The sequence below is a fragment of the Shewanella sp. MBTL60-007 genome (assembly GCF_019654915.1).
GTDB lineage: Bacteria > Pseudomonadota > Gammaproteobacteria > Enterobacterales > Shewanellaceae > Shewanella.
This window is the reverse complement of sequence record NZ_BPET01000004.1, coordinates 1-57,671: the sequence shown is the minus strand read 5'-3', so window position 1 is coordinate 57,671 and position 57,671 is coordinate 1. Positions and strand designations below refer to the sequence as shown.

Genomic DNA, 57,671 nt, shown 5'->3' with positions numbered 1-57,671 from the left:
GGAGCCTCGTTCAGTAGTTGCGACAGCGACATTCCTTCAATACGCAGCCCGTGATTAAACAGATGTCGCGCCGCATCGTTGGCATAGATAATCCGTTTTTCATCATCGAGTAGCAGCATCACATTGGGCGAGCTTTGTATCACCTTATCGAGTAATAATTCACGCTGGTAGATATATTGCCGCTCTTTGCGTAGGGTTTGTGCCGACTCGTTAAATAGCTTTGCTAACGCCTTTAACTGGCTATCTCCGCTTACCGGAATGCTCACACTAAAGTCATTATCTTTAAAGTTGAGTAACCCCACCTCCAGCGCCATCAAATTAGTGGCAAGTTGACGGGTACCTAAATAACTTAGTCCAGCGACTAGCAGTAGCATCGACAGAAAAATCAACAAATACAAGCCGCTTTGCTGCTTGAACTCTAGCACTAACTCATCAGAACCAAGCCATAACAGACAGCCAAACGCCAATGCTAAACCCAGCATGGATGCCATAACTGCACAGAGGATCAATTTCGCTCTAAGTGAAATCTGTAGCTTCAGGCTCATATTGTTATTATTGTCCTTTCCCAGATTAAATTATTTATCTATGCCATATTTTTCCATACGACGATACAAGGCTTGTCGGCTCAAGCCTAAAGATTTGGCTACCCGAGCAATCACGCCGCGGTGCTGCGCTAATGCCGACTCGATACTTGCCTTTTCATCTTGAACTGCGCCATCTTGAACCACATCATTTTGAGCTACGGGATCATTCAGAGGAGACTCTGATAGCTGATGCTCTGGTGTCGCTTTAGGCTCTATAACGCTGCGGCTATGTAGCTCAAGTCCAAAGTCCTCGACGGTTAACTCTGGTGAGTTAGCCAAAATCACCGCCCGCCTACAAGCATTTTCCAACTCGCGTACGTTACCAGGCCAAGAGTGTTCCTGTAGAGCCTGTTGAGTCTGACGAGATAGTGAAAAGTCAGCTCCAATGAAGTGCTCAACTAGCGGCAATACATCATCTTTACGTTCTTTAAGCGCGGGCAATGGCAACTCAATCACATTGAGGCGGTAGAAGAGATCCTCACGAAATCGCCCCGCTTGAATATCTTGCAGCAAATCTGCGTTAGTGGCACTTATCACCCGCACATTCACCTTGCGGGTTTGGTGGCTACCCAGTCGCTCAAACTCTCCAGTTTGCAACACGCGCAGTAGTTTTACTTGCCCAGAAAGTGGCAGATTGCCAATTTCATCGAGAAACAGTGTGCCGCCATCGGCAGCCTCGAAACGGCCGATACGCGTCTTGGTCGCCCCAGTAAACGCGCCCGCTTCAGCGCCAAACAGCTCGGCCTCGAGTAACTCCATTGGTAACGCGCCAATATTCACCTTAATAAAGGGCTGCAGCTTTAAAGATGAATTAGCGTGGATAATATCGGCAAGTTTATCTTTACCGGCACCGTTGGGGCCTGTTATCAACACCGACACATCAGATTTTGCGATCTGCAACGCCAAGTCGACGCAGCGCTGCATGGCGCCGCTGTTAAAGACGATACCGCACAGGTCAGCATCTTTAATCGCTGCCATACGTTGGTTTTCGACTCGGTTTAGCTTGGCGTTATCTTTTGCTAAACGATGTAGCGAAATTAAATTATTAATACTGGTCAGGAGTTTTGCATCATCCCAAGGTTTGCCCATGTAGTCAGCCGCACCCTCTTTGACCAGCTCAACGGCAAGTTCAAGCTGGGTCCAGGCCGTCAGTAATACAATGGGAAGCTGAGGTTGCAGCTGGCGTAAGGCATAAAACAGGCTACGCCCCTCTTCACCTGAAGTGGTGTCTTGGGTGAAGTTCATATCTTGTACCACCAGCGCCACATCATGCAGCTGGACGAGTTCGAGGGCGACATCGGGCGAGAGGCAGGTAAGCGTCTGATAACCATTGAGCTCCAGCATTAAAGCCAAGGCATTACACACGGCTTGGTTATCGTCTACAATCAGGATTTTATCCATAAACTCGTTATTATTAATTGTGTTAGAGGACTGGCTATAAAACTAACTGAAAGCCAAACAGAGTTAAAGAAAAGCTCACGTTTGGCTAACAATTAAATAGCAATTTACCGGTTCACAAGTAGCAGGTTACACGCTGCGAGTGGCTGTAGCTGGTGATATCTTAGCCGCTTTTTGTGCCGGAAAGATCACTGCAATGGTGGTGAGCACAAGCAAACCCGCAACGGTGGCTATCGGGTAAATCAACTCAAGTTTAGGTAAGCTGTATAGAGTCATTAACTGCTGCCCAAGCTGCACCGCAATCAGCCCACCGAGCACTCCACCCGCAAGGCACAATAGATAGTTCTCCACCAGGAAGAAGCTGATGATATCGCGTTTCTTGGCGCCTAATGCCCGTCTGGTACCTATCTGCTTAGTGCGGCGCTCTATATTAAACATCACCATACCCGCTAAACCTAAAGAGGTGATAAGCAGCAATAACACCACCATTAGTGACAACACGGTCGCCATCAGCTCATGGTCACGATATGAGCTGATGCGATGCTCTTTGATAGTCGTGAAACCACGCACCACGCGATTAGGATGCTCTTTATGTAACGCCGCTGGAATCGCCTCTTTTAAATCAGCAATAGCAGACTCATCTGCTCGTACTAAAAAGCGCGTGAAAGAGGATCCCAGCTCTACATTCAAAATCACGCTACGATTAAGGTTTGAATTATTCACCCAAGCCCCCTGCAAACGCTCAACCACACCGATAATTTTCATCGGTTGCTCACCAATGTTACCGCGATACATAACTTGACCAATAGCAGGCTCATCACCGAAAGCGTCTTTGGCAAAATCAGCCGAGACGATGGCTAAGCTTGCCAGCTCTGGGCCACCACTACTGACTTCATCGGGATAAAAGTTTCTTCCTTCAATCAGCTTCACCCCTAAAGTCGAGATCATCTGTTCGTCGCCATAATAAATTGCAGCATTAGGTGCATCTTTACGATCTTCTTCACTGCTGCCATGAGAAAAATTAGAAGACCAACCACCACCACTCAGTGGCGTCATACTGGTTGAAGTCGCTGCTTTGACTCCGTCAAGGTTACGAATGATCTCGACATCTATCAGGTTCTGTTCATTAGCGACAATAGATTCATCGAAATTGTAGATGGTTAAATCAAAGACCTCCGACTCTACAATCCCAGATTCTCTGGCTATTAGGCCAACACGCTCTTTAATAATGAAGCTAGCATTGGCTACTATCGCAACCGATAAGATAATTTGCACTAGCAGCAATAGAGGGCCACTCTTATTACGCATCAACATGCTTAATATGGGTTTAACTTGAAACATAATGAAATCCTTTCTCATTCTGTAGTTTATTGGCTCTTGAGATAAACACTGGGATTAGTGCTGCAAATACGCCAGGCTGGATAAATGCCAGCAATGATGGCTGCACTGACGGCGATAACCGGTGCTATCAACCACATGCTTTGATCCAGCTGAGCCAACGATGCTTCTAAATCGAATTTAGAGGATAAGAAATACAGTGCCATCCAAGCCCATAACAGACCCAGAGCGCCGCCACAAAAACCAATCAAGCCCACTTCCACTAAGTGCTGAGAGAAGATCTGTAAACGACTGGCACCAATGGCTCGCCTAACCCCCACCTCTGGGGCGCGCTTTAAGAACTTAGCCAAGAGTAGACCCAGCATATTAACGAGGCAGACCACCAAAAATAGCGCGCTTAACCCTACCAATACCTTGTTGTCTTCTGGTACTACATTATTAAAAGATAGCCACTGAGCGACATCTCTAATCTCTCCACGAGCATCGGGGCGTTTAAAGCGACCTATCTGTTGTTGCTGCTCCACGTAACGTCCTAACCACTCTCGATATTCTTGCTGCTTAGCACTGGTGTCTAACTCAGCCCAATATTGCACCCAATGCATCTCAGAATTAATTCTATCTTGGTAGTTACGAATATTTTCATGACGCCAGCTTTGGTTATTGCCCCAGCTTTCATACTCTTCAATTGGTGCGAGTGAGAAAGGCACATAAATACGGGCGGAGTCATTAAAAGCGCCGTTGTTTACATCATAATACTTGGGGCTAGGGTTCCACTTCTCTATAACGCCAACCACTTGATAAGGTTTACGATTCAACAGCAATGTTTTACCCACGCTGTCACCACCGCCAAAGACCTCTTTATTCATATCCTCACTAATGACAACCTTATAACCGCCCTCTTCATCCACCTGCTTGTCCCAGCTGCGACCATAAATAAACGGCACATCAAACAAGTCGAAGAAGTCACCACCAGTCACCCGCACGCTCTCCAAAATAGGCGAGAAATTCACATCCTCAGTCTGCACCGCAAGGCCGGTTCTAAACATGGCAGCCTGCTTTACTGGCACATCACTCTGGCTGAGGTTAAAAGCATCTTGATAGGTGATCTGTTCGTTAATCTCCTCCCAAGTATCATTGTCTTGGCTCATTAACTGCACCGCAAATAACTGCGATGAGCGCTCGCCAGCTGGGTTTACCGATGCCATCTTATAGATATTCAAAGTGGTGATAGTGATGCCTATGCCAATAGAGATGGCGAGGATCATCAATAAGGATAGAAACGGCGTCTTCTTGATACTGCGCCAGGCTAGATCCAGATAATAAAAAAACATTATGCTCTCCTTAGCAAACCATTAAGCCACTGACGCAGCATCGGCGATAGACTGAGGCTTTTGCTCAGACTGGCCACCTTGGTACATGGTGAAGTCACACACCTGACCATCGACAATCTGAATGTTACGCTGCGCTCGGCGAGCAAGGTCTGCATCGTGGGTGACCATGATGATAGTGGTACCCGCCTTGTTAATATCTTCAAGTAACTCCATCACTTGGCGTGCCATCAGGCTATCTAAATTACCAGTCGGCTCATCGGCGAGTAAGAATCTTGGTTCCCCCGCTAAAGCTCTGGCTATTGCCACACGTTGCTGCTGCCCACCTGAAAGCTGCGTTGGCAGATGCTTCATTCTAGAGGCGAGTCCTACCTGTTCAAGCGCACGCTCGACACGGATTTTGCGCTCTTTGGCATTGAAGCCACGATAACGTAATGGCACCTCTACGTTCTCGGCTAGGTTTAAGTCAGAGATCAGGTTAAAACCCTGAAAGATAAAACCAATTTTCTCGTTCCTAATCGCAGCACTCTTGTTATCGCTTAAGTTTGAAATATTCACGCCATCGAGAAAGTAGTCGCCATGGGTAAAGCCTTCGAGTAATCCAGCAATGTTCAAAAAGGTGGTTTTCCCCGAACCTGATGGTCCGGTAACTGCAACAAATTCGCCTTCTTTGACCTCTAAGTTAAAGTCTCGTAATGCATGGGTTTCCACTAAATCCGTTTTAAATACTTTGCTTATGTTGTTCATCGATAACATGATCTATATTCCTTTAATTCTATTTATCCATCACACTAAAAACGGCTTGGTGATCTGTATTCATTTTGATTTAAACCGCTTACTGGGTAAGTAAACTTATGATGCAATCGAGTGTTCGCATGATTAGCTGCCCAATCATCTGCTCATCGCCCAAGCTTACATCTGACACCGTGCCTAAGTTCGATTCAGCACCACTGCCAAACTCAATCAGGTTAAGCCCGATAAACATCCAATCTCCCGCTCTATCAGTCGATACCTGCACAGCTAGCACCAATAGCATTAATACCGCAGCAGTAATGACTTGATGTTTGTTCATCTTTTTAACTTTGCTAATTGCTTTATTCATTGTCAGCTTCCTTATTCGGCTTCCTTATTCAGTTAGCGAACGATCACTTGCGCTGCATTATTAAAAGGCTCAACACTTGAGGTCACCCAGATATCTCCCTCTTGACCACCTTGGATCACTTCGATATGGCTCATGCTGCGTGCGCCTAACTGGATGGGGGTTTGCTCGGCAATATCGCCATGCATCACGTAAACCTCTTGGCCGCCACCACTATTAACAAAGGCCCCGCGCTTAACCATCAACACATCGGGTCTGTGCTCCAGTAATACTCGCGCCGAAAGACGCTGATTCTGACGCAGCTGCAAACTGTCAGTTTGCTTAAATCGCACCCTTGCGGTCACTTCACGATTACGCACCTCTGGAGAGATAGAGGACAGCTCGCCCATCACTCTTTCGGAACCAAAGCTCAACTCAACCGCCATACCTATGCCTAACTCATCGGCGTAAGACTCTGGCACTGCAAGCTCTGCTTCAAAGGCGCTTAAATCAACAACGGTCAAGATGGGTTGGCTCTGCCCAATACGTGCCTTTTGCTCCGTGAGCCAGTTACCAATAATTCCACCAACGGGCGCGGTGATATCGAGCGCCGCCACTTGACGTTCGAGCTCTTTAACCACCAGTGCCTGTCGGTCAACTTCTAGGGCTGTGTTCTTAAGCTCGAAGGTCAAAGTATCTTTCATCAACTGGGCTTCTTGACCCGCATGGGCAAACAGTAATTTAGCCTTATGTAGGTCATCTTTACTCTTTTCAAAGTCGATTTTACTGATTAACTTTGACTCGATTAGTTGGTCACCACGACGGCTTTCACGGTCGGCAGCCTCTAAATCAACTTTCGCCATATCTAAGGTTTGCTGGGCCTTAAGCTGCTCGCGGCGAGCATCGAGACGAGCACGTTCCAAGGAGCTTTTCATCCCCTCAAGCACTGCTTGCTGCTGTTTTAAATTATTAGTGAGCCTATGGCTTTCGATAGTGGCAACCACCTCGCCTTGCTCAACCTTGTCACCGGGCTTAGCAATCAAGGTGACAGAGCCTTGCTCTGGGCTATAAAGCACCGGCGCATTTGCGGCGACAATCTTGCCCGTAGTGGGGATATCACGAACTAAGGTACCGCGCTCTAAGGTGGCAAATCTCAGCTCCGAACGCTTAATGGAACTGGCAATCGAGTCGCTATCCATGCTCGACCAAACGAGACCAGAAACAAGTAGGGCTGCAATACCGAACATCAGCGGACGCTTTAATCTGCTCGCCTTGCTCTGCTGCTTTATCACATCTTGTGCGCTGGTATCCTGAATCATCTTCTTTCCCTAAACTGTCCGTTGTTAACAATTACTGCTTTGATAGGGCTATTAATACAAGCACCATGCCAAAAACCATTAACAGTTAATAAACATGGGCTTAAAGAAATCTAGAACAGCGTACACCGCAATAGTGTCCGCGGACACAGCGCAAAAGTGTCCGATTAATTAGCAGGAATGTCCGATATGAGGAAAGTGTCCGGTTTGAAACAAGGTACTAGGTTCTAGGGCACTTCGCTTCGAGGACGGGCTGCGCCCTGCTAGGAAAATCAAAAGCTCAAAACAAAACCCAAGCAAAACGCTGTATTCTTTCCGCTTTCTCCTTCTTTATCCTTTTTAGGCTCTAAGGTCTGCTTTTCCAAATACCTAACTCTTTGACGGGCTAAAGCCCGACCTACAACAGCCAATACTTTTCCGGATTTTCCTATCTCAGCTTTACCCGTCTTTGCTTAACCGTCTTTGCTTTAAAACATAGGCCCTAGCTCCTAGGGCGCTTCGCTTCGAGGACGGGCTGCGCCCTGCTAGGAAAATCAAAAGCATGACGGGCTAAAGCCCGACCTACAACAAACACCGCTTTTCCGTAAGCGCAGCGTTCCGTAGTGACGAAGTCACGTTCCCTAGGTCGCAGACCGTTCGGCTCTTACCGTCTTAGCTTTCATCATCTTTGCAGTTTGCCTTTCCTAGGACCTGCTTTTCCTAGAACCTAGTACCTTCTTTTAACTCCTTCTTTAAACCTTTTAACAACGATATTTCACTTTTGGCACGATATTTAACGATCCCCTTTAACGATATTTCGTGGTTCGTGGATCTTGCTCCAACTTCTTCCCCATAAACTCAGCTTTTCCCCCTTTGGCACATTAGCTGCTCTGCTAGGCGTAATTGGTAAAAACCAATATTGATTAGCTTTAACAAAATAAAAAGATAGGGAAAATGATATGAATAAGAAACTGTTGGCGCTTTTAATTCCGTCAATTTTGATGGCGGGTTCAGCGCAGGCCGTTGAGATTTACAATGACCAAACCAATAGCATCAACATGATGGGTTGGTTGGGCTTTGCAGCAATTAATGACACTCACGACACAGCCGTGGTCGACAACTTTTCACGTGTGGGCTTTCGTTTCGACCGCCAAGAGAAGAATGGCTGGCGTAGCTTTGCCCATACCGAGTGGGGCATTAACATGGTCACTAGCGATGACTCGCTAAGTTACTCAGGCGGCCAACTAGGTGCAGAAAAAAACTCTGACTTCTTATTCAATCGATTAGGCTACGTGGGGCTAGCAAACGACAAGTGGGGTAGCTTAACGTTCGGTAAACAGTGGGGCGTCTACTACGATGTGGCTTACACCACCGACGTACTTAATGTTTACACTGGTTATTCTGTAGGTGCCTACACCTTTGGTGACGGCGGCCTAACCGGTGCGGGTCGTGCAGACTCGGCCTTTGTTTACCGCAACTCATTTGGCAACTTGAGTATCGCACTTCAATATGCAGCTAAGCAAAATGGTGATGTGGCGCTGTATGACAAAGATGGTATCGCGTTGGATGACGGCTCTCATGTCAGCTTCGATACTAGCTATGGCGCTAGCTTAACCTATCACTTCACCGATAAGTTCAAAGTGCTTGCTGGCTTCAACCGTGGTGACTTCACGGGAGAGTTAGCGGGTGAAAACGTGGATGACACTAACGAAATCATTGGTGTTGGTGCGCAATATGGTTCTTTCTACCAGTATGCACCTAACCGAGAAGCAGATGGTTTCTACGTTGGCTTTAACGCTCACAAGAGTAAGCAGAATGAGCTAGTAGCAGGTGAGCTATATGACTCAACGGGCGGCGAATTCTTAATTGCTTACCAATACGAAAATGGATTTGTACCTAGCTTCTTATTGTCTTACCAAGACCTAGATACCGATGCATCGACAACGATTCAAGGTGACTGGACTCGTCAATTTGCCGTATTAGGCCTGCATTACCGTTACAGCAACGACACAGTGATGTTTGCCGAAGCCAAAATTGACTTCAGTGAGATGGACGATAAGAGCTTCGAAGATCTACAAGACAATAGCTACTCTGTAGGTATTCGCTACTTCTTCTAGTTATTAGCAAGAACCTAAACATTTGTCCCCCTGCCAATAAAAAACACTTCCTTGGAAGTGTTTTTTTATTGGTTGATGACGCTTAAAGCGCTAACACGAGAGCTAACACAGCCCTAGCTTTTTCATCTTACTTTTTAGAGTGTTAGGGTTGATATCTAATAGCTCGGCTGCGCCGCCAGGTCCATAGAGTTTACCACCTGTAATACGCATCGCATGGCTGATATACTTACCTATCATAGTATCTAGCGGCACCAGCTTATCGCTAGCGTAGCTTGGATCAACGACGATTGTTTGCCCTGTTTTGATGGTTATCTCTTCATCAGATTGCGCTTGTAGCAGTTCGAAGCTAAGCGGGCCCTGAGGTTTTTGAATGATGGCTCGTTCAAGTACGTTAATCAGCTCACGCACATTACCTGGCCAGCTGTAATTGTTTAGTACGGCTAGCTGCTCAGGCATCACTCTCGGTAACTGCTCTAGATTAAACTTCGCCGCCAATGTCTCGATAAAATACTGCACTAACAGTGGAATATCGCTTCTACGCTGACGCAGCGCCGGGATCTCTATCGGAAAAACGGATAAGCGATACCAGAGATCTTCCCTAAATGTTTTCTCATGTACCATGGCTTGCAGATTTCTATGAGTCGCCGCTATGACTCGAATATTAAGATCGACATTTTCATAGCCGCCTACCCGGGTGATCGAGCTGTTCTGCAGTACACGTAATAACCGCACCTGTGCCGATAGAGGTAACTCTCCGATCTCATCTAAGAAAATGGTGCCACCATTTGCCTGCTCGAAATAACCCGCCTTTCGGCCGTCTGCGCCAGTAAAGGCTCCCTTTTCGTATCCAAAGAGTTCAGAATCGATCAGAGTCTCAGGAATTGCGCCGCAGTTCACCTTAATAAAAGGCTGATTAACTCGGTTTGATTTGGCATGAATCGCGTTGGCGATCACCTCTTTACCGCAGCCAGTTTCTCCTAGCATCAGTACACTAGTATTTAACTCGGCAATGGCATCGACCTGGGCCATTACCTTTTTAAGGCCACCTTCGGCACCAACAACGCCATCGGCAGAAAACATAGCACGCTTAAGGCTGTCGTTTTCTTGGCTAAGTACCTGATTGGCCCTGAGCAAGTTTCTGCCACGCAAATTAAAGGCGGTGATCAGAGAGAAGGTATCTTTGTGAGGTTCTATCAAGTCAGCATGCAGTGGCTTGAACAGTCCAGCTTGCTTAGCATAAAAGCCCACGACACCTAAATGTGTGTTATCACTGATCATCCTCAATAAGATCACTGACCCAATTTCAGGGATCACCTGAGGCGCCACAAAGCTGGTGACCTTATCCTGCTCAATATCATTGATAATACGGATCACTGGACGATCGTTTTGCTGCAGCACCTGCCCCATTTCGGCAGAGATCTTCACCTGTTTGTCGAGTGCAACGGCCTGCTGTTCGTTAACATGGGCAAGAAACTGAATGTCTGCATGCTCCGGCCGATAGATGTTAAGAAAAATGCCATCTATAGGCAGATACTGTTTTACGTATCCATAATAATTTTGCAGAGCAACTTCCAGCGACAAACTGCTGCATAAGCACTGGGTAGCCTGATGATAAAATTCTTGTTTCATTGATATCTCGAGGTGGCCACGAAGTTTCGTGATGGTAGATCATTGTATTTCGTGATTCTGTGCTCCTGTTCATAAATAATCGGAAACAGAAACAAAACGAGTAAGACATATATAAAACCGTGGTCGATGCCACATAAAAATATAGGTGAAAATAAATTAAATATGAAGAAAAGCTTAGAATATGAGAGCTACTTAAAACTAAATATGAAGATGTGAATGCTTTTACAAAATCGATAAAACATGTGAGTAATTTAAAAATAAACTCAGATATGTGACCTATTTACCCATAGAGTTAAATGTGTGAGAGGCTTATAAGTTTCACTGCAACATATGATGATTTGTACATATAAAAATATATTCCGCAGCCTCCAAACAAAGCTACATTAAAGGCAAACTCTTGATTATATAGCGCTTTACATGACAAGCACCAACACCACACGTGCTTGTTTGCGCCTATCAAACCTTTTCTATATAGGCTAATAAAAACACTAATTGGTGCAAGACAAAAACGACTTAAAAAGTAGGCAAATAATTTAATAGATTAATTCATTTAAACCTACACAGCCCCTACCGCAAACCAAATTAATTGGCTAACATATATATTAATAACGACTATTAACCCTACTTATACCGAATACAAGCTCCCCATTTTACAGTTGGTTATTTACCTTTTATAAACAGCAAGTGCAAAAGCCTATTTTAAAGTCAATTTATAAACCCTGTTTATTATTGATATGTCGAGATAACCACGAAATATCATGGTGGTAAATCTTGATATTTCACGATTTCAGGATCCTGTTCATAAATCATAAGCTTTATACTGAAAATTAGGTAGTTGGCACAGTCACTGCAACTTCATCTACATGAGTTAGAGCTTAAACGGCTCAGAAACATAATTAGAAAATACACATAGGGAACAGATAGATGAACGTAAAAGAACTGGCAAGTCCTGGCCGACGCCAATTATTAAAAGGTGGCGCAGCGATGGCCGTTGCAGGCCTTGGTAGCACAGTTGCCTTATCGGCTAATGCCGCTTGCGTCTCTGCAGACGAGGCAAAGTTTGATGAAGTGGTCGATGTCATCGTCGTTGGTAGTGGCTTTGCGGGTATGTCTGCAGCACTACAGGCAAAAGAGAGCGGCGCAAGCGTTATGGTTATCGACAAGATGCCCGTGTTTGGCGGTAACTCTACCATTAACGGTGGCGCAATGGCGGTTGCAGGCTCACCACTGCAAAAGAAAGAAGGTATCGAAGATTCTGTCGATGTCATGGTTGCCGATATGCTTGAGTCCGGCCGCGGCATGAACGATGTCGAGATGCTAAAGCTTGTGTGTAATGGTACCGCCGAGTCTTGTGAGTGGCTTATCGACCATGGTGTTGAGTGGAAGCCATTCGTACAACACTTCGGCGGCCACTCTATTCCGCGTGTACTGCAAACCGTACAAAGCTCAGGCGCAGGCATTATTCGCCCACTTATCAAAGCCGCTAAGAAGAGTGGCATCGACATGAGAAACCAGACCAAGCTAGAAGGTTTCGTCAAAGATGACAGTGGCCGTGTGATCGGTATCGAAGTTCGTCAAGGCTACTACTTCCCAAAAGAACGCACGGGTAAGATGGCTAAGATTGGTGCCCGTAAAGGCGTGATCATGGCTACGGGTGGCTTTGGTAATGACATCGAGTATCGTCAGATGCAACAACCAGAGTATACCAGTGAGCTAGACTCTACCAACCATGCAGGTGCGACCTCTGAAGCACTTAAGCAGATGATGCTACTAGGCGCTAACCCGATTCACTTAGATCAGATCCAGCTAGGTCCATGGGCATCTCCTGACGAGAAAGGCTTTGGCACCGCATCACAATTCAACACTATCGCCACCTACCCTAGTGGCATCGTTGTTGACGTCCGTACCGGTGAACGCTTCTTTAACGAGCTTGCCGACCGTAAAGCTCGTGCTGATGCCATCATGACCCGCCGCGACGATAAAGGTAATCCTGTTTATCCGATTGGCTTTACCAATGCCGAAGGTGCAAAAGATGCGCAAACGCTAGATTGGGGCCTTAAATACAATGTGATTAAGAAAGCCGACAATCTAGATGAGCTTGCCAAGATCTACAACATGCCAGCCGAAGCGCTAAAGGCGCAGGTTGCACGCTGGAACGAAGCGGTAAGCAAAGGGGAAGACGCTGAGTTCGGCCGTCCTATGCAAAAAGCCATGCTGTTAGATAAAGGTCCTTGGTACGCAGTACGTATGTGGCCAAAGGTTCACTACTGCATGGGTGGCGTAAAAGTTAACACCGCATCAGAAGTACTACACCTTGTCAGCAACAAACCCATTCCAGGCCTATACGCTGCCGGCGAAGCGACGGGTGGTATTCACGGTGCGAGTCGTTTAGGTGCTTGCGCGGTAGCGGAAGGGGTGGTAACCGGGCGTAATGCTGGCCGCCATTGTGCACAGAGCCAGTCAATAACACTGAATATCGCTTAACCCAAATAGAAATCAAATTCGCCTTGCTGAGTGACTACCACTTAGCTGCAAAAAATTATGGAATAGATGAAGATGAAAACAACTAAAAATGCTGTATTAACATCACTCGCTCTCGCATTAACTGCAACTCATGCCATGGCTGCAGAGCCTGTGGTACTAGACGGTAAGCACTTCACACAAGACCAAGCTTGGGCTATCGCAGATGGCGCCGAAGTTAAAATCGCCCCACAGTCGGCGACTACGCTAGTAAAAGCCCACGAGTTATTGATGGAAGCGGCACGCCTAGGAAAGCCAGTTTACGGCCTAACAGTAGGTGTCGGCCTAAACAAAGATCACAAACTATTTGATGCTAACGGTGAGCTAAGCGCCGAAGTATTGAAGGCTTCAGAGTCATTCAACTACAGCACTCTACGTGCTCACAGCGCTGGTGTCGGTGAAGCTATGCCTGTACGTTTAACCCGTGTCGCCCTAGCGGTACGCTTAAACACAATTCTGTCTGGTCACACAGGTGTGCAGCCTTATGTTGCCGAGCTTTACCAAGCTTATCTAAATAACGATATTTCACCTATCATCCCATCTAAGGGCACCGTGGGTGAAGCAGATATTCTTCTAGCTTCTCACGTTGGCCTTGCCATGATTGGTGAGTGGGACGTTATCTACAAAGGTGAGCGCATGAACAGCGCTGAGGCGATGAAAAAAGCGGGCATCAAGCCACTTAAGCCTGTCGGTAAAGACGCGCTATCGATTCTATCGAACAACTCTGTTGGCGTTACATACGCAATGAAGGGTTACCGCGATGCCAAGCACTTACTTGAGGTGTCACCAACGGTATTTAGCTTAAGTCTTGAAGGCCTTAACGGTAACGTGTCACCATTCTTGCCACAGACCAACGACATTCGCCCTTTCCCTTACCTCAAAGAAGCGACAGCCAATGTGCGTGACAGCCTAACTGGTAGCTACTTATGGGATGCTAACAGTGAACGTCCGCTCCAAGACCCACTCAGTTACCGTACTACAGCCTACACCTTTGCAAGCGCATACAAGGCACTAGCAGATCTTGGACAGATGATTGATATTCAAATCAACCATTCTGACGATAACCCAGGTGTTATCCTTGGTGCGGGCATAGACTACGGCAACAACTCTCAGGTATCTAAGTACCTTGTTGAAGGCAAAGGCGGCGTGTTCCCAACCACCAACTTTGAGCCACTACCTGTTGCACTTGCCGTACAGCAGCTCAGCATCGCTCTGACTCACGTTTCACATAACAGCGCCATGCGCACCATCCATCTATCGGATGACCACTTTACTCGTCTACCACGCTTCCTAAGTGCACCGGGTAACAATGGCCACGCCTTTGGTGCAATCCAGAAGACCTTCGTCGACATGCAAGTGCGTAACAAAGCCTTAGCGAACCCAGTATCGTTCGATGGTATTCAAATCGCGGGTAACATCGAAGATACCTTCACTAATTTGAAACTGGCGTCTGACAGACTTATCCAAATTGTTGATAACACAAATGTAATGTACGGCTTAGAGCTAATGCACTCGACTCAAGCTATCGATCTTCGCAAGCTTGCAGACGAGAACATCAAGCAAGGCGAAGCGACCAAAGCTATGCATGATGCGTTCCGTAAGCAAGTGCCATTTGTTGAAGTTGACCGCCCGTTCACACCAGATATTAAGGCGTCATACGATTTTATTACTCAGTTCTAATCCATGAATTAAGGCGACTCAAATTCGCCTCGCTTGTTCTCCCTTGCAGCGATAGGAACCACTCCCACCTATTGCTGCAAGCTGAATGCACAAGGCTAAGGATAGCCCTGTCACTCAAGAGCAAGCTCCTGATTAATAAGCTCGAACTAAATAAGTTTCGGTTAATAGATTTTGTTTCAACAATTCGTGGGCATAAGCGCCCCAAATAAAGAATAGGATTAAAGATGTTAAGAGTACTAACGGCTATCTGTATGGTGATGCTGATGTCAATTCCGGCAGCCAACGCAATGAAGCTTAAAGATTACCACAAAGAGATCATGACTGGTGACAACGGCAAGGTTGATTGTAGTTTTTGTCATGGCGACGCCAAACGCAAAACCATTCCTGAAGCGAGCAACTGCGAAAGCTGTCACGGCACACCAAGCGATATAGCCGAACTCACTAAGCGTCCAGCTGGTTCAGGTCACGATGTAGAGCCAAACCCGCATGACAGCCTACACTACGGCACTGACCTACCTTGTACCTACTGCCATATGGAGCACAAAGAGAGCAAAGTTTACTGTAATCAGTGTCACGAGTTTGAATACCCAGAAATGAAGCGATAGGTTCTAGCGCCGAATAAAGCAAAGAAGGTAAAGAGTAAGAAAAAGCTAAGACGGTTGAAGGCCGAACAAACAAAGACGGACGGGCTGCGCCCTACTAGGAAACGCAAAAGCATGACGGGCTAAAGCCCGACCTACAACAAACACCGCTTTTCCGTAAGCGCAGCGTTCCGTAGTGACGAAGTCACGTTCCCTAGGTCGCAGACCGTTCGGCTCTTACCGTCTTAGCCTTAAAATAAGGCGCTAGGCTCTAGGGCGCTTCGCGGCGAGAGCGGGCTGCGCCCTGCTAGGAAAATCACAAGCATGACGGGCTAAAGCCCGACCTACAACAAACACCGCTTTTCCGTAAGCGCAGCGTTCCGTAGTGACTAAGTCACGTTCCCTAGGTCGCAGACCGTTCGGCTCTTACCGTCTTAGCCTTAAAATAAGGCGCTAGGCTCTAGGGCGCTTCGCTTCGAGGACGGGCTGCGCCCTGCTAGAAAAATCACAAGCATGACGGGCTAAAGCCCGACCTACAACAGCCAATACTTTTCCGGATTTTCCTATCTCAGCTTTACCCGTCTTTGCTTTCATCGTCTTAGCTTCTACCGTCTTTGCTTCTACCGTCTTTGCTTCTACCGTCTTTGCTTTAACCGTCTTAGCTTCTACCGTCTTAGCTTCTACCGTCTTAGCTTCTACCGTCTTTGCTTTAACCGTCTTAGCTTCTACCGTCTTAGCTTCTACCGTCTTTGCTTCTACCGTCTTTGCTCTTCCTAGAACCTAAAGCCTAGAACCTAGAACCTAAGACCTTCTGTTAACCCTAAGACCTTCTTTTAAACCGCCTGCCAAAACACGGTAAATGAGGCAAATATTGCCACAAACCACGACAGTGAACGCAGCGTACCTTTATCCACTAAGTACAAGAACTGATACGCTACTCTTGCAATCACATGCACGATTGCAGCCGTTTCTGCGACTCCATTCACTTTATCTGTGGCTATAACAGCCAGAACTGACAAACCAAAAATCAGCAATGACTCGAAAGCATTTTGATGCGCCGCAACGGCCCGAGCGCCAAAGCCTGTAAGTTTGGCCTGCTGCTCACGGGGATGGTTATTGTCATAACCTCCTAGCTTGGCCATTGCCACCGCAACCGGCCCCTTTGCAGCATAGGGCAACAACATGGCAATAAATAGACAGATGAGTAGCGTGGTCATATATTTGAATCCTTTATTATTGTTTTATTTATCAGCTTTATTTAACAGTTATGTTTTTATAACACTACAGCATAAGAAAAGCAGGTTCTAGGTTCTAGGAAAAGCGGAAAGGTAAAGACGATAACAGCTAAGACGAAAAAGCAGTTCTGCTTCTGTAGGTCGGCATTTATGCCGTCACTTGTTTAGGCGGTTCAAGGATTACTAGATGGTTCTAGAAAACAGCTCCTGGGTAGGAGGAGTTGCTTTTCCTAGAACCTATTTTCTAGAATCTATTTCCTAGAACCTGAGCCCTAGGAAAAGTAGCTAAAAGCGAATACGTGATGATTACAGGTACGTAGGTTATTTAGGCACAACCTTTTTCATCTGTACCCCGATGAAGATAAAACTAATCCCTTCAAAGATAAAAGAAACACCAATAAAGATCCCTAAAAGAGACAGTGAAAATTCAGGATTGTTCATCAGAGTAAAAAAGTAAACCGCAATGGCTGTTGATACTAACCCACTGAACACAATCCAGACCCAACCATCTAGATTACCTCGGCTCATAAAACCAAAAAATATCCTAGTCACCCCATTAAACAGCATAATAACAATCATCATTGCCGTAATGGTCAATAAACTAACGAAGGGTTCGGCTAAAATGAGTATGCCACCAATAAGATAGAACAGTGCACTAATGACATACCAAGACTTAGCTTTCCATTTAGGAATGCTGAAGGTGTGGTAAACCTGCACCAGACCGATAACTAAAAAGATCGCTCCAATGATAGCGGTAATAGCCACCCCCACAGCAACAGGCAAACTTATAGCAAGAAAGCCAGCAAGGGTAACCACTACACCCACTATGACGAACCATTTCCAGCCTTTTGTAAGCATAGTATTTACTGGGTTTTCCATATTATATCCTTAAGAGTCAGCTGATTGATTAGCAGCTAAGCCTGAGTGTTCAATTCATTTTTAGAGTGTTTATCAAAAACAGATCCAACTATTTGAATTAGCAATACAAGCTCAAGTATTGGTCATCAATGAAGATATGACTAGCTGTAGGTCAATATTTATTGATTTAACCTAATGTTCACCGGGAATTAGCAGTTTTTCACTCTAGACAAACAGAGTTAAGCCAGTGATATAAACCACGCAAGCTCAATATGGTAGAACTCAGCACCAAACGCGAATGCGACCAATGTCACAAATAACGATATAGCGTGACTTTAATGGCGGGAGTAAGAATGATATTACTCATATCTAAAAATAAGGCTATCCGGGACAGGTTGAGTACCTGCCACAAGCCTGCAGCAGAGCCGGACAGGCTTGTGGAGTAGATAATTTTTAACGCGACTTATCTAGCGCTTCGCACAGTTCCTCGACGCCAAGCAGTGCTCTTGGTGCAGCGCGGTGAAGGAGATCAGCGTTGAGCTGGTAGATATGGCCATTCTTAACCGCAGGGATCTCAGCCCACTTACTCCAGTTTACACCGACTATGTTCCCCTCATCTTGGCTCTGTAGGATCACTTCAGGCTGTTTCAAGACCACTGTTTCTAGGCTAACTTGTGGATAATCGCTGGCAGCATCGACAAATACATTATCGCCGTGACATACAGCAATGATCTGTTGGATCCAGCTGTTTTTTGCAACCGTCATCAAGGGAGTCGACCACAGCTGATAGAAGACACTCACCTCAGACTTGGCTGCGTTATCGATACGTAACTGTTTCAGCTTCTCACGGTAATCTGCAGCTACTTTCGCAGCTTGCACCTGATGCCCCGTCAGCTCACCAAGAGATTCTAGCTCATCGGCTACCGCCTCAAGTGTCTGCGGGTTACTATCAAACACGCGAAAGCCCAGCTCTTTGATACGCTCAATATCTTCGGCTTTATTACCGCTGCCCCACACCACAACTAAATCAGGCTCTAGCTCCAGCACTCGCTCTATCTGGATACCGTAATAACCGCCAATGCGTGGAATAGCTAAAGCCGCTTCGGGAAAGTCTGCATGGTCAGTGGTAGCCACAATCGACTCCCCCGCACCAATCGCGTACAGCATCTCAACCGAGTGCGGCGACAGCGCAACAATGCGTTTAGCGGGTGTTTCAACAGCAAAAATAGGAGTAGAAGCAGATATAAATAGGCCCAACACCAATAACAATTTACATAAGATGTTCATAAAATCCTTCTAAAGTCGGTTAAATCTAAGATCGTACGAGCTAAGACGACTCAAGCTGTGACGGAAAAGTCGATAACAGCTGAGATGAAGAAGACAATAACGCCACAACAAAGAAAGCGAAGAAAGTAATTTCTAACTGTTTGAGATTAGGACAAAGCCGTCAAGTTTTCCTAGCCCCTGAGCATACGAGTAGTATGTGATGGGGTAGGAAAACGAAGACAATGCCGTCATCATTTCAAACAGGACGAAATTTAGTAGTCGAAGCCGGGCTGAGCTTTGATTCCGGCTTCAAATGCGTGTTTGACTGGCTGCACCTCGCTCACAGTATCAGCAAGCTCTATGATAGCTCTATGACACGCTCTACCCGTTACAATTACATGCTGCATTGGTGGTCGGTTCTTTAGCGCTGCAATCACTCTCTCAACCTCTAGATAGTGATAGCTCACCATATAGGTCAGCTCATCGAGCATGACTAAATCGATCGTTTCATCTTTCAGTAACTTCTCAGCGGCCTCCCAAGCTTGCAGCGCTGCGGCGGTGTCTTTTTCACGGTCTTGGGTTTCCCAAGTAAAGCCAGTGCCCATAACATGAAATTCAACACCAGCACCTTCAAGTAATGTGCGCTCACCACAGTCCCAGTTACCTTTGATGAATTGCACCACCGCAGCTTTTTTGCCATGACCAACGGCGCGAACCACAGTGCCAAAACCTGAGGTAGACTTGCCTTTACCGTTACCGGTTAACACTAAAAGGATCCCTTTCTCTTCTTGTGCTCGAGCGATCTTGGCGTCTACGCCCTCTTTTATCCGCTGTTGGCGCGCTTTATGACGCTCTGCTTTTGCAGCTTCTGATCTCGCTTTTTCCGATTGAGTAGCTGGTTGAGCAGCTGCAACTTGATCAGCCTTGTTCGAGTTCTTATCCGTCATATTACTTCCCTATTTTATCTCTTAAACACTAATCTAATTTGCAAACAAACTAAAAAACACCCCAAAATTTACCGGCTAAAATTTTGTCTCTCCCGGCTAAAACTGTCTTTATCAATTTAGTTTAAAAACCCACAACAAACTCAGCATTGGCGAGGGTTTGAGCAATATAAAATATGAAGCCCGCACATCATATTTTAATCGTTTAGTTAGCGCACAACTAACGTTTAACTTTCAAACAAAAAGACGTTTTTTTACACCTTTAGCATTTTTATCAGCTTTAAGCCTTATAAATACATTTTTTGTTTTTAGTACAGGCTAAGGTTGATAAGTTAATGTCGATCCCAGATCTGATCGAATCGATCGAGATCTAAATGCAGCTCTAATACATCTGCCAATCGATCCAGTTGCTGCTCGCGTACTTGATTAACATCAACCACTGCAGCATCTTTCATTCCCGCCCATTGCAAAATCAACTGACATGCCTGTGGCGAGTCAAATAAGCCATGAACATAAGTCCCTAAGATATTGCCATCACTAGATAGCATGCCCTCTAATTCTGGCTCTTGGATTTCAGCGCCTAACTCATCTACGCCAGCTTCTAGCTTGACGCTTAATGATAACGGCTGAGTTAATGGCAACAGTGAGCGTGAACGGCCACAGTGGATCTCATAACCTTCAACCGGCACCCTTTCACCTAGCAAATTCAAATGCCCCTCAACCTGTTGCAATATCTTGTTATCCGTTAGCTCGGTAACCAGCGGCAATAAGCCTAAAGCATCGCTATTACCTGGACTGTCTTCTATCCCGTGTGGATCATCGATTAACTGACCGAGCATTTGATAGCCTCCGCAGATCCCCATCAGTTTGCCGCCGTAGCGTAAATGCTTATCAATGGCGCTATCCCACCCCTGCTGGCGAATAAACTCAAGGTCGGCACGCACATTCTTACTACCCGGAATAATGATTAAATCCGCAGCAGGAAGTGGATATGGCTCATCAATCGCCTTTTGCGCCTGAGTTTTGGTAATAGTTTGCAGCGACACATAATTAAAATCGATTTGCGGGTGTAATCTTAGCGGGTCAAAATCAGTATGGTTACTGATCCGCGGTAGCAGCAACACTAAGACTTTCAGCTTAGTATCAGTCGATTTTTCTGGCGCGGCAATTAAGGCATCTTCGGCATCTAAATGCAGGTCATGCAGATAGGGCAGCACGCCTAGCACCGGTTTATTAGTGTAGTTTTCTAGCCAATCCAGCCCATCTTGCAATAGGCTAATATCGCCACGAAAACGGTTAATCACAAAACCTTTTACTCGTGCTCGCTCCGACTCACTCAAAAGAGCCAAGGTTCCGACCAGATGGGCAAATACGCCCCCCTTGTCGATATCGGCGATGATGATGACAGGGCAATCCACCTCTTCGGCGAAGCCCATATTGGCAATATCACCTTCGCGCAGATTGATCTCGGCTGGGCTGCCCGCCCCTTCCACCAGCAACATGTCGTAATCGCTTGTTAAGCGCTGATAAGACTCAAGCACCGCCGCCATCGCTTTAACGCGGTAGCCCTCGGCATTTTTGCCAAAGTAATCTTCAGCCTCCATTTTCATCAATGCTCTACCATGCACTATCACTTGTGAGCCAGTGTCAGAGCTCGGCTTAAGAAGAATTGGATTAAAGTCGATTTGAGGCTCAAGATGGCAGGCCACAGCTTGTAAAGCTTGCGCGCGGCCAATCTCGCCGCCATCTATGGTGACAGCGCTATTTAGTGCCATATTTTGTGGCTTAAACGGTGCGACTTTAACGCCTTGCCTGACGAACAAGCGACACAGCCCTGCCACCAGGGTACTTTTACCCGCATCCGATGTAGTGCCCTGCACCATCAAAACTTTGCTATTACTTAACCTTGCCACTAATTGGCTCTCCTAACCTTTTAGACACAGGGGCAAACCTGCGGTCACCAAGGTGACTCTGTCTGCGATAGCCGCAATATCTTGATGTAGCCAACCCGCTTCATCGACGAAGCGACGATTTATCTCACCCATTGGCACTATGCCGCAGCCAACCTCATTACTCACCAGTACCACAGTCCCCGGCAATTCGCTTAAGAGTTGTAAAAAATCGGCCTTAACCTGTTGCCAACTATCTTCTTTTTGTAAGAGCGGCTCTTTTTGCAACAGATGGTTCGTCAACCACAGGGTTAAGCAGTCCACTAAGATGATGCTGCTTTCAGTAGCATGTGCCTTTAGGGCAACGGTTAACTCTAGGGGGCATTCGATAGTGCGCCAAACAATAGTATCTGACCCACGCTGAGTTTGATGGCGGCAAATACGCTCGCCCATTTCAGCGTCTAACGCCTGGGCTGTGGCGAAGTAGAAGCACTCGCTATCAACACCGTTTTGCGTCTCAGCTAAAAGCAGTTTCACTTGCGCCTCGGCGAAACGACTCTTGCCGCTACGGGCACCGCCTAATACAAGATGGATCACCAACTGACTCCTAAAATAAGCAAAAGTAGATAACAGCTCAGCTCACTGCCTTGCTGGGCGGCCCCTAATGTGTCACCTGTATAACCACCGATTTGACTTCGAAACAATCTAATAAAGCCGTACCGTACGATAATAAGACCCGTGATCAACACTAACGCAGGCACAAAACCGACTAACTGCAGTGGTAATACACCTAAAACTAATAAAATAGATAACTCGTTTACCCCCTGCTCTTGGGCAAGGGGCTTACTCTTGCTGGTACTTGAGTCACTCACATATGGCTCAGAGAAGATAAAACTCGCGGCAACGACCCGACTTAAGCAGTGGCCAACAATCAGCGCTAAGCTCACACTGCTTGGGTCAAATAGTGCTATCTCGGTTAGCAGTTGCCACTTAAGCAGCAAGGCTAACACCAACGCCAGTGCTCCGTAGCTGCCAAGCCGCGAGTCCTTCATGATGTTAAGCTTAGCCTCCACCGTCCAGCCTCCCCCTAAGCCATCTGCGGTGTCGGCAAGACCATCTTCATGAAAACCACCAGTGACTAACACGCTGGTTATCATGGCCAGCACTATGGCAATAGAAGGCGATACCCAGTGCAGCATCAGGGTATAAACCGCCGCACTAATAACGCCCACCAGCAAGCCCACCAAGCCGAAATAACGGCTAGCCTTATTAAGTTTATCTGCATCCACCTCAACCCATTTAGGCATCGGAATTCGAGTAAAGAACCCCATCGCAATAAAGAATAAATTGAGCTGCTTATGCCATGCCTGCATGTAAATCTCCGATTTAAGGTTCTAGGTTCTAGGTTCTAGGTTCTAGGTTCTAGGTTCTAGGTTCTACAAAATTCTAGCCGTAATGCCCTAGTACCTGCCTTTTCTTTTCCTAGGGCCTAGGCCCTTCTTTATCAAAGTTAAATCTCTATCCCTACATCTTGAAAGCTGGCCATCTCATTATAGAAATTTGCCGCCGCCTGAATGAGCGGTAGTGCGAGCGCTGCGCCCGTGCCTTCGCCGAGTTTCATGCCAAGCTTTAAGAGTGGCTTAGCCTGCAAAAACTCCAGCATAAAAAAGTGGCCCTTCTCATCAGACTGATGAGCGAAAATCATATAATCACGCACATTAGGGTTAATCTTCACCGCGGCTAAGGCTGCTGCGCTGGCAATAAAACCATCAACAATGATGAGCATATTGCGCTCGGCAGCGGCAAGCATGGCACCTGTCATCTGTACGATCTCGAAACCGCCGAGACAAGCCAAAACCTGCATTGGATCATCAAGTTCACTATGATGCACAAGCAGCGCTTGCTCAACGAGCATCTTCTTGCGCTTAAAAGTCGCCGCATCGATACCAGTGCCTCGACCGACACAATCCTCCACTTTTATGCCTGTTAGCGCTGCCATGATAGCGGCGGCAGACGAGGTGTTGCCTATTCCCATCTCGCCTAGCGCAATCAAGTTGCAACCATTTTGATGGTGTAATTCGACTCTCTCGGTAGCCATCTTAAAGCCCTGCTTCACCGCACCCAGCGTCATAGCAGCGCGTTTGTGAATGGGACCCGTTCCAGAACCTAAACGCTGATTAATTACACCGGGTAAATTTTCAATTGGCTTTAAGATGCCACAATCAATCACTTCTAAGTCGAAACCAACCTGACGGGTAAATACGTTAATCGCCGCGCCGCCATTCATAAAGTTGTACACCATCTGCGTGGTGACTTCACTCGGCGCTATGGAGACGCCTGAATCTGCAATACCATGGTCAGCGGCAAATACCATCATCTTTGGATTGGCAATTTGTGGTTTGTCTTTACCCAGTACCCGAGCAATTTGCAGCGCTACGGTCTCTAGGTCGCCCAGCGCTCCTAACGGCTTGGTTTTAGTGTCTATTTTTTGCTGGATGACATCATCAAATTCAGTGCTTACAGGTTTAATATCAAACATCTTTAGTTCCCCTAACCGCTCAATAAGGATTAATTACGCGCACAACTATCACAACTAACCACAACGACTAATATCATGGTTTGCTAGAGCCGCTTCGCGCTGCGACTGCCTAGAATAAATAAAAAGAAAATACTGCCCATCACAGAGGTAATAATCCCCACAGGCAACTCTTGGTAACTGAGCACTGTTCGGGCTAACACATCGACCCAGACCATAAACAGTCCGCCCAGCAATGCCGTTAATAACAGTGGATATCGCCCCGGAAACAGTAAACGCACCGTATGGGGCACCATCAGGCCGATAAAGCCAATACCGCCACAGTTGGCCACCAGAATCGCAGTGATTAGCGAACACAATAGCAACATGCTAAGCCGCAGGTAGCCCACATTAATGCCTAAGGTATGGGCCGTTTCATCACCGGCTCGCATCGCCACAATCTGACGCTTATTCAGTAAAATAATCAAAGTTGCAACCAGCACCACTGCAGCGGGCAACCACAAACCTTGCCAGCTAGCTTTGGCGAAACTGCCTAAGGTCCAAAACAGCACAGAGGCCGCCGCTTGTGGGCTGGAGAAATACAGCATCAGGCTCGCCATTGCGCCAAACATAAACGAGATCGCCACCCCTGAAAGCAGCATACGTTCAACCTGAGTACTCAAGTTGCGGCCACATAGACTCAGCACCATGACCACAGAAAGACTAGCACCAATAAAGGCACCAACTGGCAAACTGAGCCAGAGCATACTTTGGCTAAAGAGGGTTAACGCCACAACGGCACCAAAAGAAGCGCCAGATGAGATCCCAAAAAGATAGGGGTCGGCCAACGGGTTGCGGGTCACGGTCTGCAGCACGCTACCGGCTATCGACAGCCCAGCTCCGGCGATAAAAGCCAATAACACTCGTGGTAAACGTAGCTCCCAAATAATTCGCTCCCTCACCCCCAGTGATTCGCCAATCCCCAATAGCTTATGATTGAGCACATTGAACACATCGATGGCACTAATGGTGGCCGCTCCAAAACTTGTAGCAGCAAACGGCGTGAGCAGAGTTAAAAATAGGAGTAATGTAAACAGCAGGTATTCAATCGGTCGCCGCTCCAGCTTTAACGTACCAACTTGGCCAATAGTGGGATTAGTCATCTTGGCCTCCAACGATATCGAACCGGGTTGAACCATCACGAATGTGATGCCCAGAATGCCCATAGCCGTAAAAGTAGCTGATCAGCGGGTTACCATGCTGCGGATGAGGCCTTATTTCACAGCAGACATCAAACACTTCGGCGATCCGCTGCTCTGTGAGTACCGCTTTTGGTGATCCTTTTGCGACACAACAACCATCATTTAATAGCAATAACTCATCGCACAGGGCGCTGGCGAGATTAAGATCGTGAATTGAGGTAATAACGGTAATATTGAGGCTACGAAGCAGCTCCAAGGTTTGGATCTGATAGCGAATATCTAAGTGATTAGTGGGCTCATCGAGAATAAGCAGCTTGGGACGCTGAACGATGGCCCGAGCAATCAAGGCGCGCTGCTTCTCTCCACCCGATAGGCTCTCATAGGCTTGATTGGCTTTGTCTTGCAGACCTACCTTTTCAAGAGCTTGAGCGATCACTTCTCGGTCACCACGACTGGTAAAGTCAAACGCACCTTTATGGGGGGTTAAGCCTAGCGCCACAAGCTGAGCCGTGGTCATCTCAAAATGATGAGGAGTGTCTTGCAGCACGACGGCTATTTGCTGCGCGAACGCCTTGGCCGACAAGGTGTTAATGTCATCGCCAAAGAGATGAATACAGCCTGTTGTTGGCTTAATAAAGCGGTATAGACAACGTAGCAAGCTAGACTTACCCGCACCATTAGGACCGATTATGCCCAGCATCTTTCCTTCAGCTAAGCTAAATTCAATGGCCGATAAAATCGCTTTACCAGCTAACTGCCAGCTTAAGTCTTGTACCGACAGCACGATTTTGGCATCAGAGTCGGCTTGGGAACGAGGCTTGTTTATGTCTGTCGGTTTAGTCATAACAAGCATTCGCCCAGCTTCTTAGCTCGGTATCTAGTTTCATTTATTGTCTCCCCCGAGTCGCCCGCTCGAGTCAATGCGTATATAAATACACTTTTGGCCATCAATACATACTAATGAAGATGTATCGAACAATATTAAGTTAGGCAGGTATCTGACTTGGACAATAGCTTACAGGCTATCTTCCCTACAGTTGCGGGTACAGTCCGGACTAAGCCACTGCTTGCAGTCAACCTCCGGTTCCCTTTATGCCGTTAAGCACCTAACTTTCATTTTTTCACAAATATTAACGCTATGAGCGTCAACAAGATAACGCGGCAGTTTAACACGCCTTCGAGCATTTGCGTGCTGAGCTTTTTTCTTATCTAGCAAATCGCCTTGCTTGGAAGAAGGCGCTAGGCTCTAGGGCGCTTCGCTTCGAGGACGGGCTACGCCTTACTAGGAAAATCAAAAGCATGACGGGCTAAAGCCCGACCTACAACAAACACCGCTTTTCCGTCTTTGCTTTAAAGAAGGACCTAGACTCTAGGGCGCTTCGCTTCGAGGACGGGCTACGCCCTGCTAGGAAAAGCAAAAGCATGACGGGCTAAAGCCCGACCTACAAAGTAAGATTAAAACCGCTTGACCGTCTTAGCCTTAAAATAAGGCGCTAGGCTCTAGGGCACTTCGCTTCGAGGACGGGCTACGCCCTTCTAGGAAAATCAAAAGCATGACGGGCTAAAGCCCGACCTACAACAAACACCGCTTTTCCGTCTTTGCTTTAAAGAAGGACCTAGATTCTAGGACGCTTCGCTGCGAGGGCGGGCTTCGCCCTGCTAGGAAAATCACAAGCATGACGGGCTAAAGCCCGACCTACAACAAACACCGCTTTTCCGTCTTTCGCTTTAACCGTCTTTCGCTTTAACCGTCTTTCGCTTTAACCGTCTTTGCTTCTATCGTCTTTGCTTATGCCGTCTTTGCTTATATCGTCTTTGCTTGTATCGTCTTAGCTTATGCCGTCTTTGCTTATATCGTCTTTGCTTGTATCGTCTTAGCTTCTACCGTCTTTGCTCTTCCTAGAACCTAGAACCTAGAACCTTTCTTTGCCTTTCCTAGGTCCTTTTCCCCCAATTTAAGCTCATATACTGCTTATCGCCATCGTGTAAAACATCTATCTCCACCGTGGCGGCATAGGGCAGTTTAAGCGAAGTATAAAAGCCGCTAGCTTGGCTGACCCCTAGCGCTTTTGCCATCAAGTGGCGGATCACGCCACCATGGGTCACCAATAACACACACTGCCCCTGATGCGCTTCAAGCATTGCCTGCCAAGCGGCGCCGATGCGGGACTCGAACGCTTGCATCGACTCTCCATTGGGTGGCGGTATTTTCCAAGGATTGGCCCAGTAACTATCAAGCTCCTGAGCATAATGCTGGTATAGGGTATCGAATGTTTGCCCGTCCCAATCGCCGAAGTTCAGCTCTTTAAACCTGTCTTCAAGCGCAAATTCTAACCCATACTCCTCGGCAAGCTGTTGAGCGACCTTAGCGCAGCGAATAAGTGGCGAACTAACCAGTACGTCGGACGAAAAACCGTCTAAAAACAAAGTTGAAAGCGCAGTTTGCATCTGCTGTTCGCCCTGTTCTGTCAGCGCAACATCGATCTGTCCGCGCAAAATATTGCCACCTTGACATTCGCCATGCCTAAGTAAAATAACCTTAGTGGTTTGCATCATCCCCGCCTACCTTCATTATTTATCAGCAACTTAGTTAAATTCATTGGCTTTTAATGCTGAAAAAGTATCATGCTTTAGCACTTGCACTTTTTGTTACGCCTCACGTATTATGGACGTCTATACGTATAAATGTCCAAACAAAATATTCGGCAGCTTAACATTAGTCGCCTTAAAAACCGGACAGACATTACATAAGAATATTCATAAGAACATTGACGAAAAAATAAACAGCAAAATACTTTATTTGCGAATTGGTAGGAATTATCTATGGCAACCTGTACCCCAACACATGCCTTGAGCACAGTAGCACATACTCAAGACACGGCCGACAAGGTTTTAGCACTGCTTACCCAAAAACTCCATGATGGGATCCTTATCCTCGATGGTGCAATGGGTACCATGATCCAAGATCGCAAATTTGAAGAAGCCGACTTTCGCGGCAAACAGTTCAAAGACTGGCATTGTGATGTTAAAGGCAACAATGACATGTTGGTACTCACCCAGCCTGAGGCCATCAAGCAGATCCATAAAGAGTACCTGCTTGCTGGCAGCGATATTATTGAAACCAACACTTTTAATGCCACGCAGATCGCCATGGCCGATTATGACATGCAGGCGCATTCGGCCGAGATTAACCTCGTTGGTGCACGCCTCGCTCGTGAGGCTGCCAATGAAGTCGAAGCTGAAACTGGTCGCCAATGTTATGTTGCTGGTGTGCTCGGCCCAACCAACCGTACCTGCTCAATCAGCCCTGATGTAAACGATCCAGGCTATCGCAACGTCAGTTTCGATGAACTGGTTGAAGCCTATATAGAGTCTATCAATGCCCTGATTGCTGGCGGCAGTGACATCATCATGGTGGAAACCATTTTCGATACCCTTAACGCCAAAGCTGCACTGTTTGCCATCGAAACCGTCTTCGATGAGCAAGGCTTCCGCCTGCCAATTATGATCTCCGGCACCATCACCGATGCCTCTGGGCGCACCCTTACCGGACAAACTACCGAAGCTTTCTACAACTCGCTGCGCCACGTTAAGCCGCTATCAATTGGCCTTAACTGCGCCCTAGGTCCAACTGAACTTCGTCCTTATGTAGAAGAATTATCTAAAATTTCTGAGTGCTTCGTATCCGCGCACCCCAATGCGGGCTTACCAAATGAATTTGGTGGTTACGATGAAACGCCTGAACAAATGGCCGAAGTCATCGAAGAGTGGGCAAAGGAAGGCCTATTAAACATCATCGGCGGCTGCTGCGGCACTACGCCAGAGCATATCCGCGTTATTCGTGAAGCGGTAATTGACCATGATGCCCGTAAACTCCCAGATATTACCATTGCCTGCCGCCTGTCAGGCCTAGAGCCACTCACCATAGATGAGAACTCACTCTTTTTAAACGTGGGTGAGCGAACCAACGTTACCGGGTCGGCTAAGTTTCTACGCCTTATCAAGACTGGTGAATATGAAGAAGCGCTTTCGGTTGCTCGCGACCAAGTAGAGAACGGCGCACAGATCATCGATATCAATATGGATGAAGGCATGCTCGATGGCGTTGAGGTCATGCAAAAATTCCTCAACCTTATCGCCTCTGAGCCAGATATTTCACGGGTACCTATCATGATCGACTCTTCTAAGTGGGAGGTGATTGAAGCAGGTCTTAAGTGCATTCAAGGTAAAGGCATCGTCAACTCTATCTCGCTCAAAGAGGGAGAAGAGAAGTTTATCGAACAGGCTAAACTAGTTAAGCGCTATGGTGCAGCCGCAATTATTATGGCATTCGATGAAATCGGCCAAGCCGATACTAAAGCGCGCAAAGTCGAGATCTGTACTCGTGCTTATAACGTACTGGTCGACAAGGTCGGCTTCCCACCGGAAGATATTATCTTCGATCCCAATATCTTTGCCATTGCCACAGGTATCGATGAACATGACAACTATGCGGTCGACTTCATCGAAGCCACCCGCGAGATAAAGCGCACCCTACCCCATGCAATGATTTCGGGCGGAGTGTCCAACGTGTCGTTCTCCTTCCGCGGTAACAATCCAGTACGCGAGGCTATCCATGCAGTATTCCTGTATCACGCGATTCAAGCGGGGATGGACATGGGGATTGTTAACGCTGGCCAACTGGCAATCTATGACGATATCGACCCGGAGCTTAAAGAGCACGTTGAAGCCATTGTACAAAACTTGCCTTGCACGGTTGCCGACACGAATAACACCGAACTGCTACTCGAAGTGGCTGAAAAATTCCGTGGTGACGGCAGCCAAGCAGCCAAAAAAGAAGATTTAGAGTGGCGCACAAAACCGGTGAATGAGCGCTTAGCCCATGCACTGGTGAAAGGGATCACCGACTTTATCGATGCCGACACCGAAGAAGCGCGTTTGCAGGCAAACCGCCCACTCGATGTAATTGAGGGGCCCTTGATGGATGGCATGAATATCGTGGGAGACCTTTTCGGCTCAGGCAAGATGTTCCTGCCACAGGTAGTTAAGTCTGCAAGGGTAATGAAGAAAGCCGTGGCTTATTTAAACCCGTTTATTGAGCTTGAAAAGGTTGAAGGGCAATCAAACGGTAAGATCTTAATGGTCACGGTGAAAGGCGACGTGCACGATATCGGCAAGAATATTGTTGGCGTAGTACTAGCCTGTAACGGCTATGAAGTCATCGACTTAGGCGTGATGGTGCCAGTCGAGAAAATCATCGAAGTCGCCAAAGCTGAAAATGTCGACATTATCGGCATGTCAGGTCTGATTACTCCAAGCCTTGATGAAATGGTCCATAACGTTAAGAGCTTCCATAAGGCAGGCTTAACCATTCCATCGATTATTGGCGGTGCCACCTGCTCTAAAATTCATACCGCAGTGAAAATTGCGCCTCACTCACCTGAGGGTGCCATCTACATTGCCGATGCCTCCCGCGCCGTGCCTATGGTGTCGAAACTCATCAACGATGAAACGCGCCAAGCGACCATCAATGAAGCCTACGCCGAATACCAACTGATGCGCGAAAAGCGTAACTCTCAGGCCAAACGCAAAGAGATCACCACCATTGAAGCTGCCCGTGAAAACCGTTGTCAGCACGACTGGCAAAACTACACGCCATTTGTGCCAAATCAACTTGGGCGCCAAGTTTTTGATGACTACCCATTAGAAGATCTGCTGGAACGTATCGACTGGACGCCTTTCTTTAGAAGTTGGGAACTGCATGGCCATTTCCCACGTATTTTAGAAGATGAAGTCGTCGGCGTTGAGGCGCGTAAGCTATATAGCGACGCTAAGATTATGCTGGATAAAATCATCAGTGAGAAATGGTTAACCGCCAAAGCCGTCATAGGTTTATTCCCAGCCAATACCGTCAACCATGACGATATTGAGCTATACACAGATGAAAGCCGCAGCGAGCTTGAACTCACAACCCATCATCTGCGGATGCAGATAGAACGGGTCGGTAACGACAACTTCTGTCTTGCGGATTTTGTCGCGCCTAAAGATAGCGGCGTTGCTGACTACATGGGTGGTTTCGCGGTCACCGCAGGCCATGGCATTGACGAGCATATTGCTCGTTTTGAAGCTGATCATGATGACTACAGCGCGATTATGCTCAAGTGTTTGGCCGATCGTTTAGCCGAAGCCTTTGCCGAACGTATGCATGAGCGAGTTCGGAAAGAGTTTTGGGGTTACGCTGCCGATGAGGCCCTCGATAACGAAGCGCTTATTCGTGAAAAGTACAAAGGTATTCGCCCAGCTCCTGGCTACCCAGCATGCCCAGATCATACCGAAAAAGGCTTGCTTTGGGACCTGTTAAAGCCAGATGAAACCATAGGCCTTAACATTACAGAAAGTTATGCCATGTTCCCTACAGCTGCTGTATCGGGTTGGTACTTTGCGCACCCTAAATCTCGCTACTTTGGCGTGACCAATATTGGACGGGATCAGGTAGAAGATTATGCCGCGCGCAAAGGCATGAGCATAGAGGAAACTGAGCGCTGGTTAGCCCCAATTTTGGACTATGACCCTGAGTAAACAGCCTTGAGCGGGAGGGCAAACTTGTTTGCCCGGTGGCCATAGGCCTAAAGTAAAGAGCCAGCCTTGAGCGGGAGGGCAACTTGTTTGCCCGGTGGCCATAGGCCTAAAGTAAAGAGCCAGCCTTGAGCGGGAGGGAAAACTTGTTTGCCCAGTGGCCATAGGCCTAAAGCAAAGAGCCAGCCTTGAGCGGGAGGGCAATTTGTTTGCCCGGTGGCCATTGGCCTAAAGCAAAGAGCCAGCCCTAAAACAAAGCCTATAAAATATTACTCATACAAGGCTTAACAGTCGTGGAGGCTTTATCATTATTCAATGATAAAGCCTCATACTGATTGATATTCATCGCGACTTGACGCAGCAAGCCTTCCGCTCCTTTTGCGGCCTCACTCTCATAGATCAAAGGCACCATAGTTAACTGATGGGATTTTGCCTGGGCATCGATAAACTGTAACTGGGCCCAAAATAGATTTGAAATAAGGTGAAACAGACAGCTCCCTACCCCAAGGCGACGCCACTTTGGTACCACATAGGCATAAAGCAGATAACAACAGCCCCCTATCTGGCGCTCATTACAGGTATTATCGTCCGAATACCAAGAGTCGAGCAGACTAACATTAAAGGTCACAAACGCCACGGGTGTACGCTTTTCCTCTTCAGAAAAAGCCACTAATCGATAATGCCTCTGATGCCTGCTTTCGGAGATGTGACTGACAGGCGTGAGGGTGTTGAATATCTGCTGACAGACCAACTCATCGTCTGCGCATGTATCGCAAAAGTATTGCTGTAAAGCAGTGGTGTTCTCATGCGATGAATCGTCATAAATACTAACGCAGGGTATAACAGATGAGTCATCTAACTCGATTGAGGAAGGAGCCTGCAGACGCAAATCTTTTTCGGCTAATGTTTGAATAAAACCATGTTGTAGTTGGAAGTGGCTAAAATCATCCAACAGGTGAAGTAAGGGAAAGAGCTCCGCCTTACTTTTATGAAGTGTCATATACAGCTCCGCGCAATCTACTCATTATCTGCATAAATAATAGAAAGTCTCACAACAAAATACAGACAACATCGTGGATTAACTATAGGTGCTCATTTTCAACCTGTAAAATGCAAGAACACTAGGTTTGATAAGGCTTGTGGCTTAATTCAAACCCAAGCTATTGTATATAAAGACAAGCCTCTCTCTCGCTAGTTAATCCCACTAAAAATCAGATTTTCTTCGCACTTGTCGCTCAATTAGTGATCTCCATCATTGTTTTCTGGCCGAAAAGGTTTACTATGGCGGCTTCTCAGGAGGAATGTTCTTTCCTCCGCACTGCTTACCACAATTTATTTCAGGATATACACACAATGAAGAGTCTTCTTCCTACATTGATCATGCTATTGATCCCGTCTGTTTCTTGGGCACACCCAGGTCATGGTGCCGTTGGCTTGTTCCACCACCTATCTGATGTTGCACCACTTATCTTACTCGCCGCTATTGTTGCCGGCTACGCGATTTGGGTTCGTTCAAAGCGCTAACTATTCACAAATTTTTATTCATTAGATTTTAAAACGCACGCAGCCGTTCAAGTCTGGTTCGTTTACCCTCTTGCCGTCGCGTTTAGTTCAAACTCTCAACAATTTTAAATTGTTTGGGCTAGCTAGTTGCGCGCGTTTTTCAAAATCTATATCAGGATCACATACTCAGATTTTGGGGTTGTGATCTGTTGGCTTGCAATTTTGCCTTGATGATTTGGATAAATTTGAATAATGAATACTCCACAAAGCGTTTATTTTAAACGCCCAGAGTCTGATGCTGGCTGGCGTGCAGAACTGCACCTCAAATACGGTATTAAGCGAGAAAAAACTCGGCTTTTAGAGCGTCATCAAATCGGGCCGTTAACGGTTCAAAAGACATTTTTCCCTGAAGGTGCGGTTTGTCATACCTATCTTTTACACCCGCCAGGTGGCGTGGTTGGCGGCGATCAACTCAGCTTCACTGTTGATGTTGCAGAGCAGGCTCATGCGTTATTAACCACGCCGGGGGCGACTAAGTTCTATCGTAGTAATGCAAAGCTGGCATGGCAAAGCCAGCAATTGAGCGTTGCAGAATCGGGGTTACTCGAGTGGCTTCCCATGGAGAACATTTTCTTCCCAGGAGCTAACTGTAAGTTACTCACTCAAGTGAATTTAGCCGCCAATGCCCGCTTTATTGGCTGGGAAATGCAATGCTTCGGTCGTCCACAACTTGGGGAAGAGTTCAATTACGGAACAGTATTAGGCCAAACCTTTATTTGTCGTGATAACAAGCTGTTATTGACTGAAAGCCTAAGGTTCCAAGATCAGTTTCAATTCAAGCAAGCGGCTGCAATGCGCAACTTCTCCATGACTGGAAGTCTGTATATCACTCCTGTTGATAGGGAGCTTATCGACAAAGTGAATCAAGTGATTGATGAGCAGCAAGCGCGCTTCGCAACTGAGATTGTGCTGGGAACCAGCGAGCTAGGCAGCTCGTCAATGAGTAGTGCTATGACCCTCAATAGTCCGGCAGAAAACAGCTTATTGGTGGTACGCGCCTTGGGGCAACAAACCGAACCTATGATGGCCAGTTTTGTACAGATCTGGCGCTGCGTTCGCCAACACTGGTTTGGTCAACTCCCCGATGTACCTAGAATTTGGTCAACTTAAGCTCTGCAGCTCAAGCACTCATTCACGCTTAATCGCACTTAAAGCCACACCAATAAACCCTATGATTTTAAAGAGACTTTTACCATGGAACTAACCCCAAGAGAAAAAGATAAGTTAATGCTATTTACCGCTGGCTTACTCGCTGAGCGTCGGCTGGCGCGAGGCTTAAAGCTCAACTATCCCGAATCAGTCGCATTAATCAGTTGTGCCATTTTAGAGGGCGCTAGAGATGGCCGCACAGTAGCTGAACTGATGAATTATGGCCGCACAATTTTAACCTCAGAGCAGGTTATGGAAGGCGTACCAGAGATGGTGCATAACGTGCAGGTGGAGTGCACTTTTCCAGATGGCACCAAGTTAGTCTCCATCCACGAACCCATAGTTTAAAAAGATATTGTTAACGGTTAATCGAATACGTTGTTTAAGGACCACACCATGATCCCGGGTGAAATCATAATAAATAAAAATCTTGGTGAGATTGCGCTCAATCAAGGCTATCAAAAGCGAACATTAGCGGTCGCGAATATTGGCGACCGCCCTATTCAAGTGGGTTCTCATTATCACTTTTACGAAGTGAATCAGTTTTTAAGTTTCGACCGAGCGCAGAGCTTAGGTTTTCGTCTCGACATTCCCGCAGGGATGGCTGTGCGATTCGAGCCAGGGCAAAGCCGAACGGTCGAACTGGTCGCTTTTTCTGGCAAGCGCATAATTCAAGGCTTTGATGGCCAAATCATGGGCAAAATTAAGGAGTAAGTATGGCTAAGATCTCAAGACAAGCTTATGCAGATATGTTTGGCCCAACGGTCGGCGATCGTGTGCGCTTGGCTGACACTGCATTGATTTTAGAGGTTGAAAAAGATCTCACCACCTATGGTGAAGAAGTTAAGTTTGGCGGTGGAAAAGTGATCCGTGATGGTATGGGGCAAAGTCAGGTATTGAGTCAAGATTGTGTTGATGCCGTGATTACCAATGCACTCATTCTTGACCATTGGGGCATAGTTAAAGCCGATATCGGCATCAAGCATGGGCGTATTGTTGGAATTGGTAAGGCCGGTAACCCCGATGTACAACCCAATGTCGACATCGTCATTGGCGCAGGTACAGAAGCTATCGCAGGTGAAGGAAAAATCATTACCGCTGGTGCGATTGACACTCACATTCACTTTATCTGCCCGCAGCAGGCTGAAGAAGGTCTGTGTGCTGGCACTACAACCTTTATTGGGGGCGGTACCGGCCCTGTTGCAGGCTCAACGGCAACAACAGTCACTCCTGGCACGTGGAACATGCACCGCATGTTAGAAGCGGCAGATGAGTTACCCATCAACGTCGGTTTATTCGGTAAAGGGACTGTGAGTAACCCAGATGCCATTCGAGAGCAAATAAGCAACGGTGCTATGGGGCTCAAAATTCATGAAGATTGGGGCGCAACGCCGTCAGCCATCGATACCTGTTTAAGTGTCGCTGACGAGATGGACGTGCAAGTGGCTATCCACTCAGATACCTTAAATGAAGGGGGTTTTTATGAGGCAACCGCTAATGCCATTGGTGATCGTGTTATTCACGTATTCCATACTGAAGGTGCCGGCGGCGGCCATGCTCCCGATGTCATAAAATCGGTAGGCGAGCCTAATATCATTCCTGCCTCGACCAATCCGACCATGCCTTACACCGTCAATACCGTGGATGAGCATTTAGACATGTTGATGGTATGCCATCACTTAGATCCCGCTATCGCAGAAGACGTTGCCTTTGCAGAGTCCCGTATTCGCCGTGAAACCATTGCCGCTGAAGATATCTTGCATGACTTAGGTGCAATTTCAGTGATGAGTTCGGATTCTCAAGCAATGGGACGCGTGGCTGAGGTTGCCATGCGTACCTGGCAATGCGCCCATAAGATGAAGCTTCAACGTGGCCCACTCGAAGGCGACAATGAAGATGCTGATAATACTCGCCTAAAGCGTTATGTCGCCAAGTACACCATTAACCCAGCCATCGCTCACGGGATAAGCCACGAAGTGGGCTCCATTGAAGTGGGCAAGCTGGCGGATATCGTGCTGTGGGATCCCGCATTTTTTGGCGTCAAACCCGCGTTAGTGCTCAAAGGTGGCTTAACGGTTTATGCCCCAATGGGCGATATTAATGGTGCCATTCCTACGCCACAACCCGTGCACTACCGCCCTATGTATGCAGCAACAGGCAAGGCCCGTGCAGCAACATCCATGACTTTCTTGCCAAAGGCTGCCATTGAGGCCGCCATACCTGAAAAGCTCAAGTTAACTCACCTTATCGGCGAGGTTAGAGGCTGCCGCAATATCAGTAAACAGGACATGATCCACAACAGCTACGTGCCGCATATCGAGCTCGACTCACAAACTTATGTGGTCAAAGCCGATGGCATGCCCTTGGTGTGTGAGCCCCTTGCAAAGCTGCCAATGGCTCAACGCTACTTCTTATTCTAATTGTTGGAGTTTGTTTAATTTTCAACGCCATGCCGAATGTTGCTCTGTTGACTCACTCGGCTTTTTGAAGAGGTCAAAATGATTAAGTTAACCCAGATATTACCCCAAGCAACTCATATTGATGCAAAGGTGTGTTTAACCATGGTTGAGCGCACTAAGAGTCGATTACGTATCGTCCTTGAAGATGGTCGAGATGCAGGATTAATGTTGCCGCGAGGACACATTTTGCACCATGGGTCGTTACTGGCTAGCGACGACGGCTTTGTGGTTGAAGTTATCGCTGCTAAAGAGCAAGTGTCCACCGCACGTAGTGATGATGCGACCCTTTTTGCCAAAGGCTGTTATCACTTAGGAAATCGACATGTGCCACTACAAGTTGAAGCCGGGTGGTGCCGATACCAACACGATCATGTCTTAGATGAAATGCTGATGGGGTTAGGGCTTGAGGTAAAAGTTGAAAGTGCAGCATTCCAGCCTGAACCCGGCGCTTATGGCGGCACTACAGGTGGACATTCCCATGGAGAAGTTTACGACAGCAGCTTAGAAAAAATGGCTAACAGCCATCATCACGAGCACTGCCACAGCCACGAACATTAAGCCATGTACAACATCCAAAACATGCTACCAGAATTGCGCTTATATCAGTTGATAAGCCCCTCCCTCCCCGTTGGAGGCTTTACCTACTCCCAGGGCTTGGAGTGGGCAATTGAACAGGGCTGGGTATCGACAGCCGATGCGCTAGAAGAGTGGCTTAAGAGTCAGATGCTTGAAAGTTTAACCCATCTTGAACTGCCCATTTTAGTCCGAATTCAAGGTTACCTAGCAGCCAGTGAATACGCTCAGGCCCAAGCTTGGTGTCACTATTTAACAGCTAGCCGTGAGACTAAAGAGCTACGACTAGAAGAGTATCAACGAGGTATCGCTTATGCCCAACTACTACCAAAGCTTGGGCTGACATTAACCCCTGAGCTAAAAACTATGGTGCAAACCTCTCAGTTAGCCGCCTTTGCTTTAGCCATCAATCAATGGCAAATCCCGCTAGAAAAAGCACTAGGGGGCTACTTATGGAGCTGGCTTGAAAATGCCGTCGTTGTGGGGATAAAACTGGTTCCACTTGGCCAGAGTGTCGGCCAACAGCTATTGATGTCACTCGCAAGCTGCATTCCTGCTGCGGTAGATAAAGCCCTCACCATACAAGATGATGAGATAGGCAGTTTTACACCAGCGCAAGTGATGGCGAGTTGCCGTCATGAGCATCAATACACTCGGCTATTTCGCTCTTAGCCACAAGGTTTCAATCAAAAAACAATTGAACTGTGCTCGCAACCATTCGAGCCACTATCACCTAAGGCTGTGGCTTAAACACGCCTTAATCCTACTTAGGAACAAACATGACTGAATTAGATTATAAACAACCACTGCGGATCGGCGTAGGTGGTCCCGTGGGCTCAGGAAAGACAGCGCTATTAGAAGTGCTGTGTAAAGCGCTGCGGGATAAATACCAAATTGCTGTCGTCACCAACGACATTTACACCCAAGAAGATGCCAAGATTTTAACCCGCGCAGAAGCTTTAGATGCTGACCGGATTATCGGCGTCGAAACTGGCGGCTGCCCCCATACCGCCATTCGCGAAGATGCATCGATGAACTTAGCCGCTGTAGAGGAGTTAGCAAAGCGCCACAAAAACTTAGATGTGGTTTTTGTTGAAAGTGGTGGCGATAACTTAAGCGCGACCTTCAGCCCTGAACTGGCAGATATCACCATCTATGTCATCGATGTGGCCGAAGGTGAAAAAATTCCCCGCAAAGGTGGCCCTGGGATCACTCGCTCCGATCTATTAGTGATTAATAAAATCGATCTTGCTCCCTATGTTGGCGCCTCTCTTGTAGTAATGGATCAAGACACCCAGCGCATGCGCCCTGAAAAACCTTATGTATTTACCAACATGAAACAGGGCAAAGGCGTACCAGAGATCATCACCTTTATCGAAACAGCGGGCATGCTCAATAGCTAACGCCTGTCACAGGTACGGCATGGCAACTCCCCCACCAATGACTGCTTGCTAGCAATGACAAGCAAGCAGTCACTAATTAAGCAGCAAGTCATTCGCTGCTATTAACGCAACGGTGATTTTCATCTCAATCTGATGCAAGCACCACAACCTGAAATCTACGGATTAAAAACCTAAGAGGTAAATGTTCAACATGAGTCACGACATTATAAAAGTTTCAAGAAACACAGCTAATGCACCACAAAGTGCGCACTCTACACAAACTGTCGCCTTCTCTCATTACAACAACATTTCAGCACAACTACCAGTTAACCCAAACACGGGTGACATTGTTGTTGGCAATATAAAAGCTCAAGCAAAGCAATGCTTAACCAATATAAAGGCCATCATTGAAAGTATCGGTCACGTAATGGACGACATGGTCAAAATCACCTTATTTGTTAAGAATATCGACGATATGGATGCTATTGATGAAGTCTATGCCACATTCTTTTCAGCGCCGCTGCCAACCCGCACCGTTGTGGCTGTAAAAGCGTTACCCTTAACTGATGCCTTAGTGCAAATGGATGCGTTGATTTCAAATGCTGAGGGCACTGCACCACAAGCTCCTTGCCCATTGGTGAAAGTCTCTAGAGATACTCAAGATGCGCCAACCAGTGCCATGTCGACACAGACCGTCGCCTTCTCTCATTATAATAACCTTTCGGCACAACTACCTATCGAGCCAACAACGGGTAAATTGATTGCTGGCGATATCACGCAACAAACCAAGCAGTGCTTAAATAATATTAAAGCAGTATTAGAGAGCATCAATCATGTGATGGGCGATATTGTAAAAACAACCATCTACCTAAAAGATCTTGCAGACATAGCCGCGGTCAATGAAGTGTGTTCAACCTTTTTCAACAGCTACGTACCCGCACGTACCATAGTCAATGCAACAGAACTACCAATGGGGGCTTTAGTGCAAATAGATACAGTCGTGTCACATGGTGATGGCACGCCACCACAACCACAAGAAGACAGCCGTTTTATCGTGATAGAAGCCAGCAATACCAACAATGCGCCACCAGCGCCCTACTCGCATACAGTTGCATTTTCTCACTACAACCATGTTTCAGGCCAGCTACCAATCGATGCAACAACGGGCGAAATAGTTAGCGCTGATGTTACTGAGCAAACTAAGCAATGTTTAAACAATATAAAAGCGATTATCGAGAGTGTCGCGCATGTGATGGATGACGTGGTCAAGGTCAATATTCAAGTTGCCAATATCGAAGATATGGATGCAATCGACCAAGTCTACAGCACATTTTTCAAACAGGACCTTCCAGCAAGAACCGTCTTTGCAGTGTCGACATTACCAATGGGCGCACAGGTGCAAATAGACGCTGTTATTTCAAACTGTGAAGGCACCCCGTCTCAAGCTTAACGAATATTCACTCGGCGGGTAAAGCTAACCCGCCATTAGCGTCTATTCATATCGAGCTATGATTACCGATTCAAAATTGATGCTTTTTATGCACACCTTTATTCATCCGCAATAACCTTAGTGTCAAACAAGATCAAACAGGCATTTCAGTATCCGTTGTCACTCTGAGTCAGCGTTTTATTCCCTCATTATTTTTCATCTTTACTGTCGCTAAAACCTGCAGAGATCTCACTTTAGAGTCAATAGCACTGCTATAGTGAATTCAGTGCCAAAATAACAGGTTTCTGTTCAAACAGTTCAGCACTTCAAGGAGCACCTATGTTAAATGAGAACCACGCGCTTATTTTCGATTTCCCTGAGTTTAAAAAAGATATCGTGTACTTGAATTATACCGACCAAGAGTTTGACAAATTATCTAAGCAATACCACCTCCTAGACTATGATATTCGCCAACTCGAAATCGCCGGTAGCCCTACCGATGACGAACATATGCACCGACTCAAGCTAACCCGCGCTAACTTAAAAGACGTCTTATTCCAGAAGCTAAAAGCCCACCACGATAAATAACTGTTTCAATATTTGACCTAGCGATTTCAGCCAAAAAGGTATTTACAACACCTTTTTGGCCATTAACTCAGCCATTTTCAGTCTTGCTGCACCTCAATGTCGCTGATAACGATGAAAATATACGCTGGTCTTATTTCTAACGGAACTCTTCCGTAAATGGATAAATGAATGCTAATATTAGGGATTAACGCTTCGTATAATCTCAATGATATGGTTTGAGAGTTTCTACCAAGAGCCCTAAACTCTTGATTATGAAGACTTTACTTTATTAATACTGATCTAGTATTGGTTAACTGTTGCTGCGTAACAGTTTGAGTACTGACTTGCTAGGTTAGTTTAACCACTCAATAAAGGAGAGCTTCATGAATTATCTACAGCTACCCAAAATCGATCTTCACTGCCACCTAGACGGTAGCGTTCGCCCACAAACTGTTATCGACCTTGCTCAAATCCAAGGTGTTGAAATTCCAAGCCATGATGTCGATGACATCAAAGCGCTAATGGTAGCACCGGAGTCTTGCCCTAACCTTGATGAATACCTGACCCGCTTTGCACTACCTGTATCTGTGATGCAAACCGAGGCAGCCCTTGAGCGTATCTCGTTCGAGCTATTTGAAGATGCGGCTTTAGAAAACGTGAAGTACTTAGAGGTGCGCTTTGGCCCACAGCTTCATCGCAAAATGGGTCTGAATTTCGAGCAGATTATTGGTAGCGTCGTCAAAGGGATGCGCAGAGCTGAAGCACAGTATGACATCAAAGGTAACTACATCCTGTCTATCATTAAGGTGCTACCAAAAGATGATATCAATGATGTTATCGATGCGGGTGCTAAGTTCCTCGATAACGGCGTAGTGGCTTTTGACTTAGCGGCAAGCGAAGAGCCAGGCTTCTGCCACGAGTATATTCCCTACGCCAAGTATGCCCTTGAAAAAGGCTACAGAATCACCATTCATGCCGGTGAGCAAGGTGTTGGCCAAAATGTGTATGATGCGATTTCACTCTTAGGTGCCGAGCGTATCGGCCACGGCATTCATATCAACAGTCATAAACAGGCTTACGATTTAGTGCGTTCAGAAGCGGTTGCGCTAGAAACTTGCCCTAGCAGCAACGTGCAAACCAAAGCAGTTGAGAGCCTAGAAAACCATCCATTTGGTGACTTCTACCGTGATGGTTTATTAGTTACGATTAACACGGACAACCGTACAGTATCAGATACCAACATGACCAAAGAGCTGCAGCTATCGGCTGAGAAGTTCAACTTAAGTGAGCAAGATTACTTTACGATTTACCAGATGAGTGTTGAAAACTCGTTTGCGTCAGACGAAGTCAAACAGGCTTTACTAAAGTTTATTGATTAGGGCTCTGTGAGCCAAGGTTAAAGGCTTTAGCGCGATGAATATAAATCGCGCATACATCTCCGCTTGATAGCCAAGGACAGTATACAATTGCTGCTCTTGGCTATTTTGTTTCAAGCTTAGCGCCAAAAGTATCTACAGCTCTTAGCTTAGCTAAAATTAATAACAGCCCCCTCCCACTATGGCTCTGACGCCTAATGCCCCCCTAGTAAAGCCTAACTCAAGCGAATTTAACTGAATCAAAGCTTAGGTTGCTCATGTAACTTTGTAAGAGCCACTCGGCTTAGCTCAAAAAGGCCCAAATTAGCGCTTTTATTTTAATTTTGTGAACTAGACACCTAGGTTTCGGCGCACACTTGTACACATAATGAGGTATTAGCCAGATATCAGCAGTATTGACTATTGGAGTTTGCAATGCAGAACATAGATTGCCCACAGTGCAGCCATAAAATCGACCTTAATTCAATCTCTTGCCCACAATGTCATGCCGCACAAGGGTTAGAATCCTTAGCTGGAGTCGACCCTGATATGCGTATCAAAAACCAGAAGCTTGCCATCTGGTTTAGCTTCCTACTAGGAGGCTTAGGGCTACACAAGTTCTATTTAGGTCAGCACCTAAAAGGTAGCTTATACTTAGCATTTAGCTGGACACTGGTGCCTATGGTCGTGGGCTGGATCGATGCGTTCCGCACCCTGAAGATGACACCATTTAACTTTGAGCAGCGTTACTGCAAAAGAGTGTCGCAGGGATTTTAATCAAAAAAGACTTAAACAAGAGTTCGTTAAGCAAGGAGTTGCTTAATTCAGTTGATAGAGAAAAGACAGCTACGGCTGTCTTTTCTATGCTCAATGCCGACAAAAACACTCCTGGTCAATCTGCTTTTATCTGCTCAACCTTGATGCCTCTTTCTACTTTCACGATGTGATAAATATTGATCATGATACAGATGCAATTCATCAGAACGACTGGATACGCCCCAATCAACAGCGCATAAATCACCATCATTAAACAGCCAGCTGAATTTAGGTAACGCAGTCTTGTTATATTGGTTACTAGTAAAGAAATTGCTATAACGATAGAACCTAAATAGCCAATTAGTTCATGACTCATTATTAGTTCCCTGTGAGTTAAACCATGAATCGTGGCGCTTTAATACTAATAAAATCAGTCGGTTACACTTGATAAAACACCACCTAAGCAACTAAATTTAAAATAGATTCTTGCCATGATGAAAACGGTAAATGGCTTCGAGTGCGACCTCTGTTTCTTTCTCAATCCCCTTTTCGAGTAGAATATTGCGTTTCCCCCAAAAGTTCTCCCCGCGCTTATGATTAGCAGCAACCGCACAAATAGTCGCCCCCTTCAATCCACGACGGTGGCACACGGTAAATAGTGCTGATGCTTCCATTTCAATATTCTTTAAATTCAAGCTGATAAGCTTTTCAATCCATTCAGGAGTTTCACCGTAAAATGAATCATCGGTGGAGCTTATTCCCCAATGAACCTGGTAATTTTCACCAACAGACATCTCTTTAGCGACGCGAATTAATTCAGATGTGACTTCTAGATCCGCTACAGCCGGTAAATTGTCTGGCACATAAAACTTTGATGTACCTTCGTTTTTCATAGCCGCGGTCGTAATGACTAAATCACCGATATTAATTTCATCTTGCAGAGCTGCGCAGCTTCCTAAACGGATGAACACTTTTGCGCCAATATTAGCTAGCTCTTCAGCTGCGATGGCCGTAGATGGGCAGCCCATACCTGTTGAAGTCACAGATACCCGAACTCCCTTGTAATAACCTGTATAGGTTTTATGCTCGCGCTTATGGGCAACTAACTCGGCATCGTCTAGGTATTTCGCAATAATATCTGTTCTGAATGGGTCTCCCGGTAGCAGAACATATTCGGCCACATCCCCTTCTACCATACCGATATGGTACTGCTTAATACCTTTTGTTCTTTCACTTTTATCTACGACTGACATAACCCACCTCTAATTATTATGTTTGAACACCTTGGAGCTGACTTTGCAGCTAATAATCAGATAGTAATCAAGCTCATTTTTCTCATCTACAGGCTTTCACTTGAAACAGTTTTTCCGCCAGAGAATGTAAAATGAGTTAATAAAAAAATGGACCGATAAAAGTTAAAAAGTAATAGCTCCTGCAGTTAACAGTAAACAAATGAGATATTGAGGATATGAGCCTATTGAACTCTGAGAGCAAATTTAGGTTAACTTGTTTATCACTTAAGCCACTTTGATAAGTTCTCGTCCCAATATGCTGGCTGACCAATCGACTGTTTAACAGCATCTATAATCATTTTCAGTCGAGTTGGAAGATTTTGGTTTCGTGGATAGACCGCATAAACAGGCATTTTTTGCATGGGCTTCCAATCTTGCATTAAGGGGAGTAACTCTCCTTTTTCTAACTCATCAGTTAGCAGATAGCTGCCGATATAACCAATCCCCCTACCCGCCATAACCGCATCTCGTATAGCCTCAGCCTTATCGACTCGGTAGTTTCCATTAACTTGTACATCCCGCTGTTTACCCTCTTTTTCAAATAACCAATGGGTATAACTGCGATCCTTGCTGTGATAGGTAACACAGTTGTGAACAGTCAAATCGTCAGGGTGCGCAGGCTCACCATAGCGCTGTATGTAATCTGGAGATGCCAAGAGTATAAAATGTGTATCGACTATTCTTTGGGCAACATAACCTATATTTATCTCTTCAAATGTCGTAAACCAAAGATCGAAGCCTTCATCCAGCATGTCTATCTTATAATCAAACAAACTCACTTCGATATTAAGGTCAGGGTACTTTTTCTGGAGTGCATCCAACACAGGTAAAACGTGCAGGTTTCCGAATGAGCAGGAAAGTGCTAATCGCACATTTCCTGAAAGCTCATCTCTGCAACTAGGTACTTTGGTGTTCGCTAAGTGAATAAGATTCACGATTTGCTCACAGTAACTGGCGAAATCCTTACCTTCCTCAGTCAAGGTAAGCGCTCTAGTATTTCTATTAATCAGTTGAGTTTGAAGTCTTTCTTCAATGACGTTCAACTGTTTACTGACATGAGAGACTGATATACCTAGTTTATCTGCGGCTTTAGTCAAGCTACCTGTACAGGCTAAAGCGTTAAAGAGCACCATTTGATAGGCCTCATGCTGTAGACCATCTTTCATGTTTCAACCTTATATCATTGGAGGACAACCTCTTAAAGAGAGGCTAGATACATCAACTCATCAGAGTAGGTTGTAATACTTTGTTTGTTAACGATGACTTGATGAATTTAAGAAGCAGCTCAAAATTCTGGGTCCCCCAGCAAAACAAGGTACCGCATATTTATTCACAAAAGGCTACTACATAAAATTCTAAACAACACAGAGAATATAAATAAGCACCCTACCAAACTGTTAATAGAGCGTTAAGAAAACAAAATAACGATTAATAGTTAATCATTCAAACACATTTAAATGGAATTTTTAGTCATTTTTAATGCATAAATATTGATTTAGATATTTATCCGTTTATAGTCGATGCCAGTTAAGTATTTTGATTAAGAGAGTGGAAGATGAAGAAGTCAGTATTGGTTGTAGCAAGCTTAGGCTTAACAGGGGCATTGATGTTAACGGGCTGCGGTAAGAGTGATGATGTACTTGTTGTGGGCACCAATGCTTCATTCCCGCCTTTTGAATACGTAGGAGGTCCAAATGGTGATGAGATCATGGGCTTCGATATCGATTTAGCTCAGCAGATAGCTAAAGATGCAGGCAAGACCCTAAAAATTGAGAACATGAATTTTGACTCACTGATTGTCGCGCTCAATGCTGGCAAGGTCGACTTTATCGCCTCAGGCATGACTATCACTCCTGAGCGTCAGGCTAGCGTGAATTTTTCCGAGCCATACTATGAAGCCACCCAGATGGTTCTAGTCAATAAAGATAACAACAGCATCAATAGCCTAGATGATCTTAAGGATAAGCATATTGCTGTGCAGCTAGGCTCAACCGGCGACATCATGGCTAAGAGTTACAGTCAGCATGTCACCGCATTCAACACAGGCTTTGAAGCCGTGATGGAGCTAAGAAATTCAAAGGTCGACTTAGTACTCTTTGACAGTGAACCAGCCGCAAGTTTCTTAGAGAAAAATCCACAGCTAAAGATGGTTGAGCTCGATTTTGCTCCTGAGTTTTATGGCTTTGCGGTCGCCAAAGACAAAGTTGAACTGCTAAACAGCATCAACAGCAGCCTAAGCAACATGAAGCAAAACGGTGACTATGACGCCCTCGTAAACAAGCACATGAAGTGAGTCACTAATGATAGATGCAATTAACACTTCACTGTTTACCCCCATAGGCGAAGACGGCTTAATCGGAATTTACCTTATTCTCAACGGCCTTAAAGTCACTTTAATTGTGACCTTCTTCGCCATGATCATAGGTTCGATTCTCGGTGTTGCGACAACCTTGATGAAGATGTCATCTAAATGGTACCTACGCTGGCCTGCTAATTTTTATGTCAGCGTGATCCGTGGAACACCAGTGGTTGTACAGTTAGTGATCCTTTACTTTATCGTGCTTGCGGCACTGGATGTCGATAAGATAACCGCTGCCATTATTGCCTTCGGCCTTAATAGTGGCGCCTATATATCAGAGATCATTAGAGCCGGTATTCAAGCCGTCGATAAAGGCCAGATGGAAGCGGCGCGTTCGCTTGGGCTATCACAAGCAGCGACCATGAAAGAGGTGATTTTGCCTCAGGCGATTAAAAATATTCTGCCATCGTTAGGTAACGAATTTATCGTGTTGCTCAAAGAGACTGCGGTAATTGGTTTCATCGGCGGTGTGGATCTGATGCGGGCAGGGGAAATCATCCGTAGCCGAACCTTCGAAGACAGCGTACCGCTATTTACTTGTGCGCTTATCTATCTGTTACTGACCTATATCTTCACCTTTATGCTGTCTAGATTCGAAACGAGGTTGAAACAAAGTGATTAAAATAAATAACTTACATAAGAGCTTTGGCGATAACCAAGTGCTAAAAGGGATAACTGAGCAGATTAACCATGGTGAGGTCGTCAGTGTGATTGGGCCCTCGGGTAGCGGTAAGAGTACTTTCCTGCGTTGTATCAACTTACTCGAGCAGCCAACTGAAGGGGAAATCATCATAGATGGCCAATCGATCACAGCTGCAGGTGCCTGCGTCGATAAACTTAGACAGAAAGTGGGCATGGTGTTTCAGAACTTTAATCTGTTTCCCCACAAAACGGTTAAGCAAAACATCACCCTCGCGCCTGTAAAACTGAAGCTAATGACCCAAGCGCAAGCGGATATCGAGGCCATTGCACTGCTTGAGCAAGTTGGTTTAAAAGATAAAGCTGATGCATATCCTTCTAGCCTATCGGGTGGGCAAAAGCAGCGGGTTGCAATTGCTAGAGCACTTGCGATGAAGCCTGAGCTGATGCTGTTTGATGAGCCAACCTCGGCGCTGGATCCAGAGATGGTCGGTGATGTCCTCGATGTGATGAAGTCGCTGGCACAAAAAGGCATGACCATGGTAATAGTCACCCACGAAATGGGCTTTGCCCGTGATGTGTCAGACAGAGTCATCTTTATGGACGGCGGCTACATCGTCGAACAAGATAAGCCAGAGGCGCTATTTAGCAATCCTCAAGAGGTCAGGACTCAAGCGTTTTTGAGTAAGGTGTTAAGGTAACCCATAGGCAGTACCCAACTCTGAGGCGACTCAAGTTAACAAATATACCGTGGAGGTAATCGGCCTTAATATCGCCATGATCTCCACTTTAAGCCAATATCATGAGCTAAAGTAACCAGTCACTTTTAGCTCAGCTTTCCTTCAGAACCATTATCCCTTGTTGATAAAATACTATTAATAAAGGTACGAGTCTTTAATGGCACTACCGCCGCATAGGGAAAGATAAGAAATAATTCAGTCTTCCAAGTAAAATCTTTTAATAAACTAACTAATCGTCCAGATTCAATCTCCTTATGAGTCACAAAGTCTAGAGTTGTGGTAACACCAAGCCCTTTACAAGCATATTGCGCTAGCATGGACTCGCTCATTGAAGATAATACAGGGGATATCGGCACATTAAATTGCTCACCCTCTTGTTTAAACGACCAATTAAGCCCTGTGAGGCAATGGCTATAATGCAAGCATTTGTGTTGGGTTAGCTCATTAGGATGAAGCGGCGTACCCGCAACTTTTAAGTATTCAGGAGACGCCACAACATAGGTGTCAATATCGCGGACTTTTCTGCACAAGTAACTACTGTCTTCAAGCTTGCCGATACGAAAGGCAATATCGACCCCTTCTTTGACTAAATCACCCAAGTTGTCGTTAAAGACGATATCCAATATTAAATTAGGGTGAGCTAAATGCATAAACTCTAGGCTCTTAGCTATCGTATCGTCATGCTTTAGAATACTCGGCATTTTTATCACTAAACGCCCACTGACTACCCGCTGCTTTTCATCAATGTAGTCTTTAACTTGAGCTATCTCATTAAAAATCGACTGACACTTGAGGTAGAGAAACTCTCCCTCTTCAGTTAAGTCAAGTGCGCGCGTGGTACGGATAATCAGCTGACTATGTAAACTGGTTTCGAGTTGCTTAATATGTTTACTAATAACTGAGTTAGTTAAACACAATTCGTTTGCCGCCCCAGCAAAAGAGCCATGGCGAGCAACCGCATAAAAACTGCTAAGCAAGTTAAGGTTAAAGCTCGACTTCATTAGGTTATCTTTCACTTAAAAGTACATATAGGCATTCTAACTCAGTGACTTCGGTGATTAATGTTTTATTGGAAAGAATATTGTTCAATATGTGAAATTGTTAAAACAGTGGCGCTGGTAAATGATGAATAAACAATAACTAGGATATTCATCATGACTACAACCTCCCCAACAACCCGCACCTCAGCCAAGATCGATTGTGAAATTGCCGATATTAGTCTGGCACCACTAGGTCGAAAACGCATTGATTGGGCCAGAGCCCATATGCCTATTATGCGTAATATCATCGAGCGTTTTGAAAGAGAGCAGCCTTTCAAAGGGCTAACCATAGGGATCTGTTTACACGTTGAAGCTAAAACAGGTGTTTGGCTTGAAGCATTGACTAAAGGCGGCGCAACTGTGGCTATCACCGGCTCTCCGGGAACCACACAAGATGAGACCGTCGCAGCCATTGTTGAAGATTACGGAGTACATGTTTACAGCCAGCGCAGTGAAAGTTTTGAAGACCATTTACGCTATTGCCAAAAGGTACTCGACCACCAGCCAGATATCATTTCAGACAACGGCGCTGACTTACATGAACTGTTATTTACTCAACCCCAGAACCAACATCTAATTACGAGTTTACTCGGCGCGACCGAAGAAACCACCACAGGTGCTAATCGCCTACGTGAAGACTTTAGTTCAAATACATTCGCCACCTTGATCATTAACGACACCCAAGCAAAACGCATCATTGAAAATCGCTATGGGGTGGGCTCATCGGTCGTTGACGGCATTATGCGTGCCACCAACGTGATGCTGCACGGCAAAAAAACTGTCATCATTGGCTATGGTTATTGTGGCAGTGGTACCGCACAAAGACTCAGAGGAATGGGCGCGCATGTTACAGTGGTAGAGCACAATCCACTGACCAGATTAGAAGCCCATATGGAAGGATTTTACACCGCTTCTCTTGAAGATGCCCTACCCGATGCGGACCTTGTGATCACCATTACTGGTCGCGACAATGTGCTCGATAAGCAGCATTTTGAGCTAATGGCCAACAATGTGATTATTGCTAATGCGGGTCACTTTCAACGAGAAATTAATCTACCAGCATTAGCGGAAATGGCCGAGTCTGTTGAAACGATCCGCCCTCAAGTCAAAGGCTACAGGCTAAATGATAAGACACTCTTTGTGCTATCTGATGCCAACTTAGTGAACCTTGCCGCAGGAGATGGTAACCCTATCGAAATAATGGATCTCGGGCTTGCACTACAATCTTTAAGCCTTGAACGTATTGCGCTAAATGCCAAGTCTTTAACGCCTATCCCCCAGCCAGTGCCCCATGATATTGAAATAGATGTGGCCGCACTTGCCTGTCAACACTGGATTAATCACTAACCATAATACTCGGCAGGAAGTGAGCGTTCCTTCCTGCTTTTTAAACTATAAAAATCTGTCTGATTTAATCCTTCTAGCTAGGCTGAACTATAATTATAGGTAGCATCATTGGACTTTTATGAGGTAATACCATGTCTATTTCAGCCCGATTAAATGAGTACCTGAATGACAATAAGGTCGACTATGAACTTGTTCCTCATCCCCACAGTTATAGTTCTTTAAGCTCTGCCATTGCCGCTAATATTTCTCCGTCAAAGATCGCTAAAGCCGTAATATTAGAAGATCATGAAGGGCGACGAGTGATGGCCGTCCTACCTGCGAATCATAAAATTAGCCTTCGAAACCTAGGCGATAAACTTAATCGCGATCTACGCTTACTCGAAGAGAAAGAAGTCTATGAGATGTTTGGCGACTGCCAAAAGGGTGCCATCCCATCGCTAGGTGAGGTCTACAACTTAGAGGCCGTTTACGACGAGTTGTTAGTCGAAGCCAAGGAGATCTACTTTGAGGCGGGTGATCACAACACACTCGTTCATTTGGGTAGAGAAGACTTTGTCAGACTGATAAAGGACGCAAAACACCTAAGGTTTAGCCACGAAAGTATTCATTAACTAACACTGCAAATCAGTAAGACTATGAGTTAAGTTGGACAGAATCCTGCTTCTGTCCAACATTGCAATCTTTAGGCATCGCTCCCCCAGCCTCTTAAACACCCTGCCATACTTAATTAATAGAACACTTAATTTTCAATAACTTAATTACAACCCCATACTTGCTGAATTGACTATTCAAGTGCATTATTAATGGGTAAAGAGTGCACAGATTAAACAGATATAAAGATATGAACTGGCAAGGAAAGCACTATGCATATTCTACTCTGGGTGAGTTCTATACTGATTGCGAGCGGCTTACTGTTGCTATCGATAAACTCGCAAGCAACACCAAACCAGACAGCCAGTTCGAACATTAAAGGGGTGACAATTGAGCTCAATAAATACCTAGGTGGCACACAGGGAAAGCTTAAAGACAAGTCTGCACTGATCTTCAGGTTCGGCAACGGCAGCGCAAATAACAGTTGTAGCATTATCACCACAGACAACTATTTAAGGCACTCTAAGAACCGCTTAGAGAATATTAACCTCAGCGAGTCTAATTTCTACTTCGATTGTATGTGGGGTGGCACTTACTATTTCCTATCTAATCGTGTCAAAACTTATGCAGAGGTGATTATCAAACAGCCCGATAGCCAATTTCCGATGTCGATGCACATAGAAGCAAAGCTGATTAGCCTGACAGGTGAACAAGCAAACATTATTAGCGGCGACATTTCACTAAGAAGACAAGCCAAATAGGTTTGGACTATTAGTTAAGCATTAGATTAATAAGCTAAACAACTGATAAGCTCGCAACTGATTCATTTTGTGTAAAGTGACAAAAATCAGCCATAAAATCCCCCCTAAATGTGACTCTGTTACCAATATCCAAATAAGCTAATCTACTTTAATACCCCGCTATGCAATATTAGCGCGCCGCTGCGCTCGCCCCCTACATAAATTATATAAACCGATTGGGAACCTCATTATCAATAGATTGTGAGGCCGGTGTAGTGAGCACTTTAAGACATCTAGTTATTACTATTACTTCAAGTGTATATATCAATGAAAGACAAAATGAGTAACCTGCTACTGATCTCCGGTCACCCGGATCTCAGCCGCTCCGTTGCTAACAAACAAATCCTTGAGCGACTACAAAACTGTAGCCAGATTAAGATCCATAAACTCGATGAGGTATACCCAAACTATCGAATCGATGTGCCAAAGGAACAAGAGTTATTGACTCAAGCCGATATTATCGTGCTGCAATTTCCACTTTACTGGTCAACCTATCCCGCCTTAATGAAGCAGTGGTTCGATGAAGTGTTTACCTATAACTTCGCTTTCGGTCCCGAAGGAGACAAGCTTAAACATAAGAAAGTGATCCTCTCTATCACCTGTGGCGCAACAGAAAACTCTTACCAACCAGGTGAGTTTAACTTCTTGCCTCTTGAGCAGTATTTACAAGCCGCTATGCATCCAGTCAAGGCTGCACAGATGGAGATCATCGATACGGTAATCACCTTCGAAATGAACTCAACTCCAGATGAGGGTGGCGATCAAAACACCGTCATGCAGTTAGCTCAGCAGCATGTTGATCGTTTAACCCACATATTTAAGCAACTGACTTAATTAACCGATCGTCATCAGCTTTATTAATCAATTTATCAATAGGTCTTTCCACTATGTTTCAATCCATATTAGGTATCGTAGCCCTACTTATCGTAGGTTACCTCTTCTGTAATGCTAAAAAACAAGTTAACTGGCGTACTGTAGGTGGCGCGCTAATTATCCAACTTGCTATCGCGGGCTTCGTACTGGCCACCAGCTTTGGTTCTAGCGTGTTACTGGCTTTATCAAACGGCGTGGCTAATGTGCTTGGCTTTGCCGCAAAAGGTATTAGCTTTGTGTTCGGTAACTTGGTGACATTCCAGGTTGAAAATCTAGGTTTTATCTTTGCATTCCAAGTACTTCCAGCCATTATTTTTACCGCGTCATTAGTCAGCTTACTGCACTATATGGGCATCATGGGCTTTGTGGTAAAAGTGCTAGGTGGCGGACTACAAAAGATGATTGGCTCATCTAAAGCGGAATCGATGAACGCTATCGCCAACACGGTATGCGGTCAAACTGAGGCACCACTGTTTGTTAAGCCTTGGCATCCACATCTTACTAAATCAGAGATCTTCGCCATCATGGTCGGTGGTTTAGCCTCGATTGCGGGCTCTGTTCTAGCAGGTCTTGCGGGAATGGGTGTCGAAGTAAAATATCTTGTAATGGCGTGTTTTATGAGTGCACCAGCAGGCCTGCTATTTGCCAAGCTGATGATCCCAGAAACAGAGCAACCAGTTAACGATGTACCAGCACTACCTGATGATGAAAAGCCATCTAACTTTATCGATGCAATTGCCAAAGGCGCTATTGCCGGTATGCAAATTGCTGCGGTTGTGGGTGCGATCCTCATTGCCTGTATCGGTTTAATGGCGATGTTAAACAGCATGATCGGCTGGGCTGGCGGCTTATTTGGCTTTGAAGGTGTAACATTAGAGCTGTTAATGGGCTATGCATTTGCACCTATCGCTTGGTTAATCGGCGTGCCTTGGGTTGAAGCTAATGTGGCAGGTAACTTTATCGCTCAGAAGCTGGTATTAAACGAATTTGTTGCCTACGCAGGTTTTGCACCTTATATCTCTGGCGAAACAGTGGTTGCAGCGACAGGCGAAGTGATGTCACCTAAATCTGTTGCGGTGATTACCGTAGCCCTCTGTGGTTTCGCTAACATCGGCTCGGTATCTATGGTCGTTGCAGCGTTAAGCACCATGATCCCAAGCAAGTCTAGCTATATCGCTTCTGTGGGTATGAAGGTGCTATTAGCAGCGACCCTTGCTAACCTACTCTCAGCCACCGTTGTTGGTCTATTTATGTCGTTCTAATACTGCCTGTATAATCGTGACTTAAATATTAAGCTGAGGCGCACATTCAGTTGCGCCTCACTTTTCCCTCAAATCACTTTTTAGCTGAAGCCCTTTCACAACAAACTAGTCTCCCTACCCCACACAATTTTGAACATAAAACTCTCTTAATCTTTGTAAGTTTTTAAAGCTGCTTGTTTGTTAATTGTTGTTAACTGATAGTTATTTAAGCTATTGATTCAGTAATCATTTATTAGTTATACGCACGATGTGAACCTTAAGCTAGGATGCGCGTCAAATACGTAAAGACGTATCCTTACATTCAGGAATTTGAACATGACTCCACAAGAACAAGAACTGATTCAAAACGTAGCTGATAAACTAAAAGCTAGCCCAAATAAGCCAAAAGATGCTGAAGCAGAAAGCTTAATCAGCAAAGAAATCGCTTCTCAAGAAGATATCGTTTACAAGCTAACTCAAGCGGTACTTGTACAAGAGATGGCACTGAAAGAACTTAAGTCAAAGAGTGACTTCTTACAAACTCAAGTTGAGCACTTCAGAAAAGAATCTGAGCGTGGTGCATTAAGCCGCATGATGGGCGGAACTAACCCGGCTCCAGTGCAGCCTCAACCTGTTCGTCAACCAAGTGCGTTTGGTAGCTTCATGCAAACTGCTGCTGGTGTAGCTGCGGGTATGGTTGCGGGTAACTTAATCAGCAACGCACTATTTGGTGATGAAGCACCAGCAACTGCAGAAGCAGCACCTGAAGTTGCTCCAGAAGTAGCTCCAGAAACTGATACTGCAACTGAAACGGCTGCAGCCGATACCGCAGCACCAGAAGATGCAGGTTCAAGCTTCTTAGGTGACAACTCTGGCTTTGCTTCTGAATATGCTAGCGAAGACACCTTTGCCAACACCGGCTTCGGCGGCGATGAAAGCTTTGGCGGCTTTGATGACGCAGGCTTTGGCGATGGCGGTTTCGGTGACTTCGGTGGCGACGACGAAGAGTTTTAATCTCGCTTAATCACAGCTAGCATCATAGCTAAAAGTGCAAAAGATAATGGCGGCTGAACCCAAGATTCTGCCGCCATTTTTATTTGAGTCTCACTATCTTCTCAATTCTGCTTCTATTCCCTGTAATTAATCTTGGCTTAAATCAGTTGTGTAACCATCTGCAACAGCCTCTTTATATTGATATCCTTTTTGTAATATTCGCGGCTATACTAGCTTCGCCAGTTACAAACTGGCTAAAACACTAATAAAAAACTCAACAAATTGCTCCTAAGGAGAACCACTCGTGAAGAAAGCCGGGATCCTGTTACTTTCTATGCTAATGCCAATGGCAAGTGCATATGCAGAATCAACTAAACCCCTTTCGGTTGATGTGCTGTGGCAACTAAACCGTATAGGCAGTCCAATTATCTCACCGGATGGCGACAAAGTCGTTGCACCAGTCACCCAATATGATGTGCCTGAAGATAAAGGCTCAACTCAGCTTTGGTTGTTTGATACAGACGGTGATATCCAACAAGCACTCACAGCCAAAGGTATGCGCGCAAGCGAAGCAACTTTTTCACCAGACGGCAAAACCTTAGCGTTTATCAGTAAGCGTGATGACGATAAAGCAGGCCAAGTTTACCTATTACCAATGGATGGTCCAGGCGAAGCACAAAAGCTCACCGATGTGCCTGGTGGCGTATATGGTATGAAATGGGTCGGTAAACACATCTACTTTATTAGCCGTATTTTCCCGGGTAAAAACTGGCAAGAAATGGCCGAGCAGTTAAAAGCAGATAAAGACACTAAAGTCTCAGCCCACCAGTGGACTGAACTGCCTTACTCAAGCTTTGACCACTGGATTGATGAAGACCGCCAAGCGCACGTATTCCGTATCCCTGCTAAGGGCGGCGAAATTGAAGCTATCACTCAACCGTTAAAGCACCAGCTACCTCGCTCATCACAAAGCGCATCAAGCTATGATATTGCACCAAACGAGCAGTGGATTGCCTTTACAGCCAACGGCTGGGATCAAGCAAAGAAGACCCGCGAAGTGGATCCAAAAATTGATATCTTCTTAGCTAAAATCGGTAGCGGTAAAGCTGAAAACTTAACCCCAGATAACGAAGCGCCAAACAGTAATCCGCAGTTTAGCCCCAACGGCAAAACCTTAGCCTTTACTCAGCAGCTCATTCACGGTTTCTACGCTGACACCTCACGCCTAGTGTTAATGGACATGAAAAAGCGTCAACCTAAAGTGATTAACGACACTTGGGATCGCTCGGTATCACGCTTTGGCTGGACGGCCGACAGCAAAGGTTTTTATGCCGCCATTGATGATGCCGCCACTAGCCGCATTTATCATATCAATGCGAAAAACGGCAAAGTCAAAGCTATTACCAAAGACACCAACTTTGGTAAGCCGGTAATGGCAGAGGATGGCACTATCGTTGCCACTAACGACAGCTTCCTATACCCAGCTCGCTTGGTAACTATTAATCCACGCAATGGCAAAACCACCCGTCTAGATAGTTTTAACGACGACATTCTTGCTGACGTTGATATGGGCACTTACGAGTCGGTAACCTACAAAGGCTATAACGACCAAGATATTCAGATGTGGGTTCACTACCCTCCTGGATTTGATCGCAGCAAAAAGTACCCGTTAATGATGCTTATTCACGGTGGTCCACATAATGCTATTTCTGATGGTTTCCACTACCGCTGGAACGCGCAGACCTTTGCCTCTTGGGGCTATGTGACGGCATGGCCTAACTTCCACGGTTCAAGTGGCTTTGGTCAAGAGTTTGCCGACAGCATCAACCCTGACTGGAAAAACAAGTCACTAGAAGATGTGCTTAAAGCGGCGGACTGGTTTGAGCAAAAAGACTGGATCGACAGCGAGCGTATGGTAGCTGGCGGTGCAAGTTACGGCGGCTATTTAACCTCGATAATTCTTGGTCAAGAACATCCGTTTAATGCGTTGCTGATCCATGCAGCGGTATACAACATGTACTCGCAAATGGCGGCAGACTTCTCGGTACACAGCACCCGTTTTGGTAATTACTGGGAAAAACCTGAGATCTACAAGTCAATTTCTCCGCACTACTTTGCAGAGAACTTTAACACCCCGACGTTAGTTATCCACGGTCAGCTTGATTACCGCGTGCCAGTTGGCCAAGGTTTTGAGCTATTCCGTACCCTACAAACCCGTGGCGTTGAATCAAAGATGATCTACTTCCCTGATGAGAATCACTGGATCATGAAGCCTAATAACTCTATCTATTGGTACAACCAGGTAGAAGATTGGATGACCCGCTTTGCCGAGCCAGGCGGACGTTAATCCATTTTAAATTAGCTGTCCCGTCCTGAAATAGGTTGACGGTTTTTACTAGACCAGTAGCTTCTGCTGCTGGTCTTTTTTATGCACTTGATTAGGTGTTTTCATACCCAAGCTTAAGTGCGGCCTCAGCTCATTGTATATAA

At 45.9% G+C, this 57,671-nt stretch carries 51 protein-coding genes and 2 riboswitches (1 of these 53 running past the window's edge); of the genes, 27 read left to right on the top strand and 24 right to left on the bottom strand.

The genetic code is table 11. The features are described 5' to 3' along the window. From K5Q92_RS02135 to K5Q92_RS02105, 7 genes are all read right to left on the bottom strand, one after another. Positions 1-545, bottom strand: the 5' end (the start) of a protein-coding gene (locus tag K5Q92_RS02135; RefSeq protein ID WP_220767412.1) for a PAS domain-containing sensor histidine kinase. The gene continues 823 nt to the left of window position 1, outside the view; the window shows 545 of its 1,368 coding nt (coding positions 1-545); its start codon is at positions 543-545; its stop codon lies beyond the left edge, outside the window. Positions 546-575: 30 nt separating this feature from the next. After that, positions 576-1,985, bottom strand: coding sequence for a sigma-54 dependent transcriptional regulator (locus K5Q92_RS02130; RefSeq protein ID WP_220767411.1), 1,410 nt, complete (start codon positions 1,983-1,985; stop codon positions 576-578). Between the two features lie 126 nt (positions 1,986-2,111). Further along, positions 2,112-3,323: an ABC transporter permease gene (locus tag K5Q92_RS02125; RefSeq protein ID WP_220767410.1), complete on the bottom strand. Its 1,212-nt coding sequence runs from the start codon at positions 3,321-3,323 to the stop codon at positions 2,112-2,114. Positions 3,324-3,349: 26 nt separating this feature from the next. Then, positions 3,350-4,651: an ABC transporter permease gene (locus K5Q92_RS02120; RefSeq protein ID WP_220767409.1), complete on the bottom strand. Its 1,302-nt coding sequence runs from the start codon at positions 4,649-4,651 to the stop codon at positions 3,350-3,352. Between the two features lie 21 nt (positions 4,652-4,672). After that, positions 4,673-5,404 carry an ABC transporter ATP-binding protein gene (locus tag K5Q92_RS02115; protein WP_220767408.1) on the bottom strand — a complete coding sequence of 244 codons (732 nt, stop codon included), beginning with the start codon at positions 5,402-5,404 and terminating at the stop codon, positions 4,673-4,675. A gap of 79 nt (positions 5,405-5,483) precedes the next feature. Beyond that, positions 5,484-5,750 carry a hypothetical protein gene (locus K5Q92_RS02110; protein WP_220767407.1) on the bottom strand — a complete coding sequence of 89 codons (267 nt, stop codon included), beginning with the start codon at positions 5,748-5,750 and terminating at the stop codon, positions 5,484-5,486. A gap of 32 nt (positions 5,751-5,782) precedes the next feature. Beyond that, positions 5,783-7,045, bottom strand: coding sequence for an efflux RND transporter periplasmic adaptor subunit (locus K5Q92_RS02105; protein WP_220767406.1), 1,263 nt, complete (start codon positions 7,043-7,045; stop codon positions 5,783-5,785). Positions 7,046-7,980: 935 nt separating this feature from the next. Here K5Q92_RS02105 and K5Q92_RS02100 point away from each other — a divergent pair. After that, positions 7,981-9,138, top strand: coding sequence for a porin (locus K5Q92_RS02100; RefSeq protein WP_220767405.1), 1,158 nt, complete (start codon positions 7,981-7,983; stop codon positions 9,136-9,138). 102 nt (positions 9,139-9,240) lie between these two features. Here the strand turns inward: K5Q92_RS02100 and K5Q92_RS02095 are convergent, their stop codons facing one another. Next, positions 9,241-10,767 (bottom strand): sigma-54-dependent Fis family transcriptional regulator, encoded by a 1,527-nt coding sequence (locus K5Q92_RS02095; protein ID WP_220767404.1) that lies wholly within the window; start codon positions 10,765-10,767, stop codon positions 9,241-9,243. 924 nt (positions 10,768-11,691) lie between these two features. Here K5Q92_RS02095 and K5Q92_RS02090 point away from each other — a divergent pair. The 3 genes from K5Q92_RS02090 to K5Q92_RS02080 all read left to right on the top strand — a co-directional run bounded on the left by K5Q92_RS02090 (position 11,692) and on the right by K5Q92_RS02080 (position 15,572). After that, the gene (locus K5Q92_RS02090; protein WP_220767403.1) at positions 11,692-13,251 is read left to right on the top strand and encodes a flavocytochrome c; all 1,560 of its coding nucleotides are present in this window, start codon (positions 11,692-11,694) and stop codon (positions 13,249-13,251) included. A gap of 72 nt (positions 13,252-13,323) precedes the next feature. Beyond that, entirely contained in the window at positions 13,324-14,967 is a 1,644-nt protein-coding gene (gene hutH, locus K5Q92_RS02085) for a histidine ammonia-lyase (RefSeq protein WP_259649464.1), read from the top strand. A 224-nt stretch (positions 14,968-15,191) separates the two neighbouring features. Beyond that, a complete protein-coding gene (locus tag K5Q92_RS02080) occupies positions 15,192-15,572 on the top strand; it encodes a cytochrome c3 family protein (RefSeq protein ID WP_220767401.1) in 381 nt (126 codons plus the stop codon). Between the two features lie 809 nt (positions 15,573-16,381). On the opposite strand, the gene K5Q92_RS02075 is transcribed toward K5Q92_RS02080, so the two are convergent. The 11 genes from K5Q92_RS02075 to K5Q92_RS02025 form a co-directional block, all read right to left on the bottom strand. Continuing rightward, positions 16,382-16,765 (bottom strand): MAPEG family protein, encoded by a 384-nt coding sequence (locus K5Q92_RS02075; RefSeq protein WP_220767400.1) that lies wholly within the window; start codon positions 16,763-16,765, stop codon positions 16,382-16,384. A gap of 339 nt (positions 16,766-17,104) precedes the next feature. Next, positions 17,105-17,662 carry an HdeD family acid-resistance protein gene (locus tag K5Q92_RS02070; RefSeq protein ID WP_220767399.1) on the bottom strand — a complete coding sequence of 186 codons (558 nt, stop codon included), beginning with the start codon at positions 17,660-17,662 and terminating at the stop codon, positions 17,105-17,107. Between the two features lie 432 nt (positions 17,663-18,094). Continuing rightward, positions 18,095-18,928 carry a cobalamin-binding protein gene (locus K5Q92_RS02065; RefSeq protein WP_220767398.1) on the bottom strand — a complete coding sequence of 278 codons (834 nt, stop codon included), beginning with the start codon at positions 18,926-18,928 and terminating at the stop codon, positions 18,095-18,097. A gap of 251 nt (positions 18,929-19,179) precedes the next feature. Further along, positions 19,180-19,854 (bottom strand): cob(I)yrinic acid a,c-diamide adenosyltransferase, encoded by a 675-nt coding sequence (gene cobO / locus K5Q92_RS02060; protein WP_220767397.1) that lies wholly within the window; start codon positions 19,852-19,854, stop codon positions 19,180-19,182. A gap of 329 nt (positions 19,855-20,183) precedes the next feature. Continuing rightward, entirely contained in the window at positions 20,184-21,734 is a 1,551-nt protein-coding gene (locus K5Q92_RS02055; RefSeq protein WP_220767475.1) for a cobyric acid synthase, read from the bottom strand. A 42-nt stretch (positions 21,735-21,776) separates the two neighbouring features. Further along, on the bottom strand, positions 21,777-22,337 hold the full coding sequence (gene cobU / locus K5Q92_RS02050; protein ID WP_220767396.1) for a bifunctional adenosylcobinamide kinase/adenosylcobinamide-phosphate guanylyltransferase: 561 nt from the start codon (positions 22,335-22,337) through the stop codon (positions 21,777-21,779). Then, positions 22,334-23,113 carry an adenosylcobinamide-GDP ribazoletransferase gene (locus K5Q92_RS02045; RefSeq protein WP_220767395.1) on the bottom strand — a complete coding sequence of 260 codons (780 nt, stop codon included), beginning with the start codon at positions 23,111-23,113 and terminating at the stop codon, positions 22,334-22,336. The genes cobU and K5Q92_RS02045 overlap by 4 nt, the downstream gene beginning before the upstream one ends. Positions 23,114-23,250: 137 nt before the next feature. Beyond that, on the bottom strand, positions 23,251-24,279 hold the full coding sequence (cobT, locus tag K5Q92_RS02040) for a nicotinate-nucleotide--dimethylbenzimidazole phosphoribosyltransferase (protein ID WP_220767394.1): 1,029 nt from the start codon (positions 24,277-24,279) through the stop codon (positions 23,251-23,253). An 83-nt stretch (positions 24,280-24,362) separates the two neighbouring features. Next, complete coding sequence (locus K5Q92_RS02035) at positions 24,363-25,418, bottom strand: iron ABC transporter permease (protein WP_259649463.1); 1,056 nt, start codon at positions 25,416-25,418, stop codon at positions 24,363-24,365. Next, complete coding sequence (locus K5Q92_RS02030) at positions 25,411-26,301, bottom strand: ABC transporter ATP-binding protein (protein WP_259649462.1); 891 nt, start codon at positions 26,299-26,301, stop codon at positions 25,411-25,413. The genes K5Q92_RS02035 and K5Q92_RS02030 overlap by 8 nt, the downstream gene beginning before the upstream one ends. Positions 26,302-26,428: 127 nt before the next feature. After that, positions 26,429-26,582: riboswitch (cobalamin riboswitch) on the bottom strand. A gap of 810 nt (positions 26,583-27,392) precedes the next feature. Next, entirely contained in the window at positions 27,393-28,013 is a 621-nt protein-coding gene (locus K5Q92_RS02025; RefSeq protein WP_374758428.1) for a histidine phosphatase family protein, read from the bottom strand. A 267-nt stretch (positions 28,014-28,280) separates the two neighbouring features. On the opposite strand from K5Q92_RS02025, the gene metH reads away from it, so the two are divergent. Beyond that, positions 28,281-32,036: a methionine synthase gene (gene metH, locus K5Q92_RS02020; RefSeq protein ID WP_220767393.1), complete on the top strand. Its 3,756-nt coding sequence runs from the start codon at positions 28,281-28,283 to the stop codon at positions 32,034-32,036. A gap of 256 nt (positions 32,037-32,292) precedes the next feature. Here metH and K5Q92_RS02015 read toward each other — a convergent pair whose 3' ends face one another. Further along, positions 32,293-33,033, bottom strand: a complete 741-nt coding sequence (locus tag K5Q92_RS02015; protein ID WP_220767392.1) for a hypothetical protein — start codon at positions 33,031-33,033, stop codon at positions 32,293-32,295. 353 nt (positions 33,034-33,386) lie between these two features. Here K5Q92_RS02015 and K5Q92_RS02010 point away from each other — a divergent pair, with 353 nt between their 5' ends. The 12 genes from K5Q92_RS02010 to K5Q92_RS01955 all read left to right on the top strand — a co-directional run bounded on the left by K5Q92_RS02010 (position 33,387) and on the right by K5Q92_RS01955 (position 43,287). Continuing rightward, entirely contained in the window at positions 33,387-33,557 is a 171-nt protein-coding gene (locus K5Q92_RS02010; RefSeq protein ID WP_202720859.1) for a hypothetical protein, read from the top strand. Between the two features lie 231 nt (positions 33,558-33,788). Then, positions 33,789-34,706, top strand: a complete 918-nt coding sequence (locus tag K5Q92_RS02005) for an urease accessory protein UreD (RefSeq protein WP_220767391.1) — start codon at positions 33,789-33,791, stop codon at positions 34,704-34,706. Positions 34,707-34,790: 84 nt separating this feature from the next. Beyond that, positions 34,791-35,093, top strand: a complete 303-nt coding sequence (ureA, locus tag K5Q92_RS02000; protein WP_220767390.1) for an urease subunit gamma — start codon at positions 34,791-34,793, stop codon at positions 35,091-35,093. 48 nt (positions 35,094-35,141) lie between these two features. Next, complete coding sequence (locus tag K5Q92_RS01995; protein WP_220767389.1) at positions 35,142-35,459, top strand: urease subunit beta; 318 nt, start codon at positions 35,142-35,144, stop codon at positions 35,457-35,459. Between the two features lie 2 nt (positions 35,460-35,461). Next, positions 35,462-37,165 (top strand): urease subunit alpha, encoded by a 1,704-nt coding sequence (gene ureC / locus K5Q92_RS01990; RefSeq protein WP_220767388.1) that lies wholly within the window; start codon positions 35,462-35,464, stop codon positions 37,163-37,165. A gap of 78 nt (positions 37,166-37,243) precedes the next feature. After that, positions 37,244-37,762, top strand: a complete 519-nt coding sequence (ureE, locus tag K5Q92_RS01985; RefSeq protein ID WP_220767387.1) for an urease accessory protein UreE — start codon at positions 37,244-37,246, stop codon at positions 37,760-37,762. Positions 37,763-37,765: 3 nt separating this feature from the next. Continuing rightward, positions 37,766-38,449 carry an urease accessory protein UreF gene (locus K5Q92_RS01980; RefSeq protein WP_220767386.1) on the top strand — a complete coding sequence of 228 codons (684 nt, stop codon included), beginning with the start codon at positions 37,766-37,768 and terminating at the stop codon, positions 38,447-38,449. A gap of 107 nt (positions 38,450-38,556) precedes the next feature. After that, positions 38,557-39,180: an urease accessory protein UreG gene (gene ureG / locus K5Q92_RS01975; RefSeq protein WP_220767385.1), complete on the top strand. Its 624-nt coding sequence runs from the start codon at positions 38,557-38,559 to the stop codon at positions 39,178-39,180. Positions 39,181-39,370: 190 nt separating this feature from the next. Beyond that, positions 39,371-40,609 (top strand): RidA family protein, encoded by a 1,239-nt coding sequence (locus K5Q92_RS01970; protein ID WP_220767384.1) that lies wholly within the window; start codon positions 39,371-39,373, stop codon positions 40,607-40,609. 318 nt (positions 40,610-40,927) lie between these two features. Next, complete coding sequence (locus K5Q92_RS01965) at positions 40,928-41,176, top strand: YdcH family protein (protein WP_220767383.1); 249 nt, start codon at positions 40,928-40,930, stop codon at positions 41,174-41,176. A 172-nt stretch (positions 41,177-41,348) separates the two neighbouring features. Then, positions 41,349-41,448: riboswitch (purine riboswitch) on the top strand. 90 nt (positions 41,449-41,538) lie between these two features. After that, on the top strand, positions 41,539-42,534 hold the full coding sequence (gene add / locus K5Q92_RS01960; RefSeq protein WP_220767382.1) for an adenosine deaminase: 996 nt from the start codon (positions 41,539-41,541) through the stop codon (positions 42,532-42,534). Between the two features lie 411 nt (positions 42,535-42,945). Then, entirely contained in the window at positions 42,946-43,287 is a 342-nt protein-coding gene (locus K5Q92_RS01955; RefSeq protein WP_220767381.1) for a TM2 domain-containing protein, read from the top strand. Between the two features lie 115 nt (positions 43,288-43,402). Here K5Q92_RS01955 and K5Q92_RS01950 read toward each other — a convergent pair whose 3' ends face one another. From K5Q92_RS01950 to K5Q92_RS01940, 3 genes are all read right to left on the bottom strand, one after another. After that, complete coding sequence (locus K5Q92_RS01950) at positions 43,403-43,642, bottom strand: YgjV family protein (RefSeq protein WP_220767380.1); 240 nt, start codon at positions 43,640-43,642, stop codon at positions 43,403-43,405. 97 nt (positions 43,643-43,739) lie between these two features. After that, entirely contained in the window at positions 43,740-44,519 is a 780-nt protein-coding gene (locus tag K5Q92_RS01945; protein WP_220767379.1) for a nucleoside phosphorylase, read from the bottom strand. A 260-nt stretch (positions 44,520-44,779) separates the two neighbouring features. Next, a complete protein-coding gene (locus K5Q92_RS01940) occupies positions 44,780-45,724 on the bottom strand; it encodes a LysR family transcriptional regulator (protein WP_220767378.1) in 945 nt (314 codons plus the stop codon). A gap of 389 nt (positions 45,725-46,113) precedes the next feature. On the opposite strand from K5Q92_RS01940, the gene K5Q92_RS01935 reads away from it, so the two are divergent. The 3 genes from K5Q92_RS01935 to K5Q92_RS01925 are packed head-to-tail and all read left to right on the top strand — an operon-like array spanning position 46,114 to position 48,257. Then, a complete protein-coding gene (locus tag K5Q92_RS01935; RefSeq protein ID WP_220767377.1) occupies positions 46,114-46,851 on the top strand; it encodes a basic amino acid ABC transporter substrate-binding protein in 738 nt (245 codons plus the stop codon). Positions 46,852-46,858: 7 nt separating this feature from the next. Then, a complete protein-coding gene (locus K5Q92_RS01930; protein ID WP_220767376.1) occupies positions 46,859-47,539 on the top strand; it encodes an amino acid ABC transporter permease in 681 nt (226 codons plus the stop codon). Then, a complete protein-coding gene (locus K5Q92_RS01925) occupies positions 47,532-48,257 on the top strand; it encodes an amino acid ABC transporter ATP-binding protein (protein WP_220767375.1) in 726 nt (241 codons plus the stop codon). The genes K5Q92_RS01930 and K5Q92_RS01925 overlap by 8 nt, the downstream gene beginning before the upstream one ends. A gap of 125 nt (positions 48,258-48,382) precedes the next feature. Here K5Q92_RS01925 and K5Q92_RS01920 read toward each other — a convergent pair whose 3' ends face one another. Beyond that, positions 48,383-49,297 (bottom strand): LysR family transcriptional regulator, encoded by a 915-nt coding sequence (locus tag K5Q92_RS01920; protein WP_220767374.1) that lies wholly within the window; start codon positions 49,295-49,297, stop codon positions 48,383-48,385. Positions 49,298-49,450: 153 nt separating this feature from the next. Here K5Q92_RS01920 and K5Q92_RS01915 point away from each other — a divergent pair, with 153 nt between their 5' ends. From K5Q92_RS01915 to K5Q92_RS01885, 7 genes are all read left to right on the top strand, one after another. Beyond that, on the top strand, positions 49,451-50,683 hold the full coding sequence (locus K5Q92_RS01915; protein WP_220767373.1) for an adenosylhomocysteinase: 1,233 nt from the start codon (positions 49,451-49,453) through the stop codon (positions 50,681-50,683). Positions 50,684-50,814: 131 nt separating this feature from the next. Continuing rightward, positions 50,815-51,294, top strand: coding sequence for an aminoacyl-tRNA deacylase (locus K5Q92_RS01910; RefSeq protein ID WP_220767372.1), 480 nt, complete (start codon positions 50,815-50,817; stop codon positions 51,292-51,294). Positions 51,295-51,546: 252 nt separating this feature from the next. Beyond that, entirely contained in the window at positions 51,547-52,035 is a 489-nt protein-coding gene (locus K5Q92_RS01905) for a hypothetical protein (protein ID WP_220767371.1), read from the top strand. Between the two features lie 318 nt (positions 52,036-52,353). Further along, positions 52,354-52,908 carry an NAD(P)H-dependent oxidoreductase gene (locus tag K5Q92_RS01900; protein ID WP_259649461.1) on the top strand — a complete coding sequence of 185 codons (555 nt, stop codon included), beginning with the start codon at positions 52,354-52,356 and terminating at the stop codon, positions 52,906-52,908. Positions 52,909-52,961: 53 nt separating this feature from the next. Continuing rightward, positions 52,962-54,209, top strand: coding sequence for a NupC/NupG family nucleoside CNT transporter (locus K5Q92_RS01895; RefSeq protein ID WP_220767369.1), 1,248 nt, complete (start codon positions 52,962-52,964; stop codon positions 54,207-54,209). A 315-nt stretch (positions 54,210-54,524) separates the two neighbouring features. Further along, positions 54,525-55,202: a DUF2076 family protein gene (locus K5Q92_RS01890; protein ID WP_220767368.1), complete on the top strand. Its 678-nt coding sequence runs from the start codon at positions 54,525-54,527 to the stop codon at positions 55,200-55,202. A gap of 283 nt (positions 55,203-55,485) precedes the next feature. Further along, complete coding sequence (locus K5Q92_RS01885; protein WP_220767367.1) at positions 55,486-57,528, top strand: S9 family peptidase; 2,043 nt, start codon at positions 55,486-55,488, stop codon at positions 57,526-57,528. Positions 57,529-57,671 lie beyond the last annotated feature (143 nt).

Coding starts and splice junctions, on each gene's coding strand:
- K5Q92_RS02045 (WP_220767395.1), bottom strand. CDS start 23,113: ATGCAGGCATGGCATAAGCAGCTCAATTTATTCTTTATTGCGATGGGG.
- K5Q92_RS02035 (WP_259649463.1), bottom strand. CDS start 25,418: ATGACTAATCCCACTATTGGCCAAGTTGGTACGTTAAAGCTGGAGCGG.
- K5Q92_RS02005 (WP_220767391.1), top strand. CDS start 33,789: ATGAATACTCCACAAAGCGTTTATTTTAAACGCCCAGAGTCTGATGCT.
- K5Q92_RS01905 (WP_220767371.1), top strand. CDS start 51,547: ATGCATATTCTACTCTGGGTGAGTTCTATACTGATTGCGAGCGGCTTA.
- cobT (WP_220767394.1), bottom strand. CDS start 24,279: ATGTTTGATATTAAACCTGTAAGCACTGAATTTGATGATGTCATCCAG.
- K5Q92_RS02105 (WP_220767406.1), bottom strand. CDS start 7,045: ATGATTCAGGATACCAGCGCACAAGATGTGATAAAGCAGCAGAGCAAG.
- ureA (WP_220767390.1), top strand. CDS start 34,791: ATGGAACTAACCCCAAGAGAAAAAGATAAGTTAATGCTATTTACCGCT.
- K5Q92_RS02015 (WP_220767392.1), bottom strand. CDS start 33,033: ATGACACTTCATAAAAGTAAGGCGGAGCTCTTTCCCTTACTTCACCTG.
- K5Q92_RS02030 (WP_259649462.1), bottom strand. CDS start 26,301: ATGACTAAACCGACAGACATAAACAAGCCTCGTTCCCAAGCCGACTCT.
- K5Q92_RS01970 (WP_220767384.1), top strand. CDS start 39,371: ATGAGTCACGACATTATAAAAGTTTCAAGAAACACAGCTAATGCACCA.
- K5Q92_RS02055 (WP_220767475.1), bottom strand. CDS start 21,734: ATGGTGCAGGGCACTACATCGGATGCGGGTAAAAGTACCCTGGTGGCA.
- K5Q92_RS01935 (WP_220767377.1), top strand. CDS start 46,114: ATGAAGAAGTCAGTATTGGTTGTAGCAAGCTTAGGCTTAACAGGGGCA.
- K5Q92_RS02100 (WP_220767405.1), top strand. CDS start 7,981: ATGAATAAGAAACTGTTGGCGCTTTTAATTCCGTCAATTTTGATGGCG.
- K5Q92_RS02010 (WP_202720859.1), top strand. CDS start 33,387: ATGAAGAGTCTTCTTCCTACATTGATCATGCTATTGATCCCGTCTGTT.
- K5Q92_RS02125 (WP_220767410.1), bottom strand. CDS start 3,323: ATGTTTCAAGTTAAACCCATATTAAGCATGTTGATGCGTAATAAGAGT.
- K5Q92_RS02065 (WP_220767398.1), bottom strand. CDS start 18,928: ATGAACATCTTATGTAAATTGTTATTGGTGTTGGGCCTATTTATATCT.
- K5Q92_RS01920 (WP_220767374.1), bottom strand. CDS start 49,297: ATGAAGTCGAGCTTTAACCTTAACTTGCTTAGCAGTTTTTATGCGGTT.
- K5Q92_RS02095 (WP_220767404.1), bottom strand. CDS start 10,767: ATGAAACAAGAATTTTATCATCAGGCTACCCAGTGCTTATGCAGCAGT.
- K5Q92_RS01950 (WP_220767380.1), bottom strand. CDS start 43,642: ATGAGTCATGAACTAATTGGCTATTTAGGTTCTATCGTTATAGCAATT.
- K5Q92_RS01895 (WP_220767369.1), top strand. CDS start 52,962: ATGTTTCAATCCATATTAGGTATCGTAGCCCTACTTATCGTAGGTTAC.
- K5Q92_RS02130 (WP_220767411.1), bottom strand. CDS start 1,985: ATGGATAAAATCCTGATTGTAGACGATAACCAAGCCGTGTGTAATGCC.
- ureC (WP_220767388.1), top strand. CDS start 35,462: ATGGCTAAGATCTCAAGACAAGCTTATGCAGATATGTTTGGCCCAACG.
- K5Q92_RS01955 (WP_220767381.1), top strand. CDS start 42,946: ATGCAGAACATAGATTGCCCACAGTGCAGCCATAAAATCGACCTTAAT.
- hutH (WP_259649464.1), top strand. CDS start 13,324: ATGAAAACAACTAAAAATGCTGTATTAACATCACTCGCTCTCGCATTA.
- K5Q92_RS02075 (WP_220767400.1), bottom strand. CDS start 16,765: ATGACCACGCTACTCATCTGTCTATTTATTGCCATGTTGTTGCCCTAT.
- ureE (WP_220767387.1), top strand. CDS start 37,244: ATGATTAAGTTAACCCAGATATTACCCCAAGCAACTCATATTGATGCA.
- K5Q92_RS02090 (WP_220767403.1), top strand. CDS start 11,692: ATGAACGTAAAAGAACTGGCAAGTCCTGGCCGACGCCAATTATTAAAA.
- K5Q92_RS02120 (WP_220767409.1), bottom strand. CDS start 4,651: ATGTTTTTTTATTATCTGGATCTAGCCTGGCGCAGTATCAAGAAGACG.
- K5Q92_RS02115 (WP_220767408.1), bottom strand. CDS start 5,404: ATGTTATCGATGAACAACATAAGCAAAGTATTTAAAACGGATTTAGTG.
- K5Q92_RS01890 (WP_220767368.1), top strand. CDS start 54,525: ATGACTCCACAAGAACAAGAACTGATTCAAAACGTAGCTGATAAACTA.
- K5Q92_RS01910 (WP_220767372.1), top strand. CDS start 50,815: ATGTCTATTTCAGCCCGATTAAATGAGTACCTGAATGACAATAAGGTC.
- K5Q92_RS02025 (WP_374758428.1), bottom strand. CDS start 28,013: ATGATGCAAACCACTAAGGTTATTTTACTTAGGCATGGCGAATGTCAA.
- K5Q92_RS01930 (WP_220767376.1), top strand. CDS start 46,859: ATGATAGATGCAATTAACACTTCACTGTTTACCCCCATAGGCGAAGAC.
- ureG (WP_220767385.1), top strand. CDS start 38,557: ATGACTGAATTAGATTATAAACAACCACTGCGGATCGGCGTAGGTGGT.
- K5Q92_RS01945 (WP_220767379.1), bottom strand. CDS start 44,519: ATGTCAGTCGTAGATAAAAGTGAAAGAACAAAAGGTATTAAGCAGTAC.
- K5Q92_RS01940 (WP_220767378.1), bottom strand. CDS start 45,724: ATGAAAGATGGTCTACAGCATGAGGCCTATCAAATGGTGCTCTTTAAC.
- K5Q92_RS02070 (WP_220767399.1), bottom strand. CDS start 17,662: ATGGAAAACCCAGTAAATACTATGCTTACAAAAGGCTGGAAATGGTTC.
- K5Q92_RS01965 (WP_220767383.1), top strand. CDS start 40,928: ATGTTAAATGAGAACCACGCGCTTATTTTCGATTTCCCTGAGTTTAAA.
- K5Q92_RS01995 (WP_220767389.1), top strand. CDS start 35,142: ATGATCCCGGGTGAAATCATAATAAATAAAAATCTTGGTGAGATTGCG.
- metH (WP_220767393.1), top strand. CDS start 28,281: ATGGCAACCTGTACCCCAACACATGCCTTGAGCACAGTAGCACATACT.
- K5Q92_RS01900 (WP_259649461.1), top strand. CDS start 52,354: ATGAGTAACCTGCTACTGATCTCCGGTCACCCGGATCTCAGCCGCTCC.
- K5Q92_RS02110 (WP_220767407.1), bottom strand. CDS start 5,750: ATGAATAAAGCAATTAGCAAAGTTAAAAAGATGAACAAACATCAAGTC.
- cobO (WP_220767397.1), bottom strand. CDS start 19,854: ATGACGGATAAGAACTCGAACAAGGCTGATCAAGTTGCAGCTGCTCAA.
- K5Q92_RS01980 (WP_220767386.1), top strand. CDS start 37,766: ATGTACAACATCCAAAACATGCTACCAGAATTGCGCTTATATCAGTTG.
- K5Q92_RS02080 (WP_220767401.1), top strand. CDS start 15,192: ATGTTAAGAGTACTAACGGCTATCTGTATGGTGATGCTGATGTCAATT.
- K5Q92_RS01915 (WP_220767373.1), top strand. CDS start 49,451: ATGACTACAACCTCCCCAACAACCCGCACCTCAGCCAAGATCGATTGT.
- add (WP_220767382.1), top strand. CDS start 41,539: ATGAATTATCTACAGCTACCCAAAATCGATCTTCACTGCCACCTAGAC.